Source organism: Paraburkholderia lebeckiae, assembly GCF_050436225.1.
Taxonomy (GTDB): Bacteria; Pseudomonadota; Gammaproteobacteria; order Burkholderiales; family Burkholderiaceae; genus Paraburkholderia; species Paraburkholderia tuberum.
Window position 1 is genome coordinate 1,204,780 of record NZ_JBNDLU010000001.1, and the last position, 57,671, is coordinate 1,262,450.

Genomic DNA, 57,671 nt, shown 5'->3' on the forward strand with positions numbered 1-57,671 from the left:
AGTCCAATGCAAAGACGACGCGCAATGGCGCACCATCGTCACAACGGAATTCGAAGCCGTCCGAGCACCAGCGCGCATTGCTTCGCTCCACAGCGACCTTGCCGTCGTGCCGGCGTGCGGACTGGGCATGACAAGGCCGGCGCTCGAGTAGCAGGCCGTAGGTACGCATGACCCGATAAACCCGTTTTGCATTAACGCGAGGTTGGGCCTGCGCGTCCCGGCTTCGCCGCAGCAGCGCCCACACACGCCGGTAGCCGTAGGTGGGCAGCTCGGCAACCAGCCCCCGAAGCTCGGTGACCAGCGGCATGTCGTCCAGGGCTGGCGTCTTGCGCTGGTCGACCCACTTGGCGGGGCGCTTCGATTTGACCGCAAGATTAGAGCGCGACACACCCAGGACTTCACAGACCGTCTCATCGGTCGTCCCCCGGCAGCAATGGTGAGCGCGCAATCAATTTTTTTCCCCGGCCGTACTCCACTGCTTCGCGGAGGATTTCCACTTCCATGGTCTTCTTGCCCAGCAGCCGCTGGAGTTCGCGAATCTGCTTCGTCGCTTCGACCAGGTCGGAGGCTGGCACCACCTGTTCGCCGGCACTCACGGCTGACAGGCTGCCATCCTGATACAGCTTGCGCCAGGCGAACACCTGGTTCGCATTCACCTGATGGCGACGGGCTACCCCGGAAACGCTCGCTCCGGGTTCGAAGGTCTCACGCACTATCGCGAGTTTCTCCTCGACAGAGCGGCGCCGGCGCTGTTCCGGCTGGGTCAGAACCTCAACGGGTTCTACATGGGAGCTAGGCTTAAACATAGGCGGAAGACTACCTTAAAGTTTAAGCGTTACCTCGTGTCCGGTTTTCGACGGGGCCGTTCCAAGAAGCCAGAGCCCGTCTTCGGTCGCCCACATGACCTTCACGAGATCGCCGCGCCGGCCCCGGAAGATGAACACGTTGCCACCCAGCGGATTGTCCTCGAGCGCCGTCTGCACCTTTGCCGCCAGCCCCTGGAACCCGCAGCGCATGTCGGTGACGCCTGCCACCAGCCAGACGCGTGTACCCGTGGGTAGAGAGATCACGATCGCACGCTCCCCAGGACGACGCGTAGCGTGTCGGCGTCGACAACGCCGTTGACCTTGACTACCACGTCACCGAACCGAATCTCGATCGTCCCGGCTCGTGCAGTCCGGTTGCAGACGTCCCTTGCATCTGGGGGCATCGCCACGCGCTGCGGCGGCGTCTCATGAACCACCGCCACTGGAATCAGGCACGTCGTTTCCGCCTGCAATTGCTCGCGATAGCGACGCCGCCAGGTAAACAGCATGTTTGCATTGATGCCATTGTCCCGCGCCAGCTTCGCGACCGACGCACCAGGCTCACATGCCGCGGCCGCAAGCCGGCGTCGAAACTCGCGATCATAATTCGGGCGTCCCTTGCGGCTACCCGGCCTGGCTTCCGACTCTGTCGCAGTGATGTCCATCAAATCGAAAATGATGGGCACCACTTTGATGTCGGTTCTCGCCGCCGTCTACGACGGTCGTCGTGAGGTGCTTACAGAAAAGGCGCGGCCTGCCGGCTGATGAAAAGCCGTTCGGCCGCGCCTCATCCCACCGCATTACCGGTCTATCCACCAGCATAGATCGTCGAGTTCAGGCTGGCGATTTGCCCGTCCTTCTCGGCATGCACCAATTCCTGATAGACCAGTGCGCGGGTCTTAGCCGTATTCGACGCAGATTGCGTCGTTCCATTTGCCGATACACGGACGGGCGCGTCGGATTGAGCGAACGAAACGACCGGAGCGACCAGTGCAGCGACAACGACAACGGCCTGGATGAGCGACTTCATGATGACTTACCTCGAAATTGTGTCTTATCTTGCTTCGAACACCCTTGTTCGAAGCCTGTGACTACAGTCTAGGTAAGCACGCACTTAAGATTAAGTGGGAAGGCAGGAACTGACTGTTGTTAAAAGACGGGGAACTACTGGAGATTTGCCATGGCCGCTAAACGATTCAAGAGCGACGCTTTCGAAGCGATCCATAGCGCTGCGTCCGTTCTTCGCCGCTCGAGACTGATCGACAAGACGACGATGCGCGAGTACGACGAACTCTGCCTCGAGGAGCCTCCGCACTTTGAGGCCAAGGACGTCATGCTAATTCGCAAAAGCAGCCAAAGGTCAGCCAGCCGGTCTTCGCGCTCTATCTGACACAACCCGCTTTCGCTCGTCTGTCATTACGGGGTTTAAGCAACAGTTCACATATGTTGCACATGCGGAAATTGCCTGGCACCTCACACCGCACGGCGGCTGGCAGTGTCGATCCGTTCCTCGTCACCGAAGTGAACCGTCAATCGAGAGGCACGTTGTCTCCAGAGCTTCACACCCGACCGTTATCAGTCACGCATGCCCGGATAGGCTACTGCTGGTCGCACAGCAGGTCACAGTCCTCGCAGTCAATGTTCCGACGCCGGGCGTGACAAGCAAGAAAGAGCTTTACCGCCGACTACATGCCGCATAACGCGCGGCTGACGGCGACACGTGTCGCACCAACAACGTGACAATACCCTCTCACCAGCCAAACGACAGGATGTCGTTCGCGTTGATGATCGCCGACGCGATCTCTTCGACCGTCATGCGTTTGGCCATCGCCTGCTCTCGGATGATCCGGTAGGCCTCGGTCTTGTCCACGCCCCGCTGCCGGCAAAGGATATCCTGTGCGTCGGCGATCTTGCGAGCACCGCCAAGCTTTTCCTCGAGCCGCAGGACGCGCCTCTTCAGCTTTTTCGTGTGCGCGCCGATTTCGCGCCCAACGACGAGCGCGCTCAACAAGCCGAACGAACGGATCGGCGAAGCGACGACTGCCTTCGCGCCGATACGCAATACCGCCTCGATGACGGTCGGATTCTCGTAATTGATGACGGCAATCGACGGCGGAGCGTCTTCGGCCGCGCACCAGTCGTAGGCGAGATTGAGCATGTCGGGGAAAAGAGCGACGAAGACCACATCGCTGCCTTCCGGCGGCGCCGGCAACGGCGGCCAGAAAGCCTGCACCTGGCAGCCTATGCGTTGAAGTTGCTGCGTCAGCTGTGCGCCGTCGTGATCGTTCGGGTGAAAAACGCAGACGCGCAGCGAGCGAAGATCCCTGAGGAGATGAGAAACAGGCCTGACCCGCTCGGGCTCGCCCAGGGAACGCTTGACTTCGTCGCTCATGCCATGCTCTCCAACATCATCGGGCTGACCAGTCGCCAAGTGCGTGCGCAACGAGGTAGGGGTCGGGCCGCACCGCTGCCGCCGCTTCCTGCTCGATGGTGAATTCCCCCCTTCGATCGACTCGGCCGATGCGTGGATGCAGCCACGTATGATGCGTCGAAGCATCGACGCGCACCCGTCCCTGTGGCGCGTCGAATTCGCTGCCGAGCAATTTGGGCATCAACGCTTCGATGTCGGCGCTGCCGGCCGCACGCATCGCGCGAGCCATCAGATGAACCTGAAAGTACGCTGCCTCCCAACTGGCGTTAGGAATCACCTCGGGCCCGAATGCTTGCGCGAATTTCTCCACGCACGCGTAATTGGCCTCCGACCCGATCGAGCGGAAATAGGGTGCGGCCGTAATATGGCCACAGGCAATTTCCGCTCCCATCTGCGCGACCTCGACTTCCGACGTGGTCAGGCTCGCGATTGGCATCGTTGTCGGATCGAAACCTGCGCGTGCGTAGGCGCGATAGAAGTGCTGGGTCGCGCTGCCGACCACCGTCGAAAATATGAAATCCGGACGCGTCCTGCCGATGTCTTCGATGACATCGGCGAAATCGTCCTCGGTCGCACCAAGACGAACGTAGCGCTCACCTAATTTCGCGCCACCGGGCCGCTGCATGACAAGGTCGGACATAATGCGATTCGACTCGTACGGGTAGATGTAATTCGATCCGACCATATACACACGCGGGCCGAACTGCGACGTCATGAAGTTGGCCAGTTGCACGCTGTTCTGGTTCGGCGCAGCGCCGGTATAGATGAGGTTCTCCGAAAATTCGAAACCCTCGTAGAGCGTCGCGTAGAAGAGCAGGCGGTTCCAGCGTTCGACGATCGGCAATACGGCCTTGCGTGTGCTCGACATGTAGCAGCCGAAGATCACCGGCACGTCATCTTCGAGAATGAGCCTCTCGGCAAGCGCCCGGTACCTCACAGGATCGGACTGCGGGTCGTAGCGGATCGGCACCACTTCGCGTCCGTCGATGCCACCCGCGTCGTTGATCTCGCGTATCGCGAACAGAGTTGCATAGAGTTGCGACGATTCAATTGCCGACGTGACGCCGGTTTCGGAATACAACACGCCCACTTTGATTGGCTCTGTCTGTGTCACAGTCGTATGCGCCCTTGTTCGGTATATCGGAGTCGGGCGAAGGTGAAGGCCAAGGCTCCATCCTACTTCGCCAAAAAAACAGGGAACGCGGCCAGCCCTCGTGCCGCGCGGTCCGGCTATCCCACCAGCTTTTCAAGCAGCCGGCCGATCTGAACGGGCAGATTCGTCGCGCGTTCCATGACCATGTAGCGCTCCCGTCCAAAGATCGTCCGCACATAGCGGCGGGCATCGCGATCGAGCGCAAAACAGAAGATCAGGATGCCGCGCGACGACAGCCCGGCAACCGCGTGACGGGCATCTTCGACCAGATGCGACGAGTCGTGAACGTCGATGTCGGACGGTTCGCCGTCCGAGACGAGAATCAGCACTTTGGCGTCGGTCGTCTCACTGTCGAGGCACGTCGCGGCGTGCCGTATCGCGGCGCCCATGCGGGTCGAGAACTCGCCGCGCTGTGCCTGAAGCCTGTGCCGCTCCACTGTGCCGAAAGGCTCATCGAAGTCCTTGATGCGGGTATAGCGTACCTCGTGCCGGCCATTCGATGCAAAGCCGTGCAGTGCAAGTCGGTTCGGCGTCGGACCGAGCGCCGTAGCGATCCTCGTCGCCGCCTCTTTCTCGATGTCGAGCATGGACGGCTCGCCAGCCCTGGCACGATCGTTGGTCGACTCGGAAAGATCGAGCAACAGGAGCACCGACATGCTCGGACGCCTGCGGTGCTTGCGTTGAAACACCCGCTCGTCGCCGGGAACGCATGCGCGCCGCCTGATCTCAGCGTCGATCAGCGCGCTCAGATCGAGGTCATCGCCGTCGAACTGCCTGCGCAGTCGTTGCGCGGGTTCCTGCCACCAGGGCGGCGGTGCCCGCCGCGATGACGCGCTGCGCACCGCATGACCGGAGGCTTGTGCCGGCGCACGGTCGAACACGCTCGTCCATTCGGCGAATTCGGCGCCCACGCGCGCGTGCCATTCGGGGTATCGATGGCAGCGTACCTCTTCGGCTTCCAACGATGCGTGGTCGTTCTTCGCGGCTTCGTCGTTCGACTGGTGCTGCAACGCAAACTCGCCGGCGACGTTCGTTTGCACCGGCTCGGGCTTCGCTGGCGCGGACTGTTCGTCTGAACGCCAGAGATAGGCGTTGTCGTCCCGGTAGGCCGGCTCGACGTAGTACGTCGACAAATCGAACCGCACACGCATCTGCGCGAGATCGACGGCCAGTATGCTGGCGACTTCGTCATACGCACCCGCATCGTCGGGACGCCCGGCAAGTTCCTCGACGAGATCGCGACCTTTCCTGATCCAGTGATTCGGGTCGTCATAGCCGGGGTCATGCAACGTGCGCGCCAGGCGGGCGGCAAGCGAGGAGAAGCTCATCAAACCCGCGTCAGCGCGGATCGTATGAAAGCCGCCCCACAGCCGGTGCAACCCGGGGTACTCGCGCATCAGCAACCGCTCGACGCGCGCGTCTTCGATCAACGATGCGACAGCGATCCACAGTGCGCCGCGTTTGCCGACCGGCGACGCAGGCCGCGAATAGCGCAGGTGTGCGAGCGCGTGGGCGACCGAAGCCTGATACAGACGTGTCGCGGCAAAGCGATCGGCCGACAGCGTTGCCGGTGGCACCTTGATCACCCCGGCGCCGATCGACGCACGAACCGGCAATGCCGCTTCCTCCGGCACAGCGAGCACTTCGATCTTCAAGCCGCTTGCCACGTCACTGATATCGCCGGCATGCCCGAAGCCCGTCGCATAGTGCCCGAGCATGCGCTGCACGGGCTCGAACAACGCGACATGGCGCTCCCGCAGTCCCGCCGCGGCACCCTGCGCTTCGTCGCCGTCCTTCAGAACGTCCGGCATCGTCATCACGGTCCAAACTGCGCGGTCACGAATCCGTCGAGCGCAGTGCGCAATTCGTCGTCGTCGGTAATCGGACGCGTCATCGCGAGCTCGCAGGCCGCGCGTGCCGCGATACCGCCGCGTATCAGAGCCCCTGCATGGACGAGCATGCGCGTCGAGATGCCTTCGGCGAGGCCCCGCAAGCGCAGCAGGCGCGACTGCCCGGCGATCCGCACCAGTTTCGCCGCGGTATGGCGATCCACCTTGCCTTCGTGGGCGACGATGTCGGTTTCGACCGCTTCATCGGAGTAGTGAAATTCGATCGCACCGAAGCGTTGCCGTGTCGACGGCTTCATGTCTTTGCCGAAGCCCTGATAACCGGGGTTATACGACACGACGAGCTGGAAGTCCGGATGGGCGCGCACGAGTTCGCCGCGCTTGTCCAGCGGCAGGATGCGCCGGTCGTCGGTGAGCGGGTGAATGACGACGAGCGTGTCCGAGCGCGCTTCGACCACCTCGTCGAGATAGCAGATCGCGCCATGCCGGGCGGCGATCGTCAGCGGTCCGTCGTGCCACGACGTGCCGCTGCCGTTCAACAGATAGCGCCCGGTCAGGTCCGACGCGCTCATGTCCTCGTTGCACGCAACAGTGACGAGCGGCTTGTCCAGGCGCCACGCCATATGCTCGACGAAGCGCGTCTTGCCGCAACCGGTCGGACCCTTGAGGATCATCGGCATGCGCTGCGAATAGGCGGCGTCAAAGAGTTCGGTTTCCTGCCCGACGGGGCGGTAGTACGGTTCATGTTCGATTCGGTACTGAGCGAGCATTTCGTGCATCGGCATCGTCCTCGTGAGTTTGCGCGCCGCGCTTAAGCCGGTGCGCGGCTGCGACGGCGCGCGATGGGTGTTACCGGTGCGCAGGCTCACTGTGCGGAATGCCCTCGATCGGGCATTCCGGCGTGCCGGGCAGCGAGCGCGTGAGCGCCTCGACCTGTCGGCGCGCGCCCTCCGGATCGTTGACCCATTTGCCGTAGAACTCGAACGGGCAGGCGGCCACGCCATGCATGTCCTCGCCGGAATTGATCTTGCCCGTGTAGCCGCGATGCAGCAGCTTATAAAGGTGGTTCTGCGATTGCATGTTCCTGCGGGCGTCACGTAGCAAGCTCGTCGACAATTCTGCGTACTGGATGCCCATTTCCTCGGTCCCGCATTCGCCGAGTGAGCGTCCGTCGAAACCAACGATCGCCGAATGGCCGAAGTACGAGTACACGCCGTCGAAGCCGGTCGCATTCGCCACCGCCACATAGACGTTGTTCATCCACGCCATCGTCTTCGCCACCATCACCTGCTGCTCCTTGGCCGGATACATGTAGCCCTGGCAGCGCACGATCAGTTCAGCGCCGCGCATCGCGCAATCGCGCCAGATCTCCGGATAGTTGCCGTCGTCGCAAATGATGAGGCTGATCTTCATGCCCTTCGGCCCTTCCGACACGTACGTGCAGTCGCCCGGATACCAGCCTTCGATCGGCGTCCACGGCATGATCTTGCGGTACTTCTGCACGATTTCGCCCTGGTTGTTCATCAGTATCAGCGTGTTGTACGGCGCCTTCTTCGGATGTTCCTCGTGCTGCTCGCCCGTCAGCGAGAAGACGCCCCACACGTTGGCTTTCCGGCACGCCGCGCTGAAGATTTCCGTCTCCGCGCCGGGCACGGTCGATGCTGTTTCATACATTTCCTTCGCGTCGTACATGATGCCGTGCGTCGAATATTCGGGGAAGATGACAAGGTCCATCCCTGGCAGCCCCTGCTTCATTCCGACTACCATGTCCGCGATCTTGCGCGCGTTGTCGAGCACTTCCGCCTTGGTATGCAGCCGGGGCATCTTGTAGTTGACGACGGCTACGCCGACGCAGTCGTTGCTGCTGGAAATATCACCATGTCGCATTGCTTCTCTCCTGTTTCGATGTGAAACGCACGAATAAAAAAAGCCCGAACGGACGCGAAGGTCCGGTCGGGCTCTATTGCCTTTGCGATTCGCCGGCGATGTTGGCGGCGAGTGCGAAACCGTAAATGTACGGGCGAATGCTAGATGGCGCTCACACGCTTGTCAAGCCTATGTGCGAGGAGTTCTACCAAGGCTCTCTAGGCCGACCGCATGTGCGAATAGACGGCACTGTTGACCGACGTCACGTATCCGCTGGAAGCGATCGCCCACCGCTCCCCATGGCATCGATTTGCGCGACGGCGCATGGCATGCCGGCGCATCGTTCAGAATGCCGAGCGCCGGATTCGCTTAACGCATTCGTCCGAAAGCCTCATGCTGACCGTCCATGCGCATGATGTATAGAACGTTTCTCATTCACACGCACGTTTCGTAACGTGCGTGAATGCCAGGACACGTTGCCGCCTTTTTGATTCTCAAAGCGCTTGACAGATTATTTTGTTCACAAGAACCTAGCAACGTCATTCCGATCCGCGATGCGTCAATAGCGACGATATAGCGGCGGGGCAATAGAGCCCTCCAGACAGCCCGAAAAGGCATCTGGGGGGCTTTTTTTTTGGTCAAGGCCCGGGCTCGCCTGATGGCAGCTCAGCTTCACTTGGAAAGAACGTCATGTCACCTCCACAATCCGCAGGCGCCGGCAGCGAAGCGGCGCTTGACCACGTACTCGGCGAAGAGTACGAACACACACCGGTCCCGAATGTGGCGCGACGCAGTGTCATGTCGCTCGCGACCGTGTGGATCAGTTTTCCGATGATCATTACGAGTGCAATGACGGGCTCCATTCTCGTCGCAGGGATGGGTTTTAGCCGTGCGCTCACCGCGATGGCGATTGGCAACCTATTGATGTTCGCTTACGTTGGCTTGCTCGGTGGCCTGGGAGCGAAGCACGGTCTCAACTTCGCGCTGCTGGCGAGCCGCGTGTTTGGACGCAAAGGCTACGCTTTGGCCTCGGGCCTGCTTTCGAGTCTGCTGCTTGGCTGGTACGCGGTACAGACCGGCATTACCGGCAATCTCATTCACTCGTCTTCTGGCACAAGCTATCTCGTCATGACGTTCATCGCGGGTCTGCTTTATCTCGCGGTGACGTTCGTCGGAATCCGCGGGCTGCACTGGCTCGGCTTGGTTTCGGTGCCGCTCTTTCTTATCCTGGGGACGTGGGTGGCGGTCGATGCCGGCGGACACGCGGGATGGGGCACCGTGTTCAACTACAGCGGCACTAACCCGACATCGTCGATGGCATTCGGTGTCGGGTTGACGATCGTGATCAGTCTGTTCGTCGATGCGGGCACCGTCTCGGCGGACTTCAATCGCTGGGCGAAGAACGGTCGTGATTCGTGGATTGCCACGTTCACCGCTTTTCCGTTTGCCAACTGCTACGCGATGCTGATGGGCGGCATCATGACCGCGGCCATCGCCTTGCCGGCTCCGCAACCGTTCGGCATGGACAACATGTTCGGCTACATGCTGAACCAACACCAGACATGGCTGAGCACGGTTGCGGTCATATTCCTCTTCTGCAGCCTGGGCTCGGTTTGCGCTCACTGTCTATATAACTCCGCCGTCGGCTGGTCGCGGATCGTCGGCGTCAAGATGCGCACGGCCGCGGTCATACTTGCCGCGATCGGCATTGCCGTAGCCGCAACCAACGTTTGGGCGCTCTTCATTCCCTGGCTCTCTCTGCTGGGCATCATTGTTCCGCCGATCGGCGCCATCGTATTGGTTGACCAGTACCTCACGCGCCCGGGCGCGGGCATAGACTCCCAGTGGCGCGCTCAGGCTTTCGCCGCTTGGGCGATTGGATCAGTGGCGGCGTATGTTGTCGAAAAACGCTTTCCCGAATTTTCCACTGCCGTGTCGGCATTCGTCATCAGCGCCGTTGCCTACGGATTGATCGCGCAATTCTCGAAGACAGCAGGCATCGCTGCCGATAGCGCCTGACGATCAACGTCCCGACACCGTTTACACCGGCGCGTGCCCGCGCGTCCATATCAATGTATCTTCACTGAGGATTGCTTCATCGTGTCCGATTACAACATCTTTTCTCTCGGCGACATCGTGCTGCAAAGCGGCATGCGGATTCCCGACGCCAAGCTGGCCTACAAGACCTACGGGACTCTGAACGCCGCGAAAGACAACGTGATTGTCTACCCGACGTGGTATTCGGGCCAACACTATGAAAACGAATGGCTGATCGGCGAGGACAAGGCGCTGGATCCGACCAGGTACTTCATCATCGTGCCGAACATGTTCTGCAACGGTCTCTCGTCGTCGCCGAGCAATACGCCTGCTCCGTACGGCAAAGCGCGCTTCCCGAATGTGACCGCGTACGACAATGTGCGCATGCAATGGCGGCTCGTCACGGAGCTGTTCGGTATCGAGAAGATCGCTCTTGTTACGGGCTGGTCGATGGGCGCATTGCAGACATTCCACTGGGGTGCAATGTATCCGGAGATGGTCGAGCGAATCCTGCCGTTCCAAGGCTCTTCGAAGTGCTCGCGTCACAACTTCGTGTTCCTGGAGGGAGTCAAGGCGGCGCTCACCGTCGATGCCGCTTTCAGTGACGGGTGGTACGACGCTCGGCCCGACAAGGGCTTGCGTGCGGCCGCGCGCGTTTATGCGGGATGGGGATTGTCGCAAACGTTCTACCGGGAAAAGCTCGATCTCGAGAAGCTTGGCTACTCCTCTCTTGAAGACTTTCTGGTCGGTTTCTGGGAGGGTTGGCTGTTGTCGAAGGACGCCAACAATCTGCTCGGCATGCTGTGGACCTGGCAGTACGGCGACATCAGCAATAACGAAATGTATCAAGGCGACTTCGTGAAGGCGCTTTCGTCGATTCGTGCCAAGGCGATTGTCATGCCTTGCAAGACCGACCTTTACTTCCCGCCGGAAGACAGCGAATTTGAAGTCAGGCACATGCCGAATGCGGAGCTCCGCGTGGTCGATTCGATCTGGGGGCACTTTGCCGGCGGCCCTGGTACGAGCCCCGTCGACATCGAAGTGCTCGACAAGGCACTACGTGAACTGCTCGAACGCTGAAGTCCAACGCTGAGAACGCCGTGCCACTAGAAGCGCGGTGGAATAGCGGGGCGAACAAACTGAAAATCGCCAGACGACAGCGATCTCAGTTATATCGGATTACTACCTATTTAAGCAACAATCATGTTTATCAAAAGAAAACATCTCGCAGCGGCAGCGGTTGCGGGTGCACTTGTATCGGCCGCCCATGCGCAGAGTAGCGTGACGCTGTACGGCGTGCTGGACGAAAGCGTTCAGTTCACCAACAGCGGAAAAAGCCCGGGTGGCAAAGCCGGCCCGGTGTGGGCACTGGGCAATTCGGCCAACAACACGACGGTTTGGGGTATCAAGGGCAGCGAGGATCTTGGCGGCGGCATGCATGCCATCTTCGATCTCGAAAGCGGATTCAACCTCGGCAACGGCGCTAGCACCAATAGTGCCGACATGTTTTCACGGCAGTCATGGGTTGGCATCAAGGATGATCGCTGGGGCACATTGACACTCGGCAAGCAGTACAGCCCGGTCACGAATTATTTGTGCCCCGTATCGGCCTACTGCACGTTTGGCGGCAACACGTCGGCACACGTCTACGACAACGACACAGTCGGCGGAAGCTATACGGTCAGCAACTCGGTGACATACGAAAGTCCGGTTATTGCCGGTTGGCATTTCGGCAGCATGTACGCCTTTTCCAATGCGGCCGGCCAGTTTCAAAACAACCGTCTTGTGAGCGCCGGCACCGCGTATGACTACGGTCCATTCCACTTCGCGGCGGCTTATATGGACGCAGACAATCTGGTGAGCGCAAACAACACTTTGGGTGCCGTAAATGCGGGAATGGGGTACACCATCGCAGCCGGCGACCAGACCATCTGGGGCGGCGGCGCACGCGCCGACATCGGAGCCGGAACGGTCGGTTTGCTATATACACATTCCACTTACCTCTCACTCGCAAGCGGCAATTCGCTCGATGTCCGCGCCGGCGATGACCTCCGCTTCGATAACTACAGCGTTTACGGCAAATACCCGCTCACGCACGCGCTGAGCGTTGGCGCCGGCTACACGTTCACGACTGAGCACCTTTCCGGCGCGACGAGCGCAACCCTGCACAATCAGCAGGTCACGATGGAGGTCGACTACGGCTTGAGCAGGCGGACGCTGCTGTACACCGAGGCAGCCTATCAACACGTCTCCGGGGGTAATGGCCTAAGCCTTTCCTACGCGGAAATAGCGGACACAGGCATTCAATCAGGCACCAATAGCCAGACGCAGGTTAGTGTGGGTATTCGCCACAACTTCTGAGCCACACCATTTTCCGGTATTACCACGTTGTTGGCCGGTTCATGGAAACGCGGCGACAATTGGGTCGTCGGAGAAATCCGTGGGTGATTTTGAGACCGTTGGTGGTGTCCTGAAGAATCCGGTTCCAAAATGCTCGCTGGTCGTCTGTATGGCTGGAAGCGGGAGAGTGCCGCTTCCGGTCATACAGGTCGCGTATTTTGCTTGTGTGGCGTCAAGTGTTCGCCGTGCTGGACGGCGTCGCACACTTGGCACTGGCCTTGTCAACTCGCCGGTAGCGAGATGAAAGAGCGGCAGAGGTGGTCCATCCTCAATCTCGGGCGTGAGACACCGATCGAAATTCGACAGGCGAAGTACCTGAACGTTGTCGAACAAGACCAACGGGCAATCAAACGCAGAAGTGCGCGATCCCAAGCCGCATCAGGCTCTTCCCAAACTGCCGATCGGCGGCTATGCCGGTCCGACGCGCCGCGTACTAGTGGTGGACAACGAGCGGGTAGACCGCGAGCTACAAGTCAGGTTGCTCGGTCCGCTGGGCTTCGATGTCCAGGAAGCCGCCTCCGGGATCGAGGCGCTGCGGGCCGTCTCTTCGTTCGTGCCCGATCTGATCCTGCTCGATATCGGCATGCCGCTGCTGGATGGTTGGGAAACCGCGCGGTTGCTTCGCGCGAATTTGATGAGCAATGCGCCCATTATCGTGGTCTCAGCCAATGCATTCGACAAGGGCGGGGAAAACGCCGCAGGCATTCGCAACGAGGATTTTCTCGTCAAGCCTGTCAATGTTGTCGAACTGCTGGAATTGATCCGAGAGCGCTTGAATCTGCAGTGGGTCCCGGCAACGCCCGCTGTTGTGGCGCACGTACCAACGGAGAAACTGCTTGATATTGTGGTGATAGCGCTTGATGGTCGCGTCGCTTAACCTCGCTCATTCCTTGCCCAACTGCAGTACTCGTCCAGCTGCGACTGGAATGGAATCGGCTCGAGGGGCGGAGGAAAGTAGCCGAGATAGCGAAGCCAGGCCCGGGCGGTCTGCACGAATCGTTCGCGCGTGAAGTCTGTGTTGAGGCCGCGACCGCAGGCGCGCTCTCGATCGTTCCAGGGGTGCGCCACCGTCCGCACCTGTTCAATCGTCACCCGCAGGTCCGGATAGACGCTAAGCTTGCGCGCTACCCAGAGCAGATCATCCGCCTTGAGCAGGAGAGTGGAGCGGGAGTCGCCCCGTTGCGCACAGTAGGTCAGGTATCGCCGACGCTCGTCGGGATATGGTGCGCTCGCGTGACGAGCGACGGCCGATGGACGCTCAAAGAGTTGTTCGAACATGGCTGGACCTCCAAGAAATTGCCGAGGTCTTACCAAGAACATCCATTATTTATGTGGCGTCAAGTTCTCCGCAGCCCTTGCTATCCGGCCTCCTGCGAATTCAACACAACATTTCCTGGGTTTCATCTTTATCTGCGGCAGGTCTCGTCGCGGGGCTTTCCAGTTGCAGCGGAAGACCCGAGGGGATCGCATGCGGGCGAGACTCAGGCAGATCAAGGAGGCGCTACGGAAGCGCATGCACGAACCGATCCCAGTGCAAGGGCAATGGCTCAGGCAGGTAGTTCGCGGATACTTTGCGTATCACGCAGTGCCTACCAACTCGCGGGCACTCGGCGCATTTCGACATCACGTCACCGCTCTATGGCGGCGCACGCTCCGGCGGCGCAGTCAGAAGGACGCCATGACGTGGGAGCGAATGAGACGAATCGCCAATGCCTGGCTTCCGCCCCCTCGGATCCTTCATCCGTGGCCTGACCGGCGCTTCGCCGTCAAACACCCGAGGTAGGAGCCCGGTGCCCGAATTGGGCACGCCGGGATCTATTGGTATGGACGCCCCCACCCACAAACCAATGGCCCTAACGTGCCATAGTGGAGTGGAAGGGTTGCTGAAACCACTTTAACCAAGAGGAGCGTCCGGCAATGAAGATTACGACCGTTGGTATCGACTTGGCGAAAAATGTATTTCAAGTGCACGGTGTTGACGAGCACGGCAAGACCGTCCTGAGGAAGCAACTCAAGCGCGACCAGGTCGTCGCCTTTTTTGCCAACATCCCGCAGTGTCTGATCGGTATGGAAGCCTGCGGAAGCGCTCACCATTGGGCTCGCAAGCTGCGCGACCTAGGCCACGATGTGAGGCTAATGGCACCACAATTCGTCAAACCCTACGTGAAAACGAACAAAAACGATGTGACTGATGCTGAAGCTGTTAGCGCCGATGTAAAAATGACCCACCTCGCCGAAGTAAACCTGACCCACCTCGGGGGAGCAAGATGGCGGCTTTTTGCCGTCGATGCTAAGTCAGGAGCAAACAGTGGAAATCAAGGTGTTGGCAAGACGGGGAATGGGCGTGCGAGAGATAGCCAGGCAGATGGGCATCTCGCGCAATACGGCGCGTCGCTATCTGCGCGACGAACAGGCCGGGCACTATAAGCCGCGCGAGCCACGTGCGACGAAGCTCGAGCCGTTTAAGAGCTATGTGCTCGAACGCGTGGCGGCAGCGCGGCCGCACTGGATTCCAGCGACGGTGTTGCTTCGCGAGTTGCGCGAGGCCGGCTATGAAGGTGGCATCAGTCAGCTGAAGGCATTTCTCGCGCCGCACAAGCGAGCCGAAGCCGAGCCGGTGGTTCGCTTCGAGACGGCGCCTGGCAAGCAGATGCAAGCGGACTTCACGGTCATTCGCCGGGGCCGCGCACCGCTGTTGGCGTTGGTGGCCACGCTCGGCTACAGCCGTGCGAGCTTCGTGCGCTTCACTGCTGGCGAGGATGCGACGACGCTGTGCGAGTGCCTGCGCGAAGCGTTCTTCCACTTCGGTGGCACGCCTGAGCAAGTGCTGTTCGATAACGCAAAGTCGGTGATTATCGAGCGCGATGCTTTCGGCGAAGGCCAGCATCGATGGAATACGCAGTTGCTCGCGCTGGCGGACACGTACGGCTTTACGCCGAAGGTATGTCGCCCCTATCGAGCCAAGACCAAGGGCAAGGTCGAACGTTTTAACCGCTATTTGAAGGAGAGTTTCGTGGTACCGCTGGCCGCTACCCTCAAGCAATCGGGCCTTACGTTGGATGTCGACGCCGCGAATGCGCACATCGGACGTTGGCTTACGGAAGTCGCCAACGTGCGCGTTCATGCGACGACACGCGAGCGTCCGGCAGCGAGGCTGATGGTTGAACAAGCGGCGTTGCTGCCGCTACCGGCCACAAAGACGGCCCCCTTCCCGGCGACGCCTCGGCCGCGTCGCGTATTACCGCGCGAGAGCTTGCAACATCCGCTGGCGGTCTACGACGCGTTGCTGGAGGTCGCCGCATGAATCTGCAATACGAACGCATTGCCGGCCTATGCACGCAGCTCAAGCTCGACTGTGTTGGCCGCGACTGGGGCTCGCTCGCGCAGCACGCTGCAACGCGCGATGCGAGCCTGGCCGACTTCCTCGAGCAACTGCTGACGGCGGAGTTCGACGCGCGCGAAGAACGTAAGCGGCAGACGCTCACGAAGCTCGCGTCGCTGCCGAGCGTTAAGACGTTGGAGCAATACGACTTCGGCTTCGCCAGCGGCGCACCGCGCGCGCAAATTCAGGAGTTGGCGAGCTTGGCGTTCATCGAGCGCGCCGAGAACGTCGTACTGCTGGGGCCGTCCGGCGTCGGCAAGACGCACATCGCGAGTGCGCTGGCCTATCGTGCGACCCAGGCGGGCATCAAGACGCGGTTCATCACGGCCGCTGACTTGATGATGCAACTGGCAACGGCGCGGCAGCAGAACCGGCTGAAGGAGTTCTTCAATCGAGCGGTTGTCGGGCCCAGACTGCTCGTGATTGATGAAATTGGCTATTTGCCCTTCGGGCGCGAGGAAGCGGACCTGTTCTTCAACGTTGTCGCCAAGCGCTACGAGCGCGGCGCCATCGTGTTGACGAGCAATTTGCCGTTCACGCAATGGGCCTCGGCGTTCGCCGACGACCAGACGCTGACGGCCGCAATGCTCGACAGGCTGCTGCATCACGCGCACATCGTGCAAATCAGCGGCGAGAGCTACCGCTTGAAGGACAAGCGGAAAGCGGGACAAACGAGCACGCGGGCGAGCGCGAAGGCAGCCGCGTGATAGGGGCCCGGGTGGGTCAGTTTTACTTCGGCGATTCGTCGAAAAGTGGGTCAAATTTAAATCGGCGTTGACATGAAGCCATCTGCGAAGCGGTTGGCCGACCAAACATGCGTTTCGTGCCGATCAAGAACATCGAGCAACAGGCCGTGCTGGCGTTGCATCGCGTCCGTCAAGGATTTGTAAAGGCGCGGACGGCGCAAGCCAACCAGATCCGTGGACTGCTGGCGGAATTCGGGCTTGTAATTCCGCAGGGCATCGCCCACATCGCCAAGCGCGTACTGGAGCTTATTGAGGATGCGAGCAATGAGTTGCCGGGTTCGTTCCGTCTGCTTGTGCAGCGCCTACTGGAGCAATTGAAGGAGCTTGATCGTCAGGTCCATGAGATCGAGAATCAAATTATCATCTGGCATCGCACGAACGATGGCAGCCGCAAGCTGGCCAGGGTTCCCGGCATAGGGCCGATCACGGCCAGTGCGATGGTGGCTTCTATTGGCGACGCCAAGAGTTTCAAAAATGGCCGACAGGTAAGTGCCTGGATCGGGTTAGTGCCCAAGCAAAACTCCACTGACGGCAAGACGGTGCTATTGGGGATGAGTAAGCGAGGGGATTCATATCTTCGAACGCTACTGATCCAGGGCGCACGCTCGGTGATCTACGCGGCGCAGCGAAAGGAGACTCCCGACGACGGCTGGCTGAGTCGGCTGCTTAAGCGGCGTAACGCCAATGTGGCGGCCGTTGCCCTGGCTAACAAGAACGCCAGAATTATCTGGGCGTTGCTGTCCAGTGACCGCGAGTTCCGCTCTGACTACGCGACGGTTATCGCAGTCGCGTAGTCAGAGCGGCTTGAAAAATCCCCCGTAACCCCGTAGCGGACCAGCTCTATCGATTGCTCAGGTGATCATGAATTGATGGCAAAACTGGTAAGACCGTGGCCAAGAAAATCTGACCCGCACAGCGTGCCTCGAGCACACGGATCTATTGAGAACCTGGCCAGCGGATTCCATCAGGGACAGCGGCAACGCCGCACCGAAAGTCCGGATGTATGAGTGCAATCTCTACCTTTGAGCCGTCACAGATTGAAAGCTTGGCAAACCGGGGGCGTCCATGTATGTGCGGGGGGTGCTCAGTAATGGGCATCCCTACCGCAATCCTAGACCCGCTACTGCCCCTCAATTGCTTTCCTAAAATGTCCCAACGTCGCGCCATACCGGTCGTTCACCCACGGTCCGCGCCACTCGCGAGATAAACGAAGGTCGTTGTGTCGCATTCGCGTATTTCAGGGTGCTGTCGAACGACGATTCTGCGAGTCTCCGATGAGCCAAATGCCGATTTACCCGAGGCTCGCTTTGACAGCAGGATGCATGCCCACAGGTTTTCTGTGAAGAGGCCTTTTAGGGGCCTCTGCGTCGACGTCGCGCGGGCTACTCACGGGCTTTCAACACGAATGGTGGATAACCGATCCGATCACGTACGCGGTGCATAGGCGGGGCTATTGACGCATCGATGACCTCTCGTGGCACATCGAAGACGCAAGAAATGCGGGGCCGGCCAGCCCTCTGTGCAACAACGCTTACACGTTGGCCGAGAGAATGCCTAGTCAACGCGATGCTATGGCGTTGCTTGAATGCAACGTAAACACCCGGTCAAGAATCGGGAGTCGGCATTACTGCGCTTAGCACCCGTGGTACCACGCCTGAATCGTTGCAAATTTGTGGCGGATTATCGCAGTAATGTGAAATAGAACCTTGCGCCGCCCCAGGCGCGAGATCTTTCATCTGCGCTCTTATACTCGCGGCGGTGTCTTTTCCATTCCTACACGCTGGAGCGGTTAATGAAGTCTCTGAAAAAGATCCCCGTCGCTGTCGCCATCTCCGCAGCACTTGCCGCATCGGCCGCCCACGCACAGAGTTCGGTCACGCTTTATGGCCTGATTGACGCCGGCCTGATGTATACCAACAACGTCAAGGGGCAGGGCGCCCTGATTCAGGCAACGAGTGGCAACATCAATGGCAGCCGGTTCGGCCTGCGCGGCGCAGAGGATCTCGGTGGTGGCCTGAAGGCGATTTTCGTGCTCGAGAATGGTTTCAACGTGCAAAACGGCAAGCTCGGCCAGGACAGCCGAATGTTTGGTCGTCAGGCCTATGTTGGCCTGAGCAGCAGCCAGTTCGGCACGGTGACAGTGGGTCGTCAATACGACTCGCTGGTCGACTTCGTGGCTCCTCTGTCCGGTACGGCTGGTACGTTCGGCGACACGGGTTTTGCTCACCCGTTCGACAACGACAACCTGAACCATTCGTTGCGCTTCAGCAATGCCGTCAAGTACATGAGCAACAACTATGCGGGGCTGAAGTTCGGCGGCATGTACGCGTTTTCGAACAGCACAAGTTTCGCCGTTAACCGTGCTTACAGCGCCGGTGCAAGCTATAGCCACGGTCCGTTGAATGTCGCCGCGGGCTACCTGCAGATCAACGGCTCGTCCGCCGGCACTGACAACACCGCACCTGGTGCCGTGGACCTCAAGGAATCGACCGCGAACGGCACTGGCGGCTTCGCGCTCGGGTCGAACGTCCAGCGCACGTTCGGCGCAGGCCTGAACTACTCCTTCGGTCCGGCGGTGGTCGGCTTCGTCTATACGAACAGCCATTTCCAGGGCACCAATTCGTTTGGCCTGAACAATGGCTCGATGCGTTTCGATAACTACGAACTGAACGCGAAATATGCACTGACACGGGCCGTCAGCCTCGGTATTACCGACACCTACACCGACGCTCACCTGAACGGCACGACGACGTACGGCGCTGATCCGAAGTGGAATCAGGTCAACGCCCAGGCGGTGTACTCGCTGACAAAGCGCACCGATGTCTACGCGGAAGCAATGTACCAGCACGCGATCGGCAACCAGTTCGTCGCATTCATCAACACCGCAGGCGGTGCATCCTCGACCGCCAATCAGGTGGTGGCGACGGTGGGGATGCGCACGCGTTTCTAAGGAGCCCTCAAGCGGAACCGGTTGCGCCAGCGAATTAACCTCTGCACAGATTCATCTTGGGCCCCCGCTCGATTCAGAATGGATGCCTCCAGATTTGTCGGGACTGTCGTCCCGGGTCCAGACGAAAAGGTGTTTATGGTCCAGTAAAGGCGAAGCGAGAGGCCGCTGATACTTGCGCCCATGCGACTTTCTCCGAGGAAATATTTTGGCCCGTCCGTTTGGACGGGCTTTTTTTGAGCGGGGTCCGCGAGTATGCGAGGGGCCCTCGATGTCGTCCACTTCTCAGATATAGGATAAGGCAGAGGATGTTTAGCGAAGCCGGCGCGGCATACATGGATGGTCGGAGGCGCAGCACGAAATCCGCTTCTGCTTCGCTGTAAATTCTTTGAGCTAAACCGCTCCGCTGGCGCGGACGATTATGGGCATTGAATCAGACGGTGGCGATGACGCTGGCGCGGTCTCGACGGGTGGGGGTTATGCGAGCGGATGGCCCCGATGACCGGGCGCGAGGCAAGGCGTTGCCAGCCGCCGCAGCATCCCGCCAACCGTCGTCAGAGGGTGGGCTCGGTGTTGGGGGAGCACTGGCATGGCCGAAAGCGTAGGGACTATTGTTCCGGCGAAAGATGTCAACGGCTAGGCGGGCCATTGACATCGGAGCCGCCGCGCGCAGCGCTTTGAGAATGAAGCCGGCTTGGCCGACGAATTACCGGCTGCCGTCGCTTCGCCGAAGGGCGACTCGTCCAATCCGGTCATTCGAGCTTCCCGCGATTCGACTGTTTCTGCACGGCTGGTTTCGGAGAAATCGAATAGGCGCGATTGACCCTGATGACGCCAGTATCGGCTTGTTGACGAGCCCGCCGGCCTCTTGGTCGATGTAAGGCATCCAACCTCGATAATCACGTCCCTCGCGAGCACCTGTTGAGAAGCATCGATTACTTCCTGGACTCAACCGGCGTACCTTTCCTGCGAAAGGAACGCTTGTAACGATGCGGATCTTTACAAACAATGAGTTCGGTTCGCCATCTCTTCGGAGCGTCTGTGCTTCGGCTTAAATCTATCGCGTTCCTACGCGGCTCCTGCCGCTTTCACGCAGCGATTTCGTTTGAACAGAATCGCTGCCTGTCTCGTTGGCTCCACAGGTTCGGGCCGACTCAGTGATAATTGACGGCCACATGCCGGCACGCCCGCCACCGCCGCGCGCGAATCGCCACGTCGCCCGGGCGCAGAAACTCGATGTGCATCGAAACCAGGCGGCGCTGAGCTAAACCGTTGCAAAAACACTCGTCGTCGTGCGACGATTTGCTCGCATGGAAATGTGCGCGAGCAGAACATGGGACAGTCATGAAATCGACAACCGAACATCCTGCGAAACCGGGGATAAAGACCGAGGAGAGCCAGACAATGTCAAACCAGGCCGCCCCTGCGCGGCCTCCAGCAAAACGGCCATCCAAGAAGGCGCCACAACGGCTGCCCCGCGCGGCGCGGCAGGCACAGGTGCTCGCGAAAGCGGCCGAATATTTTTCGGAGCACGGCCTGAACGCCCAGACGCGCGCGATCGCGCAGGCCTGCGGGGTCTCGCAGCGGCTGCTCTACAGCCTTTTCCCGAGCAAAGCCGCGCTGATCGAAGAGGTTTACAACCGCGAAGTCGCTGGCCTGTTCAAAGCGATGTGGTTCGTCCAGTTGAAGAATCGCAGCGTGCCGCTGGAGATGCGCCTCGTCACTTTCTACCGCGAATACTACGAGTCGCTGCTGACGCGCCGCTGGCTGCGACTGTTCCTTTACTCGTCGTTGGCGGGGCTGCGTATGGCGCCGACCTACACCAACGCGGTGGTCACGCACGCGCTGGAGATCGTTGTCACCGAGGCCGCGCATGACGCGGGACGCGGCGTGCCGACGAACATCGACGAACGGACCGAGATCGGCTGGATGCTGCACGGCGCGGTGTCGCACCTGGCAATCCGCCGCCGCGTCTATGCAAACGACAATACGACACCAGCCGAACAGGTGATCGCGATGAACGTGCGGGCGTTTCTTGCCAGCATTCCAGCGCTGCTGCCAGCGCGGCAGGCCGCCTGACGCACCCGCCGCACGCCATCAAAGCGGCGCGACGCACAACCTCCAGACCGCGCACCGTGCTGCGCCGACGTCGCTCCTCCCGCTGATCCCGACACCCGGGCGGCGCTGCAGCCGCTGCAACGCCGCCCGCTCACTCCACCTGATATCGCAACGCGAAATCTTCCGTCGCGCGCCGGCAGCGAGACCGGCCATGACGCCCGAAGTGTCAGACTCAGCCACCTTTTGTCGTCAGGTGATGTCGTATGGATCATCAGAATGATGGAAGAGTCCCGGCTAGAAGATGGCATAAGTCTCTGTAAATTAACAATAAAATGAATTGACCTGTCGAATTCTCAGTCATGTCAGATGATGTATAAAAATTTAAGTCTTCAATTGACGATTTATTTTGACGTGAATATTGTTCGTTCCGAAGCGGTCAGGGAAATTTGATCATCACCACAAGGGGTGCCGCAGCGGCGGCCGGGAGCGAATCATGAGCGAAGTGATGAAGTTCGGCAGTGGTCGTCGTCGTTTTCTGCAGATCTCCGCGGGCGCGGGGCTGGCTGCGGCCGGCATGCTCGGCGGACTCCCGCGCGCCCGCGCCGCGGACGTCGTCAATCTGTACACCTGGTCGGCGGGAGTCGATACGGTCAAGCGCGAAGTTGCGGCGTTTGAGAAGGAAACCGGGCTTGCGGTCAACTACAACAACCTGCCGTTCGCGCAGTATCGCGAGGCGATGATCACCAAGTTCGTCGGTCAGGCGCCGGTCGATGCGCTGTGGGTCTCCGACGGCTGGCTGCCTGAGTGGGCCGACGCAGGCTGGCTCGCGCCAATCGACGCATATCCGCAACTGCTGAAGTACAACAGCGACGTGCAGGACTTCTGCACGCAGTCGACGCGGTACAAGGGTCATCAGTACGGGATGACCTATTACACCGACTACATGGCGTTCCTCTATGACGCGAGCATGCTGGCGAAAGCCGGCATCGCCGCGCCGCCCGCGAGCTGGGACGAACTCGTCGACCAGTCGCTGAAGATCAAGAAGGCCGGCCTGTCGAACTACCCGCTGATGATGTCGATGGCGCGCGAGAGCTGGCTGATCGAGTTCATGTCGTCGCTGGTGTTTTCGCACGGCGGGCGCTTCGTCGACGACAGCGGCCGCGTCATGATGGACGATCCGAAGCACGGCGCGATCAGCGCGTTGCAATGGATCGTCGACGCGGTCAACAAACACCACATCCTATCGCCGGCCTGCGTTGAACTCGGCGAGTTGAACGGCTTCAAGGCCGTCGCCTCCGGCAACCACGCGTTCGCGCTGCTGCCGCGCTACCGGATCCAGGCGCTGAACGATCCACGCCAATCGCACGTCGCCGGCAACATCAGGCAGGCGCTGATGCCCGCCGGTCCGAACGGTTCGCACGCAACAGTTGCCTGGATGCGCATGCACGCGATGAGCGCGGCCGCCGGCGCAAACAAGGCGCGTGCGGCGAACGCGGTACGCCTGATCGAAGCCTTCGGCGGGAAGTTCGACGGTCAGTACGCATTCCAGAAGGCGATGTTCCTCGATACAGGCACCGCGTTCGGCGTGAAGCCGCTGTTCAGCGATCCGCAGGTGCGCGCCGCATATGAGAAGTACGGCGACTTCGCGATGTTCCAGAAACAGCAGGACCTCGCGCGCAAGAAGGACGTGATTACGCGCTGGTTCGGCGAGTGGGACGAAGTCAACAGCAGCGCGTGGCAGGCCGCGATCCTTGGCCAGTCGAGCGCCGCCGACGCGTTGAAGAAATCGGCCAGCAAATGGGCCGAGCTCAGCAAACAGGCCTGAGGTCGCGATGAGTGCACCTGCTCTAACCCGCCGCTGGCTCGTGCGGCACCCGGTGTCGGCTACCGACCAGCGCAGCGCGATGCTGCTGTTGCTGCCGATGTTCGTCGTACTGCTCGCGGTCGCCGTGTTCCCGGTGCTGTATTCGCTGTGGACGAGCCTGTTCGACATCCATCTGACGCGCATGGACGCGCCGTTCGTCGGACTCGGCAACTACATCGCGATTTTCCGCGACCCGGACTTCTGGGCCGCGGTCGGGCGTACGGTGTGGTTCACGGTGGTGTCGGTGCTCGCGATCATGGTGATCGCCACGCTTATCGCGCTGCTGCTCAACCGGGAGTTTCGCGGCCGCCGCATCCTCTCGGCCGCGCTGCTGATTCCGTGGGCGATTCCGTCCGTGGTCGACGGCCTGATGTGGAAGTGGATCTACGACTCCGGCTACGGCGCGCTGAACGGCCTGCTGTTGCAGCTCGGCGTGATCGGCCATTACATGGTCTGGCTCGGCGACACGCACAAGACATTGCTGCTGATCGCCAACGCGTTCGTCTGGAAGGAAGTGCCGCTCGCGACGATCCTGCTGCTCGTCACGCTCAAGTCGGTTTCGCCGGACCTCTACGCGGCCGCCCGTGTTGACGGCGCGACAGCGCTGCGCCGCTTCGTGCATGTGACGCTGCCGTCGATGCGGCCAGGTTTCATGCTCGTGATGATCTACGAGGCGATGACGGCGGTCCGTCACTTCGATCTGTTCTTCATCCTGACCGAAGGCGGTCCGGCCGACGCATCCCACGTGCTGTCGTGGCACATCTACGTCGAGACGTTCCGCAAGCTGTCGTTCGGCAGCGGCGCGGCGGTCGCCTACGTGCTGGCGCTTGCCACCTTCGCGATGTCCTACACGATCATCCGTCTGCTCGGCAGGAGGCTCTAGGCATGTCATCCGCTCCGTTTATCAAGCGCATCGCACTGTTCGCCGCCGCGGCGCTGATGCTGGTCTACGTGCTTGCGCCGGTCGCATGGCTCGTGTCATCTTCGCTGCAGCGCGAGGCCGACATCACCTCGATTCCGCCGCACTGGATTCCGCACCCGGCGACGCTCGCGAGCTTCCGCGCGATCGTCCAGGCCGGCACCGGCACGCTGCCGGCCGATGCGTCGTTCGTGCCGTCGAGCGCACAGTATCTGCTGCCGGCGCTGCGCAACAGCCTTGTCGTCGCGTGCGCGGTGGTCGTGCTAAATCTCGCGGTCAGCGTGCCGGCCGCCTACGCGATGGCAAAAATCCGCTACGTCGGGCGCGACCTGTCGGTGTACTTCATGCTTGCCACACGAGTCATTCCCGACATCGCATTGATCGTGCCGTTCTTCCTGTTCGTGCGCAAGCTCGGGCTGCTCGACAACGTCGGCGCGCTGATCATTACCTATCTCGCACTGACGGTTCCGTTCAGCGTGTTCATGCTGCTCAGCTATTTCGAGGGTCTGCCCGACGAGCTCGACAAGGCCGCGCGGGTCGACGGCTGCTCGCGGATCCAGGCGCTCATCAAGGTGTTTTTGCCGCTCGCGTTGCCGTCGCTCGTCGCGGTGATCCTGTTCACCTTCCTGACGAGCTGGAACGAGTTCCTTTTCGCACTCATGTTCACGCAAACCGCCGCGTCGCAGACGGTGCCGATCATTGTCGCGTCGTTCACGTCGGATTTCACCACCAGCTTTTCGTTCATCAACGCGGCCGGCGTCGTCGCGATCGTTCCGCCCGTCATCATCGCCGTGGTGTTCGAGCGCTACATCGTCTCCGGCCTGACCGCCGGCGCGGTCAAGGGATAAGGGGATCGAAACATGGCCCAAATCGAGTTTCAACAAGTGGCGAAACGCTATGCCAACGGGCATGTAGCGCTGCACAACCTGAACCTGCGAATCCGGGACAAGGAGTTCCTGGTGCTGCTCGGGCCGTCCGGCTGCGGCAAGTCGACGACGCTCAACATGATCGCCGGCCTCGAAGAGGTTACCGAAGGCAGCCTGCGTTTTGACGACACCGAGGTGAACGACATGCCTGCCCACAAGCGCGATGTCGCGATGGTGTTCCAGAGCTATGCGCTTTATCCCCACAAGAACGTCTATGAGAACATCGCGTTCGGGCTGCGCATGCGCAAATATCCGCAGCACGAGATCGACTCGCGGGTACGGGCAGCGGCCCGTTCGCTCGAGATCGAGCACCTGCTCGAGCGGCGGCCCGGCCAGTTGTCCGGCGGGCAGCGGCAGCGCATCGCGCTGGGCCGCGCGATGGTGCGCCAGCCGTCGGTGTTCCTGATGGACGAACCGCTCTCCAACCTCGACGCGGCGCTGCGCGTGTCGATGCGCGCCAGCATCAAGGCGCTGCATCAGTCGATGCAGACCACCTTCGTCTACGTGACACACGACCAGGCCGAGGCGCTGACGCTTGCCGACCGGATCGTCGTGATGTGCCAGGGCGTTGTGCAGCAGATCGGCACACCGGATGACATCTACGAACGGCCGGCGAACAGGTTCGTTGCCAACTTCCTCGGCAGCCCGCCAATCAACTTCCTCGACGGTGTCCTCGAAGACGCGGGCGCAGGGCTGTGCTTTCGGCGCGGCGGTCTGTCGCTCGCACTTGACGAAGCCACGCGCCGGCGACTCGCCGCACGCGCGGGCCAGGCGATCACGCTCGGCATTCGCGCGGAGGATATCGACGAGCACGCGCACGATGGGGACTGTCGGATCACCGGCGAGATCACGTCGCTGCTACCGGTCGGTTCCGATCAGTTCATCGGCCTGTGCAGCGACGATCATCAGATGTTCTTCCGCGTAGGCAAGGAACGCTCGTTCGCGGTCGGCGAGCGCATGTCGATCTCCGTTAACCGGCGTCGCCTGCATCTGTTCGATCAGGCAAGCGGCACCAATCTCGCGGTGTGATGCCATGAAACCATCCGTCTTTTCATATCACCGGCCCCACTCGCTCGACGACGCGCTCGCGCTGCTCGCCGAGCACGGTTTCGATGCGAAGGTGATCGCCGGCGGCCAGTCGCTCGGGCCGATGATGAACATGCGCTTCGCGCAGCCCGCGCATCTGGTCGACCTCAATGCGCTGCCGCAGCTTGCCGGCATCGAGCGCACCGGCAGCACCCTCAGGATCGGCGCGCTCACGCGCCACCACGAGCTCGCGACCAGCCCGCTGGTACGCGACGCATGCCCGCTGCTCGCGCTGGCGGCCGCAACGGTCGGGCACTACGCAATCCGTCAACGTGGCACGCTCGGCGGCAGCCTTGCGAACGCGGACCCGGCCGCACAGCTGCCGCTGATCGCGCGCACGCTGGACGCGCGCGTCGAGGTGGCCGGTCCGGGCAGGACGCGGGAAATCGCGGCCGCGGATTTCCTGCTTGCGGCGATGACGACCGCGCTCGAAGCGGACGAGATCGTCACCGCCGTGCGCTTTCCGTGCGCGCGGCCCGACGAGGGCCACGGCTTCGAGAGTTTCAGCCGTCGCCACGGTGACTTTGCGATTGCCGCATGCGCGGTTAGTGCCATCGTCGATGCGGGACGCTTCACGCATTTGCGGATCGGCGTGGGCGGCGTTGGCGACGTGCCGGTGTCGCTCGATGACGTCGCGGCGAACTTCATCGGCGCAACTGCCGACGACGCGACGATTGCGTTCGTTGCCGAACGCGTGGCCGCCGCGATCGATCCACACGACCAACCGGGGATCAGCGCTGCGTATCGGCGCGAGCTGGTCCATGCGCTGAGCACGCGCGCACTCGCGCGCGCCAGCAAGTACACCTTGCAGGACATCTGAACGATTTATGGAAAAGACGGCGATTCATCTTCAGGTCAACGGTGCGTTGTACGACGTGCGCTGCGAGCCTCGCAAGCTTCTGTCGGACGTGCTGCGCGAAGACTGCCGGCTGACCGGCACGCATGTCGGTTGCGAACACGGCGTGTGCGGAGCATGCACCGTGCATGTCGACGGCCGGCCCGTGCGCGCGTGCCTGACCTATGCGGTGCAGGTCGACGACGTGCCCATTACGACGATCGAATCGATTGCGGCTGGCGGGCAGTTATCAGTGCTGCAGCAGGCACTGCACGAATGCCACGGGCTGCAATGCGGCTTCTGCACGCCGGGCATCGTGATGACGTTCGAGGCGTATTTGCTCGAGAACGCGAAGCCTACTGAAGCGCAGGTGCGCGACGTGCTCTCCGGCAATCTGTGCCGCTGCACCGGCTACCAGAACATCGTGCGCGCGGTCATGCTGGCGGCCGAACGCCTGCGCGCGGAGGCCGTCGATGTCTGAGGCAGACTTTCGCTACCTGAACCGGCCGGTGCCTCGCACCGAGGACTACCGGCTGCTGACTGGCCACGGGCGCTATCTCGACGACATCGAGATTCCGGGCGCGCTGCACGTCTGTTTCGTGCGCTCGCCCCATGCGCACGCGCGCATTGTGTCGATCGACGCGAGCGCGGCGCTCGCGATGCCCGGCGTCGTCACGGTCGTGACCGGCCGCGATCTTGCGCAGTGGACCCGGCCGCTCCGCGTCGCGCCCCCGATCGAAGGACTGCTGCCGGTCGAGATCGAGACGATGCCAGTCGAGATCGTCCGATTCCAGGGCGATCCGGTCGCGTGTGTCGTCGCGGCGGACCGCTACATCGCCGAGGATGCGGCCGAACAGGTGCTGGTAAAGTTCGACACGCTGGCCGCCGTGACCGACATGTGGCAGGCGCTTGAGGCCGACGCGGTGCAGATCGATCCGATGGTGCCCGGCAACCTGGTCTCGCACCAGACGTTCACGCACGGCGATCCCGCCGGGGTTGAGGCCACCGCCTATCGCATCGTCGAAGCGAGCTTCGGCCAGCAACGGCAGACCCATGTGCCGATCGAGACGCGCGGCTGCGCGGCGGTGTGGGATCTGGGCCGCAAGCATCTGACCTTCCATATCGGCACGCAGGTACCACATCCGCTGCGCACGCAACTCGCGGCGCGTCTGGCGCTCGACGAGTCGCAGGTCACGGTGATCTCTCAGGACGTTGGCGGCTCGTTCGGTCAGAAGATCGCACTGTATCGCGAGGAGCTGACGGTCGCGGCGCTTGCGCGCCACCTCGGACGACCGGTGCGCTGGCGCGAGGACCGGCTCGAAAACCTGACGGCCGCCGGGAATTCGCGCGAGGATTTCTGCCGCACGCGCGCGGCAGTAGATCAGCACGGCACACTGCTTTCGCTCACGCTCGAGATGCGCGAGGACTTCGGCGCCTACTGCTTCTTTCCGGCGAACTACCTGGCGCGCGTCGTCGCAATGATCCTGAGCGGGCCGTACCGGCTCGACCATTACGCGTTCGACGTGAAGATCGTGCTCAGCCACAAATGCGGGAACGCGCCAATGCGCGCCCCGATGTCGATCACGAGCTGGGTGATGGAAGGCACGATCGACGCGATCGCGCGCGAACTCGAACTCGATCCGGTCGAGGTCCGCCGCCGTAATCTGATTGCTCCGCAGGAACTGCCGTACCGGACGCCGACCGGCGAAACGCTTGCCGATATCACGCCAACGGAAACCTTCGAGGCGGTCCTGCGGGCGGTCGACTACGCCGGGTTTCGCACGCGCCAGCGCGATGCGCGCGCACGCGGGCGCTATCTCGGCCTTGGGCTGTGCAACGTCGTCGAGCCGACCACCTACGGCTCGCGCTTCTACAAGGCTGCCGGAATTCCCGGTTCGGGCCACGAGGCGAGCTGGATACGGATTGAGCCGAGCGGCATCGTTAACGCGTCAGTCGGACTCGGACCGAGCGGCCAGGGCTACGAGAGCGCGATGGCAAATGCGGTCGCCGAAGGGCTCGGCGTCGAGCCGTCGAAAGTGCGCATCCACATGGGTCATACCGACATCGCGCCATACGGGATGGGCAGCCGCGGCGCGCGTAGCGGCACTGCCGGCGGAGGCGCGCTGTTTCTGTGCGCGCAGGACGCCCGGCGCAAGGTGCTCGCCATTGCCAGCACGCGACTTGACGTGCCCGCCGCGGCGCTGCGCCTCGCCGATGGCCGCATCGAGCAACGCGAAGGCGATGCCTGGCACGGCACCGCGCTCACGCTGACCGACATCGCGCGGCAGGCGTACATGGACCCGACGTCGCTGCCGCCGGGACTCTCGCCTGGCCTCGAGTTTCATCTGACCTACGACCCGCCCGCCATGACGTACTCCAATTCCGCGCACGCGTGCGAAGTCGAGCTTGACGTGGCGACTGGCGCGCTGCACATCGCGCGCTATGTGATCGCCGAGGATTGCGGAACATTGCTGAACCCGACAGTCGTCGAGGGCCAGCAGCACGGCGCGATTGCGATGGGCCTTTCGGGCGCGTTGTTTGAGGAGGTGATCTACGACGAGACCGGTCAGAACACCACCGGCTCGCTTGCCGAGTACCTGATCGCGACGGCAACCGAACTGCCTGAGATCGAGATCATCCCGATGCATACGCCAAGCCGCTCGACTGCGGCAGGTATCAAGGGCATGGCCGAGGGCGGCGTGATGGGCGCGCTCGGCGCGGTTACGAATGCGCTGAATGACGCGCTCGCGCCGTTCGGTGTGGTCGTCGAACGGCATCCGCTGACGCCAATGTTCGTACGCGACCTGTTGCGCGAATCGCTTTGACTGGACGAACTGACATGAATCAGGTTTCAACCCAACCCGCGGTGGGCTTCATCGGCCTTGGCATTATGGGCGGCGCGATGGCCGCCCGGCTCGCCGCAGCCGGCTATCCACTGCATGTGTATAACCGCTCGCGCGCGAAGGCGGAGCCATTGCTGGCGGCAGGCGCGCACTGGCACGACACGCCGGCCTCGCTCGCCGCCGCTGCCGAGTTCGTCGTGACGATCGTCGGAATGCCGACCGACGTGCGCGCGCTGTACCTTGGCGAGGCCGGGCTGATCGCGCATGCACGGCCCGGCGCGGTGCTGATCGACATGACTACGTCGAGCCCCGCGCTGGCGCGCGAGATGGCCGGCCACGCGGCTGCGCGCGGCATCGACATGCTCGATGCGCCGGTGTCCGGCGGTGACGTCGGCGCTCGCGAGGGACGGCTGTCGATCATGATCGGCGGCCATGCGCCCGTGCTCGCGCGCGTCGAGCCGATGCTGCGCTGCCTTGGCGCGAATATCGTGATGCAGGGTGGCCCGGGCGCCGGCCAGCACGCGAAGCTGTGCAACCAGATCGTGATTGCGTCGACCATGCTCGGCGTTTGCGAAGGGCTTGCGTATGCCCAGAGCGCTGGCCTCGATCCACATACGGTTCTCAGCGCGATCGGCGGCGGTGCGGCGGGCGGATTCCTGCTGAATAACCTCGGTCCACGCATCGTGCGCGGTGACTTCGCGCCGGGCTTCTTCGTCGAGCATTTCATCAAGGACATGCGCATCGCATCGGAGGAAGCGCGCGACATGGGCCGCGCGTTGCCGGCTCTTGAACTCGCGCGCCGCCTGTATGGACAACTCGCCGACGCCGGCCACGCGAGCTCGGGCACCCAGGCGCTCTTCAAAGTCTATGACGAGGAGGGCGCGCAATGAAGTTTGCTGACAGTTGCTCGCTGCCCGCATCCCCGGAAGCGGTGTGGGCTGCGCTGAACGACCCGGAGGTGCTGAAGGCGACGCTGCCGGGCTGCAAGGCGCTCGTGATGCGCGACGAGTGTCATTTCGAAGCGACGGTGCAAGTTCGTGTCGGCCCCGCTGCGGCGACGTTTCGCGGCGAGGTCGAACTCGCCGATCTCGAGCCACCGCGTGCATACACGATCATCGGCCAGGGCAATGCGGGTCCCGCGGGTTTCGCGAAGCTGACCGCGCGGGTGAAACTCGAAGGCCTGGGCGACACGACACTGCTCAGCTACGAGGCCGACGTCGAGATTGGCGGCAAGTTGATGAGCGTGGGCTCCCGGCTGATCCAGTCGGCTGCGGCGAAGAACCTCGAGTCGTTCTTCAGCGCCTTCAGCGCGCATATCGAACATAGCGTTGCACCGGCGGTGGAGCAAGCGCCGGTGGCGGACGAAGTTGCTCCCGGCGCCGCGCCGTCCGCTAACCCGCCCACGCGCGAGCGGGCGCCCAGCCCCGTGCCGCCCATCGGGCTGGGCTGGGCGCCATGGTTGGTCGCTACGGCAGCCGGTTTCGCGGGTCTCTTGATCGGTTTTCTGGTCGGGCATTCGATCTAGCTGGGGCCGGAAGTTTAAGTCTCATCGTGGATTCAGTCCCGGGTTTCGCAGTCGTTGATCCGTTTGGTGGGCTCCATTTACTTTTTGAAGAGGGCATTGATGAATAGGAAATTGGTAGTCCTTATTGGTTTGGCGGCCGTCTCGGATGCCGCCTTCGCACAAAGCAGTGTCACCCTGTATGGCGTCGCGGACGACAGCATTACGTACACCAGCAACCAGGCGGGCCACGCGGCTTACCAAACGTTCAGCGGTGGGCTCGGCGGCAGCAAATTCGGCTTCCTCGGCAACGAAGACCTGGGCGGCGGACTGAAGGCCGTGTTCCGCCTCGAGAGCGGGTTCGACATGAACAGTGGCAAGCTCGGGTACAACGGCCGCCTGTTCGGCCGTCAGTCGTACATGGGCCTGTCGGGCGACAACTCCGGTACGCTGACGCTCGGCCGCCAGTACGACTTCATGGTAACCAACCTGCAGGGACTCAGCTCCGCGCAACTGTTCGGCGGCTCACTCACGACGCATGCGGGCGATGTCGATGGGATCTGGGGCTCATATCCGGTCAGCAATGCGATCAAGTACGTGAGTCCGGTCTACCGCGGTCTGTCGGCCGGTGCGCTGTACAGTTTCGGCGGCGTGCCGGGCGCGGTGGGAACATCGCAACAGTACGGTTTCGGCGCGAGCTATGCGAACGGGCCGCTGAAGGTTGCCGCTGCGTTTTTGCAGGTGAACAACCCGGCGGTCGCGCGCTTCGACGGCGGGGCCGCGGCGACGCCCGGCGGTCCGTTCACGAACCCGGTCACGAACCCGATCTACAGCGGCTATGCGACCGCGCATTCGATGCGCACGTTGGGCGCGGCGGCGAACTACACGCTCGGCGCCACGACCTTGGGCGCGACCTACACGAACACTGCGTTCAATGATGCGGTCGCAACCGCCAGCACCACGTTCAGTGGTTCAGCGACACTCGCATCGTACGAGGCGTTCGTTGCGCATTACTTCACGCCGGCGGTCATGGCGGGCCTTACGTACGACTACACGTCGGCGCCGCACGCCCACTACAACCAGCTTGCGGCGGGTGCCCAGTATCAGTTCTCGAAGCGCACGTTCACGTATCTGGTGGTCGCGTGGCAACGCGCGAGTGGCGTCGATTCGACCGGCCATGCGGCAGTCGCGGCTCTCACTTACCTGACGCCTTCGGCGACCGCGAACCAGGTCGCGGTGCGCATCGGCATCCGCCACAGCTTCTGAGTGTGGCATAGCGGCGCCATCTGTGACGGCACGGGTTCCGCTCCGGTTGGCGCCGGTTGCGGCCGCGCCGCCCACTTTCGTTCGAGGATAAATCATGTTGGTCGAAATGCGTACCTACCAGATCACGGCGGGCAAGGTTGGCGAGTTCCTGGCGATCTACGAGCGCGAAGGGCTCGGCATCATCACCCAGTATGCGCAGCTGCAGGGCTGCTGGACCATGGATTCGGGCACGCTGAACTCGGTCGTGTTCTGCTGGGCTTACGACGATTACGCGCACCGCGCCGCGCAGCGCGCGAGGTTGGCCGCGGATCCGCAGTGGCAGGCCTTCACGCCGCGTATCCTGCCTTTCCTGGTGCATCAGGAGTCGGTGTTTCTCGCGCCGACCTCGTTCTGCCCGGAGACATCAACGTGCGCGGGGTCAAAAACCGTTGACTTGCCAGTGAGGCAAAAATGATCGATGCCGAACTGATCGCCAGGATGATGTCGTGGCGCCGCCAACTGCACGAACACCCCGAGACCGCTTTCGAGGAAGTGTCGACCTCGGAACTCGTGGCGTCGGTACTACTCGATCTGGGCTACCAGGTCCACCAGGGGCTTGGCAAGACCGGCGTGGTCGGCACGCTGCGACGCGGCAACGGGCCTGCGCTCGGCCTGCGCGCGGATATGGACGCGCTGCCGATGCGTGAGTTCAATCAGTTCGAGCACTGCTCGCGCAACCCGGGCAAGATGCACGCATGCGGGCACGACGGCCATACGGCGATGTTGCTCGGTGCGGCGGCGCTGCTCGCCCGCGACGACGGCTGGTGCGGCACCTTGAACCTGATTTTCCAGCCGGCCGAGGAAGTCGCCGGTGGCGGCCGCGCAATGATCGAGGACGGCCTGTTCGAGCGCTTCCCGTGCGACGCGGTGTTCGGCCTGCACAATTGGCCGGGGTTGCCGCTTGGTCAGTTCGCGATCAACGATGGCGCGATGATGGCATCGTTTGACACGTTCGAGATCCGCGTCGACGGCAAAGGTTCGCACGCGGCAATGCCGGAGGAAGGGATTGACACGCTGGTGTGTGCAAGCCACATCGTGGTCGCGTTGCAGACGATCGTTAGCCGACGCTTATCGCCGAAGGAAGCGGCGGTCGTCAGCGTCACACAGATTCACGGCGGCGAGGCGTGGAACGTGCTGCCGGATCAGGCGGTGATACGCGGCACGGTGCGCTGTTTCTCCAACGAGATGCAGGCGCGCATCCGCGCGCTGCTCGGTGAGATCAGTACGACGACCGCCCGCGCGCACGGCGCGAAGGCGAGCTTCGAGTACTACGACGGCTATCCGGCGACGATCAACGCGGCACACGCGACCGGCATCGCGCTCGCGGCAGCGCGCGCAACGGTGGGTGCCGATGCGGTGACGTTGGGGTGCAAGCCGTCGATGGCGTCCGAGGACTTCGCGTTCATGGCACGCGTGAAGCCGGGCGCGTATATCTGGATGGGTGTCGACGGTGCAAATCCGAGCGCGCCGCTGCATAACCCGCATTACGACTTTAACGACGAAGCTCTGGCGATTGGGGCCTGTTATTGGGTGAACGTGGTGAAGGGGTTTAAGGGCTGATGTTCACCCACATTTTGCGTCTCGCTGCGAGTCGGGCAGCGACCATGTCGCGATACCGCGACAGGAGCTGCGACCTATGGCAAAACGCTGGTGCGCCGCCGGAGTGACGTGGCTGACTCATGACCCGGCGGCGTACCGCGTCGGGTCTTTCCCGTTCACCTCGAGGTATCAAGGAGCCGCGTCGCACATACCTGCTCGAACAGGCCGCTCACATTGGTCAATTGAAGCTGCAAAAACACTGCGATGTGCCTGCCGCTTGCGAAGGATCACTTGATTTCTGTTCAATAATGAGCCGCCGTTTTGGTGAAGTATGTCCATCTGTTCGGGGTCGGTCCAAGGCTTTGCTCGAAGGCCGTCATTCGCCAAGCGAAACTGGGATCGAGGCCGGATGACCGCATAGACCGAGCATTTGCCGGCTGTCATATTCACATCGATGACGCTTGTGCCTCGAAAACAGCCGTTCGTGCCGCACGGCATTGAACGGCCGAGTCACGCCCTGAGGTGGTCCGTCAAGTGTTTTTGAACGGGAGCCTGTTCTTCCGAAGCCCTCCCGGTTTGACCTGCACGTTGCTGGCCGGGCGAGTTGCCCACCGCCGGCCAGCGTCATGGTCGTAGCACGCGACCCGCTGGCCGGCCGTGGACAACTCGCGACATCACGTCAAATCGAAGCCACCGGGACCCGGAACGAACTTCGCCAACCGCTTACCCTCCCGGCACGCATTTGCTCCGGAGGGTGGCTTGAAGAGGAAGTTCGAGATGTACCAATATCGACAGGTTCTGGTGCGAATGCGCCAGGGTGACTCCGACCGGGATATCGACCGGTCGAAGATCATGGGCCGTAAGAAGCTGGCAGCCGTGCGGGAGATCGCAACCGAGCGCGGGTGGCTTTCTCCGGACAACGCTCTGCCGGATGACGCGCAGCTCGCTACAGCGTTTAGTCGCAAGGAGTTCCTGCCGGCGAGCTGTATCTTGTCGGCCGAACCGTGGCGCGAACAGATTGCCCAGTGGCACGACGCGGGCGTCCCTTGCACCTTGCTCTGCATCTTGACGTCTAACCGTAGTTTCGGCGCATACGCCCATGCGCGGGCATCCAAATTTCCGGGGCCACCTCTTCGGCCGACGGCAGCACGCTTCGGATTATGTTAGTCACAGCAGCAGCTTGGCTCGTGCGTCGCTAAAGCGGTTGCATTCATCCATCAGCCAGTTCGAAAATGCGGCCACCCGCGCATCGTCCTCCCGCTCGGTGAGCAGCATGTAGCGGGCCGGCGCAGGTACGAGGCGGCTAAAGATGTTGATGAGGCGGCCGTGCTCGAGCTCTTCGTAGACGAGCGCAGTGCGCGCCACGGCGACGCCTTGATGACTCAAGGCCGCGCTAATCGCCAGGCTCGCCAGATTGAATTGTGGCCCCGCCACCGCTCCGAGCCATTCGGGCCGAGCGGTCTCCAACCAGGTGCGCCATTCGATGAACTCAGGCGCTCCATCCCATGGCGAGAAGTCATGCAATAGTTCGATTCCCTTGAGCGATCGGCCCGCGGCAAACCCATGGTGCTCCGCCAAATATTGCGGTGTTGCCACCGGCAGCAGATATTCGTCGAGTATCGGTATCGCGCGGATCGTTTCATATTGCCCGGGATCATAGCGAATCGCTACGTCGATGTCATCGGCCAACATGGCCTGTCGATCCAGCGTTTGAAATTCAGCCTTCACGCGCACCGGTATGTCCGCGTGCAGGCGATGAAACTCGACCAGACGCGGCATCAACCACTGTAAGGCAAATGAGGGCGAGCAATTGATCTGTAAGGGCGCATTGGATCGCCCAAGTTGATTGATCGTTGTCTCGATGCTGAGAAACGCGTTTCTCGTGCATTCGAACAACGTCGCACCTTTCTGCGTCAGGGCAAGCGAGCGGTGCTGGCGCGTGAACAGTGGGTAACCCAGCCGGTCTTCGAGATGTCGAATGTGCTGACTCACCGCCCCCTGCGTCAAGCTCAGCTCAGCCGCCGCCTTGGTAAAACTGAGCAGGCGAGCTGCTACTTCGAAGCAGCGCAAGCCGCCCAGCAGTGAGGAATCGAGGGGCATATGTATTAGCGAGACTAATGCGTCGAATAGAAATTATAGCTTTTTTGGCCGGCGCCCATGCCCTATATTCGCCGCATCCAAAACAAGCATAGGTACCCGGCGTGATTCCCACCGTTACTGCAATTGCCCCCGATCTATTAGCCAGACTACAGAACCGTACTCCTCTACTGTGGCTCAATGCCGCATTAGGAAATGCGTTGCCTGAAGATTTACCGGGTGCCGCCGATATCGACGAGGCAGATGCCCGCTTAGAACGTTGCGCGGGCCTGATGGCGCATCTCTTTCCCGAATTGCAAAGTAGCGCGGGCCTGATCGAATCGCCGCTGATGCGTGTCGAACGACTCCAGCAGGTGATGGGAAACGCTACTGAGCCTGACGCTGCGTGGTTTATCAAAAGCGATCATGCCCTGCCCATCGCCGGGTCGGTCAAAGCGCGTGGAGGCTTTCACGAAGTATTGGCGTTCGCGGAAAAGCTGGCGCTCGAACACAGCGTCCTCGCCCATGATGGCGACCGGCGAGCACTCGCGGGCGCCGCAGCCCGCGAGTTGTTCGCTCAATACACCGTGAGCGTCGGCAGCACCGGCAATCTGGGCATGAGCATCGGCGTCATGGCTGCCGCCTTGGGATTTCGATCGGTGGTGCATATGTCGACGGAAGCCAAGAGCTGGAAGAAGGATCGTTTGAGAAATTGTGGCGTTCAGGTGGTCGAGCACACGGGCGACTACGCGCAAGCGGTGGCGGCCGGGCGAGCGCAATCGTTCGCTGACCCCAAAGGCTATTTCGTCGACGACGAGAATTCCCTGATGCTGTTCCTGGGCTATGCAGTCGCCGCGAGGCGGCTGGCGAGCCAACTGGCGGCATTGAATCGTCCCGTAGATGCTACGCATCCTTTGTTTGTCTACATTCCGTGCGGTGTCGGTGGCGCGCCCGGTGGCATCACCTTCGGCCTCAAAGCACTTTTTTTTGAACACGTACACTGCTTTTTCGCCGAACCCGTGGCGTCGCCGTGCATGTTGGTGCAATTGGCGGCGGGCGAGTCCGGGCCCACGTCGGTCTATGACATTGGTCTGGACAATCGCACCGAAGCGGATGGCCTCGCCGTCGGCCAGGCGTCGCATCTGGTGAGTTCGCTGATGCGCTCTCAGCTCTCGGGCGTGTTTACCGTCACGGACGCGCAACTGTATGTCCATCTCCATCGCGTGGCGCAAACCGAAGGCGTGTTGCTCGAGCCATCGGCCGCCGCCGGATTCGACGGACCGGGATGGCTGACGCGCAGCGACCAAGGCCAAGCCTATCTTCGCCAGCACGGGCTGGAGCGTCACATGGCTAGTGCCACTCATATCGTCTGGACAACAGGCGGTTCGCTGGTGCCGCGCGAAGAGCACGAGCAATTTCAAGCGAGAGGCCAGGTGCTTGCGGCGCGGGATGAACTCGCCTGAGACCCCTGCAGGGCATCGCCGCCAACCGTCCATAACAGCATCCAGCGTTAGCCCGAGATGCACTGCCAAGGAAACTCAGTTCCATGATTGAAACCTCAATCGACAGGTCGACTATTGTCGACGAGGCCGTCCACACGAGCTCCTTTCAGGAGGCGACTTACCGCAAGGTCGCGCTCAGGTTCATTCCCTTCCTGATGTTGTGCTATGTGGTCGCCTTTCTGGATCGCATCAATATCGGCATTGCCAAGCTGAATATGCTGACTGATCTACGGTTCAGCGAGACGGCCTACGGTCTTGGCGCAGGGCTCTTTTTCCTTGGGTATCTGATTTTCGAAGTGCCGAGCAATCTGCTCATGCATCGTATTGGCGCGAAACTCTGGATCGCGCGGATCATGATCACCTGGGGTCTGCTTTCGGGACTGATGGCTTTCGTGACCACCCAGTGGCAGTTCTATACCGTCCGTCTGCTGTTGGGCGTGGCCGAGGCCGGTTTTTACCCCAGCGTGATTCTGTACCTGACTTATTGGTTTCCCAACCATCGCCGCGCCAAGATGACGGCTTGCTTTCAGGCGGGCATTCCGATTGCCGGCTTGATTGGAAATCCGCTTTCCGGTTGGCTAATGGACACGTTTCATCATGTCGCTGGCCACTCGGGATGGCAATGGATGTTTGGTCTCGAGGCACTGCCGACGATTCCTTTGGCCATCGGCGCGCTGCTCATTCTCGACAATTCGGTCAGCTCCGCGCGTTGGCTCAGTCCGCAGGAAAAGCAGTTGATCGTCCATGAACTCGGGAAGGACGAGAAAACGCGCGAGCACATGCCGCTGCTCAAAGTTTTCACCGACGGACGCATCTGGAAAATTATCCTGACAGGTTTCCCGGCGATGATGGGCCTCTATGTCCTGGGCTTTTATCTGCCCACGCTCATCAAGGCATCGGGCGTGACCACGAGCACTACGGTCGGTTTTCTCAGCGCTATTCCCTACCTGGTAGCCGTGGTCGCTATGGTGACCTTCGGGCGCAGCTCCGATCGCATGCGCGAGCGCCGCTGGCATTTGGCCATCGTGTTGCTGCTGGGCGCCGCAGGCCTCACGGCCAGTGTCTGGACAAGCCACAGCGTGGTGCTTACGGTGATCACCATGTCAGTCGCCGCGGCCGGCATCATCAGCTATTCGCCGATCATGTGGTCGGTGCCGACGGCCTTTCTCGGCGGCGCCGCTGCGGCGGCCAGCATCGGCGTGATCAACTCCGCCATCAATATCGGCGGATTCGTGAGCCCCTACCTGATCGGCTGGGTCAAGGACGAATTCCACACGACCGACCCGGCCATCTATATCGTCGCCGGCTGCTTGACGTTCGGGGCATTGATGGCGCTGAGCTTCGATCGCAAGTTGGTCAGTCGCTGAGTGCGCGCTCCCCAAAACATATCCCCGGAGAAGATTATGTCGACGACCGACAAACCGATGCGTTTCGCCATGGGTGGCATCATCCACGAAACCAATACCTACGCCGCAGAGGTCGCGGGCCAGACGCCCTTGACCTCGTTCGAGCAATACTATGGCGACGAAATTCCAGGCATTTTTGCCGGCTCCAATCATCAAGTCGGCGGTTATATCGAAGGCGCCCAAAAGCACGGCCCTGGCCTGATTCATACGTTCCTCGGGCAGGCCACGCCGTCGGGTACTATCGAAGCCAACGCTTACGCTCACATGAAGCAGGCGATTCTCGCAGGCATCGAGCAAGCGTTACCGGTTGATGGCGTGTTGCTTGCCTTGCATGGCGCGGGAGTCGCCGATGGCATCGAGGACATCGAGGGCGATTTGGCCGCTGCCGTGCGCGCCTTGGTCGGCCCGCATGTACCGATCGCGGTAGCCTACGACCTTCACGGCAACATGACCGAGCAAATGCAGCGTGCCGTCGATATTTCGCTGCCCTGCATTCTGTATCCGCACACCGATTTTTATGACCGTGGTGTCGAGTGCGTCGACCTCATGGTCAAGATGATTAAGGGCGAAGTGAAGCCGGCCACGCATGTCTGTACGTTGCCGATGCTGCCTTATATCGTCACCACTAACGAGGGCTTCGTGCCGGCCAGAGTCAACGCACTGTGTGCGCAGCTCGAAGCGCTGCCAGGCGTGATCGATTGCTCATGGTTTCATGGCTTCCCCTATGCGGATATCGCATCGCCGTGCCCGGCGGTGATTTGCACGACCAACGGGGACCCGGCGCTGGCGGTGCGCTGCGCAGAACAGGTCGCCCAATGGATCTGGGATCATCGCGAAGATTTTCGTCCGCAATTCCCGTCGCCGGAAGAGGGCGTAGCGCGCGCCCTCGCGGCAAGCGCTGGTCCTGTCGTGATCAACGAGTATGCCGATAACCCCGGCGGAGGCACGCCAGGCGATGGCACCTATCTGTTGCGCGCCTTGCTCGATGCGGCGCCGGCTCCCGACACGGTCTGTTTTGCTTCGATCAATGATGCAGAGGTTGTCCGGCAAGCGATCGCCGTTGGCGTTGGCGGGACACTGCGCGTTTCGCTGGGAGGAAAGCTAGGCAGATTCCAGGGAGCGCCGATCGAAGCGGAGGCTTATGTGAAGGCGATTACCGATGGCCGTTTCGTCAACCGCCCAGGCTCGATGTTCGAAGGCGTCCGCTTCGACCTGGGTGCCATGTGCCGCCTGGTCATCAATGGTGTGGACATCATTGTCGCGTCGCGCGCTGAGCAGATATACGACATGGAGCCATTTGCGTTGCACGGCATTGATGCAGGTAGGAGAAAGATCATAGCCCTGAAAGGCGCAAATCACTTCCGGGCTGGATTTCAAGGGCTCGTGCAGCAAATCATCACGGTGGATAGCGTGGGGCTAAGTACCGCGAATATCACCTCGTTCCCGCGCGACCATCTGAGGTCGACGCTGTGGCCGTTGCATGAGGGCGTTGTCGGGGCGCTTTACAAGGCTGCAAGTTGAAACATCATCGGGTGGTCTGCCGCGTGGCGCCGGGCGTGCGGCGCGAAGCCTGGACGCGATGGGGAAAGGCCGCCCGAATTTGTCGCACCAGCGCCGAACCGTTTCATAGTTGACGATCACGCCGCGCTCAAACTACCAATCTTCAATGTCGCGCAGACTTCACTGAAGCCGGAAATTCCAGCGTGCTGCGCAGCTGATGATGGAGGCCGGAAAACGGTTTGAGGGTGTCAATAATCGCCGTGATGGAGCCGAAGCGAGATCGGCGTATTGGCGCCATCCGATGATCGGCATTATGCCGCCGCCCACGCCGTAGCTCTGAGGCGATAGGTGCCGGGCGCCAGTTCCATGATCATAAGAGATGGTCGGCACTCTTGGTTGAAATGCCCTAATTTCGGTGTCCTCCTGTAGAGCCTTACATCCTGTCTCTAGAACACAATCCGATCCCCCAGCACTTCGCGCTCAAGCGTCATCTGCTGAGCGCCTCGCTCTATCGCAAACAGCTCGCCGCGCGATTTGAAGCCTGGCGTCTCTTCACTGGCATTGCCCAAGCTCCGTCCACCGTGTTCTGAGACACGACTGTCCGTGCCGATATCTCGTCACGGGGACAGTAACGTGACAACGCCGTCTGGCCGCCTCAAGCAGTTGTTGCCCGATTGGTCGTTGCCGCCGGCAGATATCTATGCCGTGTATCCCGAGCGGCTCAATCTGACGGCGAAGGTGACGGCGTTCATCGAGTTTCTCGAAGGCTTTCTCGGGAAGGGGCCGGGAGCGGGCTGAAATCGCGAGAAAGCCGGTGATTTCTCGCTCACCTGCGATTTGCACCGCAACCCGGAGCGCGTTGCTCGAGCCGGCTGGCAATGAACATTGTGCCGGGCGTCTAGTCGGCATTGTCGACGCGCTTCCAGAATTCGAACGCAGTGGCGCATACGTTGCGCGGCGCGCCCGTGGCGAGCAGCAGCCAGAGAAGCAAGCGCGCCTTGCGTGGCCCGAGCCACCCTGAAAACAAAGCGCCACGGCGGGCCAGGTCGATTTCCGAGCCGGAAAATCCATAGGTGCGCACGGCCGTCGATCCCGATCCCGTGCGGCTGGAGATGACGATCGGCAGCTGCGGCGCCAGCGCCTCGATGCGCTGTGCTTCGTCATCCGAAACATGGCCTGCACCGTAGGCCGCGATGACGATCCCGTGATACCCCGCGTGGACGACCGCGTCGAGCATCTGACCCGTCTCGCCCAGACATGTCTCGACGAGTGCCACTCGAACCGACAGGTCGGGCTTTGCGAAGCGCGGGGAATAACGCGTTGACGGTGGACGAAAATACTGCGGCATATCTTCAAGCACCATGCCGGCTGGCCCCACGACCGGCGACTCGAAGGTTTCGACGGACATCGAGTTCGCTTTGCGCACCCAGCGCGCCTCATGGATCGTGTTGTTCATGACTACGGCTACACCGCGCCCGCGACTGGCGCCGTGCGCGGCGCAGGCCACCGCGGCAAGAAGATTGGCGGGCCCGTCCGCGCCTGCGGCCAGCGGCGTGCGCATCGCGCCTGTGACCACCAGCGGCTGAGGATGCGTCCACAGAAGATCGAGCAGGAAGGCAGTTTCCTCAAGCGTGTCGGTCCCTTGGGTCAGCACGATCCCGGCGGCGCCGGCAGCCACCGTGCGCTCTGCCCACGCCAGACTGTCCAGCACATGCGCAAGGGTCAGCGAAGGGCTGGGTAATTGCAAAAGCGTCTTGGCGTGAATCTGCGCGATATCAGCCAGACCGGGGACCGCAGTCACCAGTTGTTGCGCGGAAAGACGTGGCAACGCGCCAGCGTCGGCGTTGTCGGCGGTCATGCATATGGTGCCGCCTAATGCCCCGACTGCGATCCTCGGATAGTTCATCGAAGCGTTCCTTTCGAGTGTGGAAAATATCTGCAAAAACCGTACTTTAAATGGCGTCCAAAAACCCGGTAACGATGAGTAATGCCGCTCTCGCGCCCGGAATCGGTGCGACGACGAGCTTGTACTCCGTGATGCACCTTCCTCGCGCGCACTTGCACAACTCCCGCGCAGTGCAGTGCGCTCTTGCCGGTGGGGCAATCGCCGGACTTGCCCCCACGTACTGGATTTACCGAAGGATGGCACACTTCGTGCCTGTAAGAGTGTGAATTTCAATTGTTGCAAGTTGCAATTAATGTAGCACGGTGGATCGGAGATCAGCCTGTTGCAGGCGCATATCCGAAATTGAAGCATCTGAAGTTCCGTCTGGATGCACTCGACGCGTGGGCGTGGAGTGCGGCGTCCGGACAGCGATGTGACGCGCCGTACCACCGTCTCAACACGCTTACTGAACACGTCGAAGGAGGGGGGCGAGTGAACTCGGCCGCTAATAACGACGCAAGCACGGCCCGAATTCATTTTGTGTCATTTCTTCCTATTGGAGTGAAGCATGTTGAAGCGACTGTTTACTCAATGCGTGGCTGGGGCGCTGATTGCGAGCGCTGCGACGATGGTGTGTGCGCAGGATGAATCCAAGGTGTTACGGATCGTGCCGCAAGCCGATCTGAAGATCCTCGATCCGATCTGGACCACGGCATTCATCACGCGCGATCATGGCTACATGATCTACGACACACTGTTCGGCGTGGATGCCAAGGGCGTAGTACAACCGGAGATGGTGGACACGTATACGACCTCGCCGGACGGCAAGACCTGGACGTTCACGCTGCGCAAAGGGCTCGCGTTCAGCGACGGCAAGCCGGTCACCTCGGCTGACGTTATTGCGTCGATCACGCGCTGGGGCAAGCGCGACGTGTTCGGTCAGAGAATGTTCACGGCCTTGCAGTCGTTCGATGCGGTCGACGCCAAGACTTTCCGCATGACCTTCAAGCAAGCCTTCCCGATGGTCCTGGACGCGCTCGGCAAGCCGTCGGGCAGCGCCGCGTTCATCATGCCGAAGCGGGTCGCCGATACGCCCGCGGACCAGCAGATCTCTGACTACACTGGCTCGGGCCCCTACATCTTCAAACAGGACGAGTATCGCCCGGGCGCGAAGATCGTGTACATCAAGAACCCGAACTATGTGCCGCGACCGGAACCGGCTTCCGGTACCGCGGGCGGCAAGCATGTCTATGTCGACCGGGTCGAATGGATCGTGCTCAAGGACGCGCAGACGCAGGCCAATGCGATTGCAAACGGTGAAGTGGACATGATCGAATGGATGCCCGCCGAGCAGTACGCCGCGTTCAAGAGCAATCCCAAACTGGAGCTGGTGAAGCCGACGCCCGCCGGGCTCTTCGACTTGCACCTGAATCATCTCGTGGCGCCGTTCAACAACCCGAAGATTGCTCAGGCGGCAATCATGGCGATCAACCAGGAAGCGTTGATGCGCGCCCAACTGGTGAACAAGGATCTGTACCGGACGTGTTCGTCGATTTACCCATGCGATTCGCCGTTGGCCTCGACCGAGACCGCCTATTTCACTGGCAAGCCCCAGTTCGCGGCGGCCCGCAATCTGCTGAAGGAAGCAGGCTATGACGGCAAGCCGGTGGTGCTGATGTATCCGTCGGACTACGCAGTACTGAATAAGTTTCCGCCAGTCATGGCGCAACTGTTGAAGCAGGCCGGGTTCAGTGTCGACCTTCAGGCAATGGACTGGTCGACGCTTGTGACGCGCCGAACTAGCAAGGCGGCGGCCGACAAGGGTGGCTGGAACCTGTTCATTACCGGCTGGGCACCAGGCGACACGATGAATCCGTTGTTCTTCACGCCGCTGACGGGCAATGGCGAGAAGGGCTGGTTCGGCTGGGCGACTGACGACAAGATCGAGCAGCTCAAGAACGAATACCTTGCCAGCACCGATCCTGCGCAGCGAAAGAAAATCGCTACGGCGATCCAACTGGAAACGTATCAGAGCGGGATCCTGGCGCCGTTGGGCGACTTTGATTTCTATTCGGTGATCCGTAAGGGCGTGGTAAGCGGCGTGGTCCCGGCTCCGGTCAACGTGTTCTGGAACATTCGCAAGAGCTAACCGGTGTCGGCGGCTGGCTGTTAGGCGGCCGGCCGCCGTCTCGCAGAGCAAACGCGAGCCCGTTCATCTGTCAACCGGCTTCGGAGCGTAACCGACATGGCTTTCTTTCTTTTCCGGCGCATATTGTCGACGGCGCCAGTGCTGGTCGTTGTCGCCCTTATCGTATTCATGATTCTGCGACTGACGCCGGGCGATCCGGCTGCGGCGCTCGTCGGTGACAACGGCACTAGCGCCGACATCGCGCGGATCCACGCGAGCCTCGGGCTCGACCGGCCGCTGCCGGTGCAGTTCGTCAAATGGACCGGGCAGTTGCTGCAGGGCAACCTCGGCGACTCGTACTACATGAAACAGCCGGTAACCCGGTTGATTGCGCAACGCATCGCACCGACCGTCTCGCTGTCCGCCCTGACGCTGGTGATGACGCTCCTGCTCGCGGTGCCGCTCGGCGTAATCGCGGCCTCGCGGCACGGAGGCTGGCTGGACCGGATGCTGATGGGCCTGTCGGTGATGGGATTCTCGGTGCCGTCGTTCGTGGTCGGCTATATCCTCATATGGGCGGTCGCCTTGCATGCGAAGCTGCTGCCGGTGCAGGGATACGCGCCACTGAGCGCGGGCATTGGTCCGTGGCTCACGCACCTGATCCTGCCCGCCATTACGCTGTCCATCGTCTACCTTGCGCTGATTGCCCGCGTGACGCGCGCCGCGGTCGCCGAGGCGCTGACCGAAGACTACATCCGCACGGCCCGCGCCAAAGGTATCTCCGAAGCACGCGTGTTGATTCGCCATGCGCTGGCCAATGCCGCGGTACCGATCATCACGGTGATCGGCATCGGCGTTGGCTTGCTGATCGGCGGCGTGGTGGTCACTGAAACCGTCTACGCGATCCCCGGGCTCGGGCAATTGACGGTCGACGCGGTACTGGCGCGCGACTTCCCCCTGGTGCAAGGCATCACGTTGTTCTTTTCCTTTGTTTACGTGCTTATCAACCTGCTGGTCGACATGAGCTATCTGTTGCTCGACCCGCGTATCCGCTATTGAGCGAAAGGACGATTGGACATGAGCGACGATCACGATCCGATGACCCTTGCCGCGCCGGGCTCCATGCTTGCCAACCTGGAGGTGGCGCCGGCCGTACGCTCCCGCACACCGTTGTGGCGCCGAGTGCTGCGGAACTGGTCGGTGCGCCTGGGATGCGGCGCACTGTTGCTTCTGCTCCTCGTAGCCGTCGCCGCACCGTGGCTTGGCACGATCGACCCGACCGCGATGGATCCCGCGAGCGCCAATCTCGCGCCGGGCGTGACGGCCGAATTCACTGATCTGTCAGGTGCGACGTTCCAGCACTTCTTCCTGATGGGCACCGACAGTCTCGGCCGGGATACCTGGAGCCGGGTGGTATACGGTGCGCGCGTGTCCCTGTCGGTCGGTATCACGGTGGCGCTACTGGCGCTCACCTTCGGCGCGCTGGTCGGCGTGGCGGCGGGGTATTTTCGCCATTTCGACGACGTCATCATGCGCGCCATGGACAGCTTGATGGCGATTCCCAGCATCCTGTTCGCGATTACGCTGATGGCGCTCTGGCGACCGACGCTGGTCACCGTGATTGTCGCGATCACGATTCCCGAAATTCCGCGTGTCGCGCGGTTGGTACGCTCGATCGTGCTGACCATTCGCGAGGAACCCTACATCGAGGCGGCCATTTCGTTGGCCACGCCGACCGTCAAGATTGTGTGGCGTCATATTTTGCCGAATGCAATCGCACCGCTGATCGTGCAAGGAACCTACGTGTGCGCGTCGGCGATCCTGGTGGAAGCGATCCTGTCGTTTCTCGGCGTCGGCCTGCCGCCGGATATTCCGACGTGGGGCAACGTCATGGCCGACGGCCGCATGCAGTTCAACCAGTATCCTCAGACCGTGCTGTTCCCTGGTGTTTTTCTGGCACTGACGGTGCTGGCGGTCAATATCCTGGGCGACGGATTGCGTGACACGCTCGATCCAAAATTCAACCAACGGGGGAGCTGACGCGATGCGCGATTTCGACTTCAAAACGGCAGCACCCTCCACCGCCGGGCCGGCCACAACCGTCCTTGCCGTGAATGACCTCACCATTTCTCTGCCGGCCGGTGCCGACCGCCCCCACGCGATCCGCCACGTCTCGCTCGACGTGCGGCAGGGGGAGATTGTCTGCCTGCTGGGCGAGTCGGGCTCGGGCAAATCGGTGATCGCACAGGCAGTGATGGGCTTGCTGCCGGCGTCGCTCAAGGCGCTGGACGGCAGCATCGAACTGCTCGGCGAGGACGTGCTGACAGCAAGCCCGGATCGCATCCGCCAATTGCGCGGCGAAAAGATGGCGATGGTTTTCCAGGAGCCGATGACGGCCCTCAATCCGATCATGACGTGCGGCGCGCAGGTCGACGAGATGCTGGCACAGCATAGCCGCGCCAGCGTCGGCGAGAGGCGCCGGCGCATCCTCCAGATCTTCGCCCACGTCAGGCTGCCGGAACCGGAGCGTATCTACGCGTCTTATCCGCATCAGTTGTCGGGTGGACAGCGCCAGCGCATCGTGATCGCAATGGCGCTGATCCTGAAGCCGTCGCTGCTGATCTGCGACGAGCCCACCACGGCGCTCGACGTTACGACTCAGGCCGAGATCCTCAAGCTGATTCGTGAATTGCAGACGGAGAGTGGAACCGCCGTGCTGTTCATCACGCACGATTTCGGCGTTGTCGCCGAGATTGCTGATCGTGTCGTGGTGTTGCGGTTGGGCGACACGGTCGAGCAGGGCTCCAAGTTGCAGGTGTTGCAGCAGCCGTGCGAGCCCTATACCCGCATGTTGCTGGCAGCGGTCCCCGCGCTGGTGCCGCGCACGCGCCCTCCGGTGGAGAAAGCCTATCCGCTGCTCGACGCTCGCGGGATCGGGAAGACGTATGTGACGGACTCCTGGCCGGGCCGCAAGCGTAAAGTGCAAGCGGCCAGTGATGTCTCGCTGATGGTACATGCGGGCGAAACGGTCGGAATCGTGGGCGAGTCCGGTTCGGGAAAGTCGACGGTCGCGCGCTGCATTGCGCGACTGATCGAGCCGACTGCCGGCGATATCTTCGCCGACGGCCGATCGGTGGCCAAAGCGCGCGGCCGCGCGCTCTATCCGTTCCGACGCGGTGTACAGGTCGTGTTCCAGGATCCATACCGATCGCTGGATCCACGCCAGACAGTGGGTGCCTCGATCGTCGAAGGGCCGTTGAATTTCGGCGTGCCATACGCTCAGGCGTGGCAACGTGCTGAAGAATTGATGACGCTGGTACGGCTCAGACCCGATGCGCTGAACCGGTACCCTAGTGAATTCTCCGGGGGCCAGCGGCAACGCATTTCGATCGCGCGGGCGCTGGCATGCGAGCCACAAGTGTTGATTGCCGACGAGGCGGTGTCCGCACTCGACGTCTCGGTCCAGGCGCAGATTCTCGACCTGCTGGATGACATTCAGCAGCGGCTGCGGATCGGCATTCTGTTCATTACGCACGATCTGCGGGTGGCCAGCCAGATCTGCGATCGGGTCATCGTGATGCGGCGCGGCGAGATTGTCGAGGAAGGAGCGATCCAGGACGTGTTCCTCGCGCCGCGCCACGAATATACGCAGGCCTTGCTGGCGGCGGCGCCAGGGCGCGGCTTTGCGTTCGGCGCCGCTTGACGCGGGCCTTTTGACCACAGTGATTTCCTGAGTTTCCGGTCAGCGGCGCCGCTGGCACTCATGCTATCCACTACCTGCTGTGGGACGCGTTCGCTGCTGAGCTGCTGAACTGCCGGCGAAGATCGCTCCCGCGTGCGTGACGCGTGTGTGGCCGAGCTTCATGCCGCCGCGGCGCATCGAGACGTCTATCTGATTTTACTATTACCATTCGCCACATTTCACCAAGAGGGACCCCCTACCAATGGAAGACTATTTTGTATTCAATGCCGGAAACGTGGTGTTGCAATCCGGTATCACCTTCAGAGATGCCAAGCTCGCCTATCAAACCTACGGAAAGCTGAACGCAGAAAAATCGAATGTCATTCTGTATATGACATCGTTTTCCGCGCATCACTATGACATCGAGTGGATGGTCGGTCCGGGCAAGGCGCTAGACACTAACAGGTACTTCGTCGTTATTCCGAATCTGTTCGGCAATGGACTGTCGTCCTCGCCCAGCAACGCAACCGAGCCCTTCAACGGAAGCCGTTGGCCGAATTTTACGATTGCCGATAACGTCGCGATTCAACACCAACTCCTGACGCAAGAACTCGGCATCGAAGTTTTGCAAATGGCATGCGGGTGGTCGATGGGTGGGTTGCAGGCGTATCAATGGGCATCAATGTATCCGGAGATGGTCAGGCGACTGGTCGTGCTGTGCGGCGCGGCAAAGGCCTCGCCGCACAATCAGGTTTTCATTGAGGGCGTGCGCGCGACCCTGACGACGGATCCGGCCTTTCAGAACGGAACCTTCGTTGAGCGGCCCGAACGCGGTCTGCGGGCCATGGGTCGCAACTACGCCGCCATGGCGATGTCGCAGACGTTTTATCGTAACGAGGTGTGGCGGCAGGCCGGCTTCTCCTCGCTCGAAGACTATCTCGTGATGTCGTGGGAAGCGAATTTCCTGAAGCGCGACGGCAACAACCTGCTGGCTCATCTATGGACTTGGCAGCATGCGAACATCGCCGCTAATTCCACATACAACGGCGATTTTCACGCGGCGCTGAAAGCAATTACGGCAAAGGCGTTGATCATGCCGAGCACGACCGATCTATATTTTCAGGTTGAAGACAACCGTCTCGAGGTCGAGCAAATGCGAAACGCCACGCTCCATCCCATTTCGTCGATATGGGGCCATCGCGCCGGGCTGCCGACAGCCAATGTAGACGATGCCGCGTTTATTTCTGCTGCGATCACCGGGCTTCTTGAGGACTGACGCGCTGGACGTGCAGTGGCTGCGTCTCGTGCTTCTCTTGCGGTCCTTCATCGGCACTGCAAGCCATCACGCCGATGCGGTCGAGCAACATTGAGGAAGTCGCTGATGCGGATGGGCGTGCGACTGCAACGTACCGGTCGGGACGTCACAGGCGTCCCCGGCATGACTATCATCCGGGCCACCGAGCCCTGGTCCGAGGGCGCACGTCTCTCTCCCGATGTATTCAAAGCGGGCCTTTGCACGGGCATGGTCTGCTGCCTGACGCAGCAACCTACGCGGCCATCGGATGGGTGACGCAACAAAGGCAACTCACGCGAACCGGCGACGTTTACTGTCGTCGGCGAGCGTCGAGAACGACGTCATGCGCATGGCGCTCACCTCAGTCGGTATTTCAGCAGACCTCCTCATCACATTCAAATCGCTCGCTGGGATCGTCCCAGCCGTACCGGCTCGACGAATGCCAATGTTGCGCCCGGAATCGGTGCAGGGGTGATCGTGCGTCGCGTAGTGCACCTTTCTCGCGCGCACCGCGCGCGGTCTTTGCGCATAGCCGTGTGTGCGTCGCGATATGAAAAACACCTTAATTGTCCATGAATACGGGGTTTCTCGCATCGTGGCACACTTCGTGCAAATCGAACTCACATGTGAATGGCAATTATTGGAAATCGCAACTATATCGGCGTGATGCATACACGGTAGCAGATCGTCAAAGGTGCCATTTTCAAGGCTGGGTCATCCGAACTTACGCTCCGATGCACTGAGCGCGTTGTCCAGGAGCGTCGTTTTCAGGCCTCCAGGCAAGCGCACTGCCTGAGTCATTTCGTGTCACTTACTCGTACGGAGTTTGAAGCATGAGCACCCAGGATTTTGGCGCCCGCAGCCGCGCGCCACTTGCACTCTCACTACAGAGCCGCTGGTGGCAATTACTGTGCGGCCTCGTATGTGCGATGGTCGCGTCCAATCCCCAATACATCTGGACTTTGCTGACGCGCCCGCTGACAGCGCAACTCGGCGTGTCACTGCCGAGTCTGCAGGTCACCTTCTCCATTCTCATTGTCTGCCAGACTTTTCTGTCGCCGCTCGAAGGCTATTTAATCGAGCGCTTTGGGCCGCGCTGGCTGCTGGCCGCCGGCGGCGCGATCACGGGGCTTAGCTGGGTACTGACGAGCCGCGCCGAGTCTTTGCTGTCCGTCTATCTCTGCTATGGCGTTCTCGGGGGGATTGGCGTAGGTATTGTCGTGGTCGGCACGATCGGGCTGATGGCGCGCTGGTTCCCCGACCGTCGCGGTTTTGCGATTGGCGTCGTGATGGCGGGCTTCGGCATGGGCGCAATGCTCACGACATTTCCGATCACCAATAGCATCGCCAAATACGGCTATCAGCATACGCTGGTCGTCTTTGGCGTGATTCTCGGCGTGGTCGGCATACTTGCCGCGCTCGGCATGCGGCTGCCGCCGCCCGGCTATATGGCGGACTGGCGGCCGCAGAAAGCCGCCGCCGCCGCACCCGACACGCGGCCCGGCAGCATGCTGCGCACGCCGTTGTTCTGGCTGATGTTCGTGATGATGTCGATGATGGCAACCTCCGGCCTGATGGTGACCTCACAAATGGCAGTCTTCACGCGAGACTTCGGCATGTCGGGAGTTACCGTGTTTGGCCTCGCGGCGTTGCCGCTTGCGTTGACCATTGATCGCGTGGCGAACGGCGTGACGCGGCCTATGTTCGGATGGATCTCCGACCTGATCGGGCGCGAGCATACGATGCTGATCGCCTTCGGGATGGAAGCGATAGCGATGACCTTGTGGCTCACGTCACGGCACGACCCGTTGTTGTTCGTGCTGCTGTCAGGCGTCGTCTTTCTCGGCTGGGGCGAGATCTTTTCGCTTTTCCCTTCGACGCTGACGGACACCTTTGGCGGCAAGCATGCAATCGTCAACTACGCGTGCCTGTCTTATGCGCAAGGCGTCGGCTCGATTCTGGGCGGGCCGGTGGCCGCGTTACTCCACGAGCATACGGGCGGTTGGGACGCGGTGTTCGGCACGGCTATCGCGTTGGATAGTTGTACCGCTGTGCTTGCGATCGCCGCACTCAGGCCGATGCGCCGCGCGTGGTTTGCCCGTGCCTCCAGTCGCTCGTAATGCAGCCGGCCACGGCCGGCTTGCCAGCAATCACGCCCATTCGAATCTGCGCGGATGCTGTACCGCTTCGTCGATTCTCTGCTTTTTTTGTCTCCTCAATTTTCCACTGAAAGGGATTGAATTCCAATGGATTGCGACCTGATCGACATGATGATGAAGTGGCGGCACGCACTGCACTCATGTCCGGAAACTGCGTTCGAGGAGGTCGCAACCGCCGATCTCGTCGCGGGCGTATTGCGACAGTATGGCTTCGAGGTACATGGCGGCATTGGACGAACCGGTGTGGTGGGCAGCATGACCCGCAGCGCGGGACCGGCCATCGGCTTGCGCGCCGACATGGATGCGCTGCCGATCGTTGAAGCCAATAGCTTCGCGCATCGGTCGCAACATGAAGGCAAGATGCATGCGTGTGGCCATGACGGCCATACAGCAATGCTGCTCGGCGCCGCTGTCGCGCTGAGCCGCGACCCCAGTTGGCGCGGCACGGTACATGTGATTTTTCAGCCGGCAGAAGAAGGGCCGGCGGGCGGCGGCAGGATGATGGTCGAAGACGGACTCTTCGAGCGCTTTGCGTGCGACGCCGTGTTTGGTTTGCACAACTGGCCCGGCATCCCGCGCGGACATTTTGCGATCAACGACGGTCCGATGATGGCATCGTTCGACACGTTCGAGATTGTTGTCGACGGCAAGGGTTCGCATGCCGCGATGCCGGAGGAGGGGAGCGACGTGCTGGTGTGTGCCAGCCAGATCGTCACCGCGTTGCAGACAATCATAAGCCGGCGGATTTCGCCGAAAGAATCAGGCGTCGTGAGCGTCACGCAAATTCATGGCGGAGAAGCGTGGAACGTGCTGCCTGACCGTGCGGTCATTCGCGGCACCGTGCGCTGTTTCTCGAGCGACGTGCAGGAACGATTCCACGCGTCGATCGACGAAATCTCCACGGGTATTGCGCGCGCACTGGGTACAAACGCGACGCTCGACTATCGCTACGCGTATCCGGCCACCATCAACACTGCCGCTCAAGCCGATCTTGCAGCTGCGGCCGCCGGCGCAACAGTCGGCGTTGCCAGCGTGCAGCGAGGTTGTGTGCCCTCGATGGCCTCGGAAGATTTTGCGTTCATGCTGCATGCAAAACCCGGCGCGTACATCTGGATGGGCGTTGACGAGGCGACTCCGGCAGCACCGCTCCATAATCCGCACTACGATTTCAACGATGCCGCGCTTGCGATCGGCGCGACTTATTGGGTGAACCTCGTCAAGCTGTTTTGTGCCCGGTAAAGGACCCTCATGCAACCTGCCAATCTCCAGCATGCTGTGCAAGTCGCGATCGATCATGAAACGCCGTGGGACCGCGAGGTCGATGGCGTATGGGGCGTACATCCGGACGACCCGCCACCCTGGAACCGGCTGCTCGGACCGGTGCATGGGCGTGGCCCGGTGTCTGGCGTCATCGCTCGCGCCGGCCGCCCGCTCACTGCGTGGGGCGAACCGGATCGTGCCGACCTGACCTTTAGCATCGCCAAGACATATCTCGCGCTGCTGGCCGGCGTTGCGCACGATCGCGGCCTGATGCCCGATGTCGACGAGCCGGTGCACGTGCGCGTGCCGGAGATCGGCTTTGATGACGAACACAACGCAAGCGTGACCTGGGCGCATCTGCTGCAGCAGACGAGCGAATGGCAAGGCGTGTGTTTCGGCTTGCCCGACGAGGCCGACCACTACCGGTACGTCAGATTCGGCAAGGAGCCCGATGGCAAGAAAGGGCAGCGGCGGCCGTTACGGGCTCCCGGCACCTACTGGGAATACAACGACGTACGCATCAACCAGTTTTCGCTGGCGCTGCTGCATCTGTTTCGCCGCCCGTTGCCGGAAGTGTTTCGCGAAGCGATCATGCGGCCACTCGACGCGAGCGAGAACTGGCAATGGGTCGGATACGACAATGCCTGGGTGGAGGTGGGCGGGCAGCGCGTGCAGTCGGTTCCGGGCGGCACGCATTGGGGTGGCGGCCTGTCGATCAGCGCCCAGGACCAGATCAAGGTGGCTCAGCTGTTGCTGGGTCAGGGCAGCGTCAATGGGCAGCGGATCCTTTCCAGCGAGTGGCTGCAGCGCATGCGCACACCGTGTGCGATCGCGCCGTTCTATGGCTACCTTGTCTGGCTCAACCACGAGCGTAGCGTCTTTCCGAGCGTGCCGGAGTCCAGCTACTTTGCAATCGGCGCGGGCGGTTCGTTCACCTGGATCGAACCTGAACGCGAGCTTGCGGTGGTGGTGCGCTGGATCGACCCGGCGCATGCGAACGAATTTTTCGGTTTGGTGCTCAAGGCCGTTGACGAGGGGGCGACGGGTTAATCAGCGTCCATTCACTTGCCGCACCGGGATCGTGCGCGCTTGCCCCATTCGTGCGCATTGCGGTACTCTCGTGCCGTTTGGCAAGCCTCCGGCTTGTCTGCACGCATGGGGGGGGTTCCGCACGATGGTATGTTTCGTGCGCAACACACGTAAATTTAAAAGTTGCGGTGTGCAACTGAATCAAAGTAGCTGAATGGGAGAACAGCATGTCGAAGGCGCCGTATCCAAGACTGGAACATTTGAACTTCCGCCTCGATGTACTGAGCAAGTTGGCCAAGGACGTGGCGTCTGGCCTTTACGAAGCCGAATGTGACGTAACCCTTCGCGACCTGCGCGTGCTGCGTTTCGTCGATATGCAGCCGGGCATCTCCCTCGGCCCGCTGATCGAGCTGACATACCTTGAAAAGACGCTGGTTTCGAAGCTGGTCACCACGCTGGCTAATCGTGGCTTGTTGACGCGCTCTACCGGTACGACGGATGCACGTATCATCAACCTGAACCTGACCAGGAAAGGCAAGGCAATTGTCCGCAAGTGCGATCGGATCGGCCAGGTCTTCGACGAGCAGCTCATGTCCGTTCTGTCACCGGAGGAAAAGCGAGTGCTTTTTGACTGCATCAACAAGCTGACGGAACACGTTGAGGAGGGCGGGGAATGGACGCTCCCGCCGGCACGACACAAACGCACAGCCTGAACGCGGCGACGATGGCCGGGATTTTGCAATTTGTACGGCAGATCAGCGAGATCAATACCCGCTTTGTTCTACGTCGAGAAAAGCGTCCATCGGAGTAAGTCCGAATGAAATGTGTCAATCGGTCTACCAGACTTCCAAGCCCGTCCGTGAGGCGTTGAACTTATGGAAGAGGCTGGTACCAGAGTTCCCGCAGTCTCGTCGTGGCATTGGCCTCGATGCCTGATTTTGTCAATCTCGAAATCGGAGCCCGTGAGGAGTGGCTGACTGATCAGCGATTACTGCGGCGTGCCGCGGCGCCGCAGCAGCGCGCGGCGCGTCAATGTTAAGGAAGGTCTGCAAAAGTCCTGGCATTGCGTTGCTGCTGAGCTATCCTGGAAACAGAGCGAATTAGGCGAGGAGCAGTGTGATGGCGCAACTTGGTCTTGGTCTGGATCTGTCAACGAAGCGCACGCGCAAACGGGAATTTTCTCGATGAGATGCGGCGTGTTGTGCCCTGGTTGAAGCTGATTGCGCTGATCGAGCCGCACTATCCCACGGGCAAAACCGGTCGGCCGCCGTTCCCGATTGCGACGATGTTGCAGATTCATTTCATGCAGCAATGGTTCGGTCTGTCAGACCCTGCAATGGAAGAGGCACTCTATGACGTGCCGCTTTATCGCGAGTTCGCGGGTCTCGACGGCGGGATGGTTCGCTTGCCGGATGAAAGCACGATTCTCCGGTTCCGCCATCTGCTGGAAACGCACGGACTGGCAGTGCAAATGCTGGCGCTGGTCAATGAAATCCTGACGGAGAAAGGCCTGATGCTCAAGACTGGATCGGCAGTCGACGCCACTCTAATTGCCGCACCCAGTTCGACAAAAAATGGCTCCGGCACACGTGATCCGGAAATGCAATCAACGCAGAAAGGTGGCAACTGGTACTTCGGGATGAAGATGCATATCGGCGTGGACGCCGAGTCGGGCCTGGTCCATACGGTCATTGGAACGGCGGCCAACGTTCACGACATCAACGTAGCCCAGGCGTTGCTACATGGTAAAGAAACGGACGTGTACGCGGACGCCGGATATCAGGGTATCGAAAAGCGCTGTGAGGCAGGCGCGGTTCGTTGGCATGTTGCAATGCGACCGGCAAAGCGCAGGAAACTGGATATGAGTGATTCGTTGGACGCGATATACGATCAAATCGAACGCCTGAAGGCGAGTATTCGAGCCAAGGTCGAACACCCGTTTCGCATCCTTAAGCGGCAGTTCGGTTACATGAAGACCCGCTATCGTGGTTTGATGAAGAACACCGCCCAGATCACCACGCTGTTTGCTTTGGGCAATCTATGGATGGCGCGTAGAGCTTTGCGCAAAGCTTGAAACACCGGGTCGATAAGGGTCGTATGTCTGGTTGAAGAGCTCCGGCGCGCGAAAAAAACGGCGATCAACTCACCAAAAAATATCTGAACGCAGAGGCTGCGCTGGATGTGAAAAATAACGCGTGAAAAGCGGGTTGTGCAGACCTTCCTTAACGGACGGTCCCGGAGCTACGGCGTAGTCCACTTGACATAAAAGAAATGAGCAAAATTTTGACATGATTGATGTCAGAGCTTCATTCCATATCCTATTGTCGTGTGCTGCGTAGGCTCAGTGTTGGGCATCCAGTTCAGTGCGTCGGCGACGAATACGACGCGTACGACCACTATGACGATGCGGAGGCAGCGAGGACGACCCTCTGGAATTCAAGCGTTGGCCCCTTGGGCGCCCAAAACCGGCGCAAGCCTATCCTGCCATCACTTTTTGAATCTTGTTTTTCAGGCGTGCAGTTCGCCATTTTCTGCGAGACTGATCCGCTGAGTTTGTGAAGTCACCACTGTGATTCCGTTGATCCTTTGCAGAAATTCTGTCGGCGTGTCGAGGCGATTCTGATCATGGAATCTAGCGCGTCGGTGAGACCGACGGTGACCGTGTGTCGACTCCTTGCCTAAATACCGCGAGATTGTCGATGCGAGTACGAACACAGCAATGCTGCGGGTCGTATCAACGCATAGCATGAGTCTGACGGGTCACTGCTCAACGTCGGCCAGATCAAGTTTGCAAGTCTGCGATGTGCGCTCAAACGGCCTGCCGAACTACACGACCATGTTTGCCGGTTTTGTCGCTCTACTTTTCAGGCGCTCCATTCGGAGTTGCTCACTACTTGGCCCCGAGTTCGCAAGCTTTTGGTCCTAAGCCAGCATGCCATTGCACACCAGTTTGCTTACCCATCAACCCGGGTTTGTGACGAGGCCTCTTGTAAGCGGTTGATCTGCGCAGCACAACGAAAATATTTTTCCGTTCCGTCGGCTCCCTGTGTATTCCGACTTGTTCCGATCGTGCGGCCTAGCCATTGGAAGGGGTATTGACGAGCCCTTTCACGGTTCTCATGATGGTGACGAAGGTGATCCATGGGAGCGAATCGTGCCGGGCGCAAAAAGCTACACACGGGCGCAGTGGGATGGGTTTGTTGGTGCGCTTGAAGCGCTACCTGAGAAGCCCCGGAGCGAACAGCGCGTCACGGTGAGC

General features: G+C 61.1%; 48 protein-coding genes and 6 pseudogenes (2 of these 54 only partly in view). 41 read left to right on the top strand and 13 right to left on the bottom strand.

Annotated features, from left to right (window positions below):
* The 4 genes and pseudogenes from OKW45_RS05725 to OKW45_RS05740 form a co-directional block, all read right to left on the bottom strand.
* Positions 1-806 (bottom strand): annotated as a pseudogene (locus OKW45_RS05725) (IS3 family transposase) (it extends 428 nt beyond the left edge of the window).
* A gap of 15 nt (positions 807-821) precedes the next feature.
* A complete protein-coding gene (tnpB, locus tag OKW45_RS05730) occupies positions 822-1,070 on the bottom strand; it encodes an IS66 family insertion sequence element accessory protein TnpB (RefSeq protein ID WP_429466493.1) in 249 nt (82 codons plus the stop codon).
* Positions 1,067-1,495 carry an IS66-like element accessory protein TnpA gene (tnpA, locus tag OKW45_RS05735; RefSeq protein ID WP_429466495.1) on the bottom strand — a complete coding sequence of 143 codons (429 nt, stop codon included), beginning with the start codon at positions 1,493-1,495 and terminating at the stop codon, positions 1,067-1,069. Before tnpA ends, tnpB begins: the two co-directional genes overlap by 4 nt.
* Before the next feature lie 119 nt (positions 1,496-1,614).
* Complete coding sequence (locus OKW45_RS05740; RefSeq protein WP_429466497.1) at positions 1,615-1,836, bottom strand: DUF4148 domain-containing protein; 222 nt, start codon at positions 1,834-1,836, stop codon at positions 1,615-1,617.
* Between the two features lie 150 nt (positions 1,837-1,986).
* Here OKW45_RS05740 and OKW45_RS05745 point away from each other — a divergent pair, with 150 nt between their 5' ends.
* A complete protein-coding gene (locus OKW45_RS05745) occupies positions 1,987-2,196 on the top strand; it encodes a hypothetical protein (protein WP_063713719.1) in 210 nt (69 codons plus the stop codon).
* A 360-nt stretch (positions 2,197-2,556) separates the two neighbouring features.
* On the opposite strand, the gene OKW45_RS05750 is transcribed toward OKW45_RS05745, so the two are convergent.
* The 5 genes from OKW45_RS05750 to OKW45_RS05770 all read right to left on the bottom strand — a co-directional run bounded on the left by OKW45_RS05750 (position 2,557) and on the right by OKW45_RS05770 (position 8,124).
* Entirely contained in the window at positions 2,557-3,198 is a 642-nt protein-coding gene (locus OKW45_RS05750) for an ANTAR domain-containing response regulator (protein ID WP_018420969.1), read from the bottom strand.
* 16 nt (positions 3,199-3,214) lie between these two features.
* Positions 3,215-4,351, bottom strand: coding sequence for a transporter substrate-binding domain-containing protein (locus tag OKW45_RS05755; RefSeq protein WP_429466499.1), 1,137 nt, complete (start codon positions 4,349-4,351; stop codon positions 3,215-3,217).
* A 116-nt stretch (positions 4,352-4,467) separates the two neighbouring features.
* A complete protein-coding gene (locus OKW45_RS05760; RefSeq protein WP_162633974.1) occupies positions 4,468-6,201 on the bottom strand; it encodes a nitric oxide reductase activation protein NorD in 1,734 nt (577 codons plus the stop codon).
* A gap of 5 nt (positions 6,202-6,206) precedes the next feature.
* Positions 6,207-7,016 (bottom strand): CbbQ/NirQ/NorQ/GpvN family protein, encoded by an 810-nt coding sequence (locus OKW45_RS05765; protein ID WP_026225895.1) that lies wholly within the window; start codon positions 7,014-7,016, stop codon positions 6,207-6,209.
* 70 nt (positions 7,017-7,086) lie between these two features.
* Positions 7,087-8,124 carry an aliphatic amidase gene (locus OKW45_RS05770; protein WP_018420973.1) on the bottom strand — a complete coding sequence of 346 codons (1,038 nt, stop codon included), beginning with the start codon at positions 8,122-8,124 and terminating at the stop codon, positions 7,087-7,089.
* 669 nt (positions 8,125-8,793) lie between these two features.
* Here OKW45_RS05770 and OKW45_RS05775 point away from each other — a divergent pair.
* The 5 genes and pseudogenes from OKW45_RS05775 (at position 8,794) to OKW45_RS05795 (ending at position 13,417) form a co-directional block, all read left to right on the top strand.
* Positions 8,794-10,122: a purine-cytosine permease family protein gene (locus OKW45_RS05775; RefSeq protein ID WP_429466500.1), complete on the top strand. Its 1,329-nt coding sequence runs from the start codon at positions 8,794-8,796 to the stop codon at positions 10,120-10,122.
* Positions 10,123-10,203: 81 nt separating this feature from the next.
* Positions 10,204-11,220, top strand: a complete 1,017-nt coding sequence (locus OKW45_RS05780; RefSeq protein WP_429466501.1) for an alpha/beta fold hydrolase — start codon at positions 10,204-10,206, stop codon at positions 11,218-11,220.
* Between the two features lie 123 nt (positions 11,221-11,343).
* Positions 11,344-12,501 carry a porin gene (locus OKW45_RS05785; RefSeq protein WP_035470954.1) on the top strand — a complete coding sequence of 386 codons (1,158 nt, stop codon included), beginning with the start codon at positions 11,344-11,346 and terminating at the stop codon, positions 12,499-12,501.
* 306 nt (positions 12,502-12,807) lie between these two features.
* Positions 12,808-12,900, top strand: a pseudogene (locus OKW45_RS05790) (IS6 family transposase); the annotation flags it as partial.
* Between the two features lie 79 nt (positions 12,901-12,979).
* The gene (locus OKW45_RS05795) at positions 12,980-13,417 is read left to right on the top strand and encodes a response regulator (protein ID WP_429469262.1); all 438 of its coding nucleotides are present in this window, start codon (positions 12,980-12,982) and stop codon (positions 13,415-13,417) included.
* Here OKW45_RS05795 and OKW45_RS05800 read toward each other — a convergent pair.
* Complete coding sequence (locus OKW45_RS05800; protein ID WP_429466502.1) at positions 13,414-13,818, bottom strand: hypothetical protein; 405 nt, start codon at positions 13,816-13,818, stop codon at positions 13,414-13,416. The genes OKW45_RS05795 and OKW45_RS05800 overlap by 4 nt on opposite strands.
* Before the next feature lie 639 nt (positions 13,819-14,457).
* On the opposite strand from OKW45_RS05800, the pseudogene OKW45_RS05805 reads away from it, so the two are divergent.
* From OKW45_RS05805 to OKW45_RS05895, 19 genes and pseudogenes are all read left to right on the top strand, one after another.
* Positions 14,458-14,745 (top strand): annotated as a pseudogene (locus OKW45_RS05805) (IS110 family transposase); the annotation flags it as partial.
* Between the two features lie 82 nt (positions 14,746-14,827).
* A complete protein-coding gene (gene istA, locus OKW45_RS05810; protein ID WP_429466504.1) occupies positions 14,828-15,844 on the top strand; it encodes an IS21 family transposase in 1,017 nt (338 codons plus the stop codon).
* Positions 15,841-16,629, top strand: coding sequence for an IS21-like element helper ATPase IstB (gene istB / locus OKW45_RS05815; RefSeq protein ID WP_018420540.1), 789 nt, complete (start codon positions 15,841-15,843; stop codon positions 16,627-16,629). Before istA ends, istB begins: the two co-directional genes overlap by 4 nt.
* A 74-nt stretch (positions 16,630-16,703) precedes the next feature.
* Positions 16,704-17,462 (top strand): annotated as a pseudogene (locus OKW45_RS05820) (IS110 family RNA-guided transposase); the annotation flags it as partial.
* A 1,007-nt stretch (positions 17,463-18,469) separates the two neighbouring features.
* A complete protein-coding gene (locus tag OKW45_RS05825; protein WP_429469265.1) occupies positions 18,470-19,618 on the top strand; it encodes a porin in 1,149 nt (382 codons plus the stop codon).
* 1,299 nt (positions 19,619-20,917) lie between these two features.
* On the top strand, positions 20,918-21,694 hold the full coding sequence (locus OKW45_RS05830; protein ID WP_429466506.1) for a TetR/AcrR family transcriptional regulator: 777 nt from the start codon (positions 20,918-20,920) through the stop codon (positions 21,692-21,694).
* Between the two features lie 472 nt (positions 21,695-22,166).
* A complete protein-coding gene (locus OKW45_RS05835) occupies positions 22,167-23,498 on the top strand; it encodes an extracellular solute-binding protein (protein WP_429466508.1) in 1,332 nt (443 codons plus the stop codon).
* A gap of 7 nt (positions 23,499-23,505) precedes the next feature.
* A complete protein-coding gene (locus tag OKW45_RS05840) occupies positions 23,506-24,420 on the top strand; it encodes a carbohydrate ABC transporter permease (RefSeq protein ID WP_026225899.1) in 915 nt (304 codons plus the stop codon).
* 2 nt (positions 24,421-24,422) lie between these two features.
* Positions 24,423-25,304 carry a carbohydrate ABC transporter permease gene (locus OKW45_RS05845; protein ID WP_429466510.1) on the top strand — a complete coding sequence of 294 codons (882 nt, stop codon included), beginning with the start codon at positions 24,423-24,425 and terminating at the stop codon, positions 25,302-25,304.
* A 12-nt stretch (positions 25,305-25,316) separates the two neighbouring features.
* A complete protein-coding gene (locus OKW45_RS05850) occupies positions 25,317-26,411 on the top strand; it encodes an ABC transporter ATP-binding protein (protein ID WP_429466512.1) in 1,095 nt (364 codons plus the stop codon).
* A 4-nt stretch (positions 26,412-26,415) separates the two neighbouring features.
* On the top strand, positions 26,416-27,288 hold the full coding sequence (locus OKW45_RS05855) for an FAD binding domain-containing protein (protein ID WP_429466514.1): 873 nt from the start codon (positions 26,416-26,418) through the stop codon (positions 27,286-27,288).
* 7 nt (positions 27,289-27,295) lie between these two features.
* Entirely contained in the window at positions 27,296-27,784 is a 489-nt protein-coding gene (locus OKW45_RS05860) for a (2Fe-2S)-binding protein (protein ID WP_429466515.1), read from the top strand.
* Positions 27,777-30,128, top strand: a complete 2,352-nt coding sequence (locus OKW45_RS05865) for a xanthine dehydrogenase family protein molybdopterin-binding subunit (protein WP_018420986.1) — start codon at positions 27,777-27,779, stop codon at positions 30,126-30,128. Before OKW45_RS05860 ends, OKW45_RS05865 begins: the two co-directional genes overlap by 8 nt.
* Positions 30,119-31,036, top strand: a complete 918-nt coding sequence (locus OKW45_RS05870; protein WP_429469268.1) for an NAD(P)-dependent oxidoreductase — start codon at positions 30,119-30,121, stop codon at positions 31,034-31,036. Before OKW45_RS05865 ends, OKW45_RS05870 begins: the two co-directional genes overlap by 10 nt.
* Complete coding sequence (locus OKW45_RS05875) at positions 31,033-31,671, top strand: SRPBCC family protein (protein WP_018420988.1); 639 nt, start codon at positions 31,033-31,035, stop codon at positions 31,669-31,671. Before OKW45_RS05870 ends, OKW45_RS05875 begins: the two co-directional genes overlap by 4 nt.
* 99 nt (positions 31,672-31,770) lie before the next feature.
* Complete coding sequence (locus OKW45_RS05880) at positions 31,771-32,913, top strand: porin (RefSeq protein WP_429466517.1); 1,143 nt, start codon at positions 31,771-31,773, stop codon at positions 32,911-32,913.
* 94 nt (positions 32,914-33,007) lie between these two features.
* Complete coding sequence (locus OKW45_RS05885) at positions 33,008-33,367, top strand: NIPSNAP family protein (protein ID WP_429466519.1); 360 nt, start codon at positions 33,008-33,010, stop codon at positions 33,365-33,367.
* Complete coding sequence (locus OKW45_RS05890; RefSeq protein ID WP_429466521.1) at positions 33,364-34,512, top strand: M20 aminoacylase family protein; 1,149 nt, start codon at positions 33,364-33,366, stop codon at positions 34,510-34,512. Before OKW45_RS05885 ends, OKW45_RS05890 begins: the two co-directional genes overlap by 4 nt.
* A 738-nt stretch (positions 34,513-35,250) precedes the next feature.
* Positions 35,251-35,658, top strand: a complete 408-nt coding sequence (locus OKW45_RS05895) for a hypothetical protein (protein ID WP_429466523.1) — start codon at positions 35,251-35,253, stop codon at positions 35,656-35,658.
* On the opposite strand, the gene OKW45_RS05900 is transcribed toward OKW45_RS05895, so the two are convergent.
* Positions 35,659-36,597: a LysR substrate-binding domain-containing protein gene (locus OKW45_RS05900; protein ID WP_429469270.1), complete on the bottom strand. Its 939-nt coding sequence runs from the start codon at positions 36,595-36,597 to the stop codon at positions 35,659-35,661.
* Between the two features lie 95 nt (positions 36,598-36,692).
* On the opposite strand from OKW45_RS05900, the gene dsdA reads away from it, so the two are divergent.
* The 3 genes from dsdA (at position 36,693) to OKW45_RS05915 (ending at position 40,996) form a co-directional block, all read left to right on the top strand.
* Positions 36,693-38,030 carry a D-serine ammonia-lyase gene (gene dsdA / locus OKW45_RS05905; protein WP_429466524.1) on the top strand — a complete coding sequence of 446 codons (1,338 nt, stop codon included), beginning with the start codon at positions 36,693-36,695 and terminating at the stop codon, positions 38,028-38,030.
* A gap of 83 nt (positions 38,031-38,113) precedes the next feature.
* Positions 38,114-39,436: an MFS transporter gene (locus OKW45_RS05910; RefSeq protein ID WP_018420995.1), complete on the top strand. Its 1,323-nt coding sequence runs from the start codon at positions 38,114-38,116 to the stop codon at positions 39,434-39,436.
* 36 nt (positions 39,437-39,472) lie between these two features.
* Positions 39,473-40,996 carry a M81 family metallopeptidase gene (locus OKW45_RS05915; protein WP_429466526.1) on the top strand — a complete coding sequence of 508 codons (1,524 nt, stop codon included), beginning with the start codon at positions 39,473-39,475 and terminating at the stop codon, positions 40,994-40,996.
* A gap of 22 nt (positions 40,997-41,018) precedes the next feature.
* On the opposite strand, the pseudogene OKW45_RS05920 reads toward OKW45_RS05915, so the two are convergent.
* Positions 41,019-41,227, bottom strand: a pseudogene (locus OKW45_RS05920) (IS6 family transposase); the annotation flags it as partial.
* Between the two features lie 206 nt (positions 41,228-41,433).
* On the opposite strand from OKW45_RS05920, the pseudogene OKW45_RS05925 reads away from it, so the two are divergent.
* Both OKW45_RS05925 and OKW45_RS05930 read left to right on the top strand, forming a co-directional pair.
* Positions 41,434-41,565: pseudogene (locus OKW45_RS05925) on the top strand (IS6 family transposase); the annotation flags it as partial.
* A 43-nt stretch (positions 41,566-41,608) separates the two neighbouring features.
* Positions 41,609-41,773, top strand: a complete 165-nt coding sequence (locus OKW45_RS05930; protein ID WP_204357131.1) for a hypothetical protein — start codon at positions 41,609-41,611, stop codon at positions 41,771-41,773.
* A gap of 100 nt (positions 41,774-41,873) precedes the next feature.
* Here OKW45_RS05930 and OKW45_RS05935 read toward each other — a convergent pair whose 3' ends face one another.
* Positions 41,874-42,881: an asparaginase gene (locus tag OKW45_RS05935; protein ID WP_187638163.1), complete on the bottom strand. Its 1,008-nt coding sequence runs from the start codon at positions 42,879-42,881 to the stop codon at positions 41,874-41,876.
* A gap of 547 nt (positions 42,882-43,428) precedes the next feature.
* On the opposite strand from OKW45_RS05935, the gene OKW45_RS05940 reads away from it, so the two are divergent.
* The 11 genes from OKW45_RS05940 to OKW45_RS05990 form a co-directional block, all read left to right on the top strand.
* Positions 43,429-45,009: an ABC transporter substrate-binding protein gene (locus OKW45_RS05940; RefSeq protein ID WP_018421000.1), complete on the top strand. Its 1,581-nt coding sequence runs from the start codon at positions 43,429-43,431 to the stop codon at positions 45,007-45,009.
* 96 nt (positions 45,010-45,105) lie between these two features.
* Positions 45,106-46,047: an ABC transporter permease gene (locus OKW45_RS05945; protein WP_018421001.1), complete on the top strand. Its 942-nt coding sequence runs from the start codon at positions 45,106-45,108 to the stop codon at positions 46,045-46,047.
* An 18-nt stretch (positions 46,048-46,065) separates the two neighbouring features.
* Entirely contained in the window at positions 46,066-47,028 is a 963-nt protein-coding gene (locus OKW45_RS05950; protein ID WP_429466528.1) for an ABC transporter permease, read from the top strand.
* A 4-nt stretch (positions 47,029-47,032) separates the two neighbouring features.
* Positions 47,033-48,691, top strand: coding sequence for a dipeptide ABC transporter ATP-binding protein (locus OKW45_RS05955; protein ID WP_429466530.1), 1,659 nt, complete (start codon positions 47,033-47,035; stop codon positions 48,689-48,691).
* 241 nt (positions 48,692-48,932) lie between these two features.
* The gene (locus tag OKW45_RS05960; protein ID WP_429466532.1) at positions 48,933-49,946 is read left to right on the top strand and encodes an alpha/beta fold hydrolase; all 1,014 of its coding nucleotides are present in this window, start codon (positions 48,933-48,935) and stop codon (positions 49,944-49,946) included.
* Positions 49,947-50,797: 851 nt separating this feature from the next.
* Entirely contained in the window at positions 50,798-52,084 is a 1,287-nt protein-coding gene (gene oxlT, locus OKW45_RS05965) for an oxalate/formate MFS antiporter (RefSeq protein WP_408350887.1), read from the top strand.
* A 126-nt stretch (positions 52,085-52,210) separates the two neighbouring features.
* On the top strand, positions 52,211-53,362 hold the full coding sequence (locus OKW45_RS05970; protein ID WP_429466535.1) for a M20 aminoacylase family protein: 1,152 nt from the start codon (positions 52,211-52,213) through the stop codon (positions 53,360-53,362).
* Between the two features lie 9 nt (positions 53,363-53,371).
* Complete coding sequence (locus OKW45_RS05975; protein WP_429466536.1) at positions 53,372-54,433, top strand: serine hydrolase domain-containing protein; 1,062 nt, start codon at positions 53,372-53,374, stop codon at positions 54,431-54,433.
* 206 nt (positions 54,434-54,639) lie between these two features.
* Complete coding sequence (locus tag OKW45_RS05980) at positions 54,640-55,125, top strand: MarR family winged helix-turn-helix transcriptional regulator (protein WP_429466538.1); 486 nt, start codon at positions 54,640-54,642, stop codon at positions 55,123-55,125.
* Positions 55,126-55,531: 406 nt separating this feature from the next.
* Positions 55,532-56,486, top strand: a protein-coding gene (locus tag OKW45_RS05985) for an IS5 family transposase (protein ID WP_018418938.1) whose coding sequence is annotated in 2 segments (ribosomal slippage) — positions 55,532-55,588 and positions 55,590-56,486 — 954 coding nt in all. Because the reading frame shifts where the segments join, the coding sequence is not laid out codon by codon here.
* A 1,080-nt stretch (positions 56,487-57,566) separates the two neighbouring features.
* A protein-coding gene (locus tag OKW45_RS05990) for a hypothetical protein (RefSeq protein WP_429466540.1) crosses the window boundary here: on the top strand, positions 57,567-57,671 show its 5' portion. It continues 360 nt past the right edge of the window; only the first 105 of its 465 coding nucleotides appear in the window; it begins with the start codon at positions 57,567-57,569; its stop codon lies beyond the right edge, outside the window.

Excerpts from the sequence above, each read along its gene's own strand:
- OKW45_RS05740 (WP_429466497.1), bottom strand. The coding sequence starts at position 1,836 with ATGAAGTCGCTCATCCAGGCCGTTGTCGTTGTCGCTGCACTGGTCGCT.
- OKW45_RS05745 (WP_063713719.1), top strand. The coding sequence starts at position 1,987 with ATGGCCGCTAAACGATTCAAGAGCGACGCTTTCGAAGCGATCCATAGC.
- OKW45_RS05750 (WP_018420969.1), bottom strand. The coding sequence starts at position 3,198 with ATGAGCGACGAAGTCAAGCGTTCCCTGGGCGAGCCCGAGCGGGTCAGG.
- OKW45_RS05760 (WP_162633974.1), bottom strand. The coding sequence starts at position 6,201 with ATGCCGGACGTTCTGAAGGACGGCGACGAAGCGCAGGGTGCCGCGGCG.
- OKW45_RS05765 (WP_026225895.1), bottom strand. The coding sequence starts at position 7,016 with ATGCACGAAATGCTCGCTCAGTACCGAATCGAACATGAACCGTACTAC.
- OKW45_RS05770 (WP_018420973.1), bottom strand. The coding sequence starts at position 8,124 with ATGCGACATGGTGATATTTCCAGCAGCAACGACTGCGTCGGCGTAGCC.
- OKW45_RS05775 (WP_429466500.1), top strand. The coding sequence starts at position 8,794 with ATGTCACCTCCACAATCCGCAGGCGCCGGCAGCGAAGCGGCGCTTGAC.
- OKW45_RS05785 (WP_035470954.1), top strand. The coding sequence starts at position 11,344 with ATGTTTATCAAAAGAAAACATCTCGCAGCGGCAGCGGTTGCGGGTGCA.
- OKW45_RS05800 (WP_429466502.1), bottom strand. The coding sequence starts at position 13,818 with ATGTTCGAACAACTCTTTGAGCGTCCATCGGCCGTCGCTCGTCACGCG.
- istA (WP_429466504.1), top strand. The coding sequence starts at position 14,828 with ATGCTAAGTCAGGAGCAAACAGTGGAAATCAAGGTGTTGGCAAGACGG.
- istB (WP_018420540.1), top strand. The coding sequence starts at position 15,841 with ATGAATCTGCAATACGAACGCATTGCCGGCCTATGCACGCAGCTCAAG.
- OKW45_RS05835 (WP_429466508.1), top strand. The coding sequence starts at position 22,167 with ATGAGCGAAGTGATGAAGTTCGGCAGTGGTCGTCGTCGTTTTCTGCAG.
- OKW45_RS05840 (WP_026225899.1), top strand. The coding sequence starts at position 23,506 with ATGAGTGCACCTGCTCTAACCCGCCGCTGGCTCGTGCGGCACCCGGTG.
- OKW45_RS05845 (WP_429466510.1), top strand. The coding sequence starts at position 24,423 with ATGTCATCCGCTCCGTTTATCAAGCGCATCGCACTGTTCGCCGCCGCG.
- OKW45_RS05850 (WP_429466512.1), top strand. The coding sequence starts at position 25,317 with ATGGCCCAAATCGAGTTTCAACAAGTGGCGAAACGCTATGCCAACGGG.
- OKW45_RS05855 (WP_429466514.1), top strand. The coding sequence starts at position 26,416 with ATGAAACCATCCGTCTTTTCATATCACCGGCCCCACTCGCTCGACGAC.
- OKW45_RS05860 (WP_429466515.1), top strand. The coding sequence starts at position 27,296 with ATGGAAAAGACGGCGATTCATCTTCAGGTCAACGGTGCGTTGTACGAC.
- OKW45_RS05865 (WP_018420986.1), top strand. The coding sequence starts at position 27,777 with ATGTCTGAGGCAGACTTTCGCTACCTGAACCGGCCGGTGCCTCGCACC.
- OKW45_RS05875 (WP_018420988.1), top strand. The coding sequence starts at position 31,033 with ATGAAGTTTGCTGACAGTTGCTCGCTGCCCGCATCCCCGGAAGCGGTG.
- OKW45_RS05880 (WP_429466517.1), top strand. The coding sequence starts at position 31,771 with ATGAATAGGAAATTGGTAGTCCTTATTGGTTTGGCGGCCGTCTCGGAT.
- OKW45_RS05885 (WP_429466519.1), top strand. The coding sequence starts at position 33,008 with ATGTTGGTCGAAATGCGTACCTACCAGATCACGGCGGGCAAGGTTGGC.
- OKW45_RS05890 (WP_429466521.1), top strand. The coding sequence starts at position 33,364 with ATGATCGATGCCGAACTGATCGCCAGGATGATGTCGTGGCGCCGCCAA.
- OKW45_RS05910 (WP_018420995.1), top strand. The coding sequence starts at position 38,114 with ATGATTGAAACCTCAATCGACAGGTCGACTATTGTCGACGAGGCCGTC.
- OKW45_RS05915 (WP_429466526.1), top strand. The coding sequence starts at position 39,473 with ATGTCGACGACCGACAAACCGATGCGTTTCGCCATGGGTGGCATCATC.
- OKW45_RS05935 (WP_187638163.1), bottom strand. The coding sequence starts at position 42,881 with ATGAACTATCCGAGGATCGCAGTCGGGGCATTAGGCGGCACCATATGC.
- OKW45_RS05940 (WP_018421000.1), top strand. The coding sequence starts at position 43,429 with ATGTTGAAGCGACTGTTTACTCAATGCGTGGCTGGGGCGCTGATTGCG.
- OKW45_RS05945 (WP_018421001.1), top strand. The coding sequence starts at position 45,106 with ATGGCTTTCTTTCTTTTCCGGCGCATATTGTCGACGGCGCCAGTGCTG.
- OKW45_RS05950 (WP_429466528.1), top strand. The coding sequence starts at position 46,066 with ATGAGCGACGATCACGATCCGATGACCCTTGCCGCGCCGGGCTCCATG.
- OKW45_RS05955 (WP_429466530.1), top strand. The coding sequence starts at position 47,033 with ATGCGCGATTTCGACTTCAAAACGGCAGCACCCTCCACCGCCGGGCCG.
- OKW45_RS05960 (WP_429466532.1), top strand. The coding sequence starts at position 48,933 with ATGGAAGACTATTTTGTATTCAATGCCGGAAACGTGGTGTTGCAATCC.
- oxlT (WP_408350887.1), top strand. The coding sequence starts at position 50,798 with ATGAGCACCCAGGATTTTGGCGCCCGCAGCCGCGCGCCACTTGCACTC.
- OKW45_RS05970 (WP_429466535.1), top strand. The coding sequence starts at position 52,211 with ATGGATTGCGACCTGATCGACATGATGATGAAGTGGCGGCACGCACTG.
- OKW45_RS05975 (WP_429466536.1), top strand. The coding sequence starts at position 53,372 with ATGCAACCTGCCAATCTCCAGCATGCTGTGCAAGTCGCGATCGATCAT.
- OKW45_RS05980 (WP_429466538.1), top strand. The coding sequence starts at position 54,640 with ATGTCGAAGGCGCCGTATCCAAGACTGGAACATTTGAACTTCCGCCTC.